The organism is Kribbella sp. NPDC051587, assembly GCF_044453945.1.
Lineage (GTDB): Bacteria > Actinomycetota > Actinomycetes > Propionibacteriales > Kribbellaceae > Kribbella.
Genome location: NZ_JBITDE010000008.1, coordinates 279,861 through 336,165 on the forward strand (window position 1 = coordinate 279,861; position 56,305 = coordinate 336,165).

Below are 56,305 nucleotides of genomic sequence, written 5' to 3' on the forward strand. Positions count from 1 at the left end.
GCGGAGCTCCTCCGCACGTCCGGTTCGGAGCCCGTCTTCGGGCTCGACTACGAGGAACTGACTCTCGAGCATGTACGGCGGACTTATCCGCAGGTGCAGGTGGTCCGCGGCAACCTGGTCCAGACCCCGTACGCCGACGCGAGTTTCGAGCTCCTCACGTCATTGCAGACGATCGAGCACCTGTGGGAGCAGCCGCGGTTCATCACCGAGTGCGCGCGAATCCTGCAGCCGGGAGGGACCGCCGTACTGAGCACTCCGAACCGGCTGACCTTCCCCAGCGGGAACTGGTACCACACGCGTGAGCTGACGATGGCGGAGTTCACCGAGCTGGTCGAACCGACCTTCGACATCACGCACACACTCGGGCTTCACCACAACAAGCGGTTGCAGGACTGGGAAGCGACCAACGGCTCCTGCGTGGACGCACAACTGGCCGCACCCCATGACGAGTGGCCGGACGACCTGCGCGAGCTCGTGACAGGCACGACGTACAGGGACTTTGAGATCAGGCCGGGCGACCTCGACGCGTCGCTCGACCTGATCCTTGTCGCCGTGAAACCTACGGACGGATGAAGCGTTCGAGGATCTTGCCCGCGATCAGGTAGACGAGCGCGGCGATCCCCCAGTTCACCAGCAGGGTGTTCTTGGCGGTCTCGAGCCGGAACAGGTCCTTGAACGGGCCCACCAGGTCGTGCCCGCGCTCCAGCACCCAGCGCACGATCTCGTTGCTCTGATTGGTCTGATCGAGCGCGGTGAACAGCGCACCCAGCGCCAGCATCGCGGCCGCCAGGACAGCGATCAGCCAGATCAGCGAGGCGAGCAGATTACGCACCTGCCGAACGCCGGTACCGACTGAGCTCAAGGCCTGCTTGCCGGCCGGCGCACTCTTCACCGCAGGCTTGGCCGCCGGAGCAGCCGTCACCCGGCTGACCGGCTTCGTGACCGTCGTCTCGTCCGAAGCAGCCGGAGTCGCAGCAGCGGCCGGTGTCGCGGCCGCAGCCTGCTCGCGAGCCTTCTGCTCGGCCACGATCTCGGCGGCCGTTCGTGGCTTGGCGGTCTTGGTCGCGGTCGCCGCAGCCACTGGGGTGTCCTCGGGTGCTTTCCCGGCCTCGGCCGCTTCCGCTTTGTCGTCCTTGCCCACGTCACCCATCTCCTCAGCCGGGTTCAGTTCCTCACCTGCGCCTGGAACCGGTGCTGCCGTCTTGCGCCGGCGGCTGACCGGAACCGGCCGCGGCGACAACCGCCGCCGCGCCCCGGCGATCGGAGCCGGCGCCACGTCATCCGCTACCGGTATCCCACCGGCAGCCGTTTCAAGCGCTGGTTCCAACGTAGCGCGTGGAGGTTCGGCCGCGTCGGTCCTGGACTGCTCAGCCACGCCGCTTCTCCTCTCCGACACTCATCCGGTCGTGCGGGCCATAGTGCCCGACTGGTGAGTAACTTGAGAACCCCTCAGCGCCTTCTTTGTCGCCGCCGGTAGTCGGTGTCACGGTCACCTCAGGTGTCGCGGGCTGTGCTGGAACAGGCTGGACAGGTGCAGGGTCGGCGGAACCCTGCGTGCGCAACTGGGCGGCGGTCGCGGCGTTCACCTCGGCGAGACCGGCCAGGTAGGCACGGCGTGGCGCGTCGGCGGCATAGCGGGTGGTGCGGTCGGCGACGACGACCGCCGGAACCCCGGCGGCGACGGCGTACGCAGGAATGTTGCCACGGGCAACGCTGTTCGCGCCGATCACCACGCCGCGACCGAGGTCGGTTCCGCGGGTGACGGTGACCTTGGTGGCCAGCCAGCAGTCCGGGCCGATCCGGACCGGCGACTTCACCAGCCCCTGGTCCTTGATCGGCAGGCCGAGGTCCTCGGTCTTGTGGTCGAAGTCGCAGATGTAGGTCCAGTCCGCGATCAGCGTGGAGGCACCGATCTCGATGTCCAGGTAGCAGTTCACCGTGACGTCGCGGGCGAACACGACCTTGTCGCCGATCCGCAGCGTGCCCTCGTGCGCGCGCAGCCGGGTCTCGTCACCGAGGTGCACCCACTTGCCGAGGATGATCCGGCCGTGGCCGCGGCGCGCAACGATCTCGAGCTTCTTGCCCAGGAAGACGAAACCCTCGGTGATCACCTGCGGGTGCCGCAGCTTGAACCAGGCGAACCGCCAGTACCGCTTGAGGTAGTACGGCGTCCACGCCCGGTGGCGCACCACCCAGCGCAGATTCGCCACGGACAGCAACCGCATTCAGTTACCTTACTGCTACTCCAGTGATGGAGACGTTGTAGTACAACTCATCCGGCACGACGTTCGACAGAACCTTGTCCACCTTGGACAGCTGCAGCCACGACTTGTAGGCGAACATCCGCCAGCCGAAGCCGAGCTTCTGCTCCGGTACGGCGGCCTCGAACGTGCGGATCGGCCAACCCAGCCAAGCCGCGGTCAGCTCCTCGGTCACCGTCTTCACCTGTACGGCGCCCGCGCGGGTGGCCGTGCGCGCCAGGGTGTCCGGGTCGAAGGTGTGCAGGTCCACAACCGCTTCCAGTGCGGCGGCTCGCGAGGACTCGTCGAGCTCGGCCTGCGGACGTCGCCAGTCCGACAACGCGGGCAGCTTGGTGACGTTGGTGGTCGCCCACCAGGTCAGGCGGGACAGCCGGCGGGCGATGAAGTCGCCGTACCGGGTGGGTTCGCCACAGATGACGAACCGGCCGCCGGGCTTGAGGACGCGGAGCATCTCGCGGAAGGCGAGCTCGACATCCGGGATGTGGTGAATGACCGCGTGCCCGATCACCAGGTCGAACGTGTCGTCGTCGTACGGGAGTTTCTCGGCGTCGGCGACCCGGCCCTCGACGGCGAAGCCGAGGGTCTTGGCGTTCTTCTTGGCCGCCTCGACCATGCCCGGGGACAGGTCGGTGACGTGGGCCTCGTCCAGCACGCCGGCCAGCTTGAGGTTCAGCGTGAAGAAGCCGGTACCGGCACCGATCTCGAGGGACTTGCCGTACGGCCAGCCCTGGTCACCGGCGATCGCGGTGAACCGGTCGCGCGCGTAGGCGACGCAGCGCTCGTCGTACGAGATCGACCACTTCTCGTCGTACGTCGAGGCTTCCCAGTCGTGGTAGAGCACCTGGGCGAGCTTGTTGTCGTTCCAGGCGGCCTCCACCTGCTCGGCGGTCGCGGCGGGCTTCTCGGCAGAGGTGGTCATCACTGTCCCTTGAATTCGGCCTTACCAGGGCCGTTCTCGACGAAAGACTTCATTCCGATGGTGCGGTCCTCGGTGGCGAAGAGGGCGGCGAACTGCTGCCGCTCGATCTCCAGGCCGGTGCTGAGGTCGACGCCCAGGCCTGCGTCGATCGACTCTTTGGCTGCTCTGAGAGCAAGCGCCGCCGCCTTGGAGAACTGCGCGGCCCAAGCGACCGCGGCGTCGTACACCTCGGCGGCCGGGACGACCTTGTCGACCAGGCCGATCTGCAGCGCCTCGTCGGCAGCCACGAAGCGGCCGGTGTAGATGATGTCCTTGGCCTTGGACGGGCCGATCAGCCGGGAGAGGCGTTGGGTGCCGCCGGCACCGGGGATGACGCCGAGCAGGATCTCCGGCTGGCCGAGCTTGGCGTCGTCGGCAGCGATCCGGTAGTCGGTGCACAGGGCAAGCTCACAGCCACCACCGAGTGCGTACCCGGTGATGGCTGCGACTGTCGGCTTGGGGATCGTGGCTACGGCGGACAGGGCGGCCTGCAGCGGACCGGAGCGCTTGACCATGTCGGCGTACGACATGTCGGCCATCTCCTTGATGTCCGCGCCGGCGGCGAAGACGCGCTCGCCGCCGTACACGACCACCGCACGGACGTCGTCGTTCGCCGTGGCCTCGTCGGCCGCGGCGCGGATCTCGTCCTGTACCTGGACGTTCAGGGCGTTCATCTTGGGCCGGTCCAGCCGGATCGTCCCGACACCATCACTCACGGTCAGGTTGACGAACTCACCCATGCGTCGCTCCCTTAGTCACCTACCCACCGGTCACATCAACGGGAACCGTACTACAGGTCGACGGGCTGACCGGAAGTGGCAGAGCGGCGGGCAGCGTCCACGATCTGCAGCGTGCGCAGGCCTACGGCACCGTCCGGCTGCGGTACGACGGCCGGCTCCTTCCCCGGGACCGGGGGGCCGGACTCACGGACCGCGTTGAGGAAGGTGTTCAGCAGCGACTCGTCCAGATTGCCGCCGAAGGCCAGGAAGACCTCACCTTCTGGGTCCGTCCCACCGACGTGCGGGAGGAAGGGTTCGATCTCCACCGAGCCGTTGGTTCCGGTGACCCGCAGCGAGACGCCGCCCCAGGTCGGACCGTTGTCCGGAACGCTCCACGAGCAGTCGATCGTTGCCAGCAGCCCGTTGTCGTAGGTGATGGTGACCAGTCCGCCGGTCTCGACCTGCACGTCCTTGTCCTGGTGCAGCACGTGATTCGCAGCCGCGTAGACGCGCGCAGCCGAAGCACCACCGGTCAGTCCGTCGATCAGGTCGGCACAGTGCACGGTGTGGTCGACCAGCGCGCCACCGCCTGCCAGGTCCGCATCCGTGAACCACTGGCGAGCGGCGTACGGGATCTTGCCGTTGTTGGTGCCCACGACGGCGTAGACGTCGCCGAGACGGCCGGCTTCGACCAGTGCGCGCAGCCGCAGGTACGACGGCGCGAAGCGCACCGGGTACGCGATCATCAGGATCGAACCGGCTGCGGCGCAAGCGTCCAGCATGGCTTGGCCATCCGCGACCTCAGTGGCCAGCGGCTTCTCACACAGCACGTGTGCGCCGACTGCCGCGGCCCGCTCGACCAGTGCGCGGTGGCCGGCGTTCTCCGACGTCACCACGACAGCATCCGGGCCCCACGCGAACAGCTCGTCGTACGAGTCCACGTAGGCCACACCGAACTTCTCGGCGAGCTCTGCACCCCGCGGACCGGCGTCCGGGGCCGCTGCACCATCCGGATCGGCAGAGAGCACCTCGACGTCGGGCATCTGCGCCAGCAGGTAGGCGTACGACGCCGCGTGGGTGTGAGCAAAAGAGGCGATCGCTACCTTCATGCCACGGCTCCTGAAGAGGTGAAGGACTTCATGTCGATGGTCTTGCCGGACTCCATGGACGCGCGGGCCGCCTCAGCGAGGTAGACCGCCGCTGCACCGTCGGCACCGACAACGCGTGGCTCCGGACCACCACGCAAGGCGATCGCCAGCTCCCGAAGCTGTGTCAGATAAGGGCTTTCTCCGCGCGCAGCCGCCGGAATCAGTACGTCGCCGCCCACCGCGTCGTCCCGCAGTTCGTCGACGAACCCGGTGTCGGTACCGGCCGCATACTTCAGTACGCCGGACGCCCCAGCAACGTGGAATCCGGTCCGGAACGGAGCTCCGGGCACACCCCAGGTCGCGCGGCAAAAGGAGATCGCACCGGACTCGTGGCTCAGCGTCACATGCGCAGCGACGCACACCGGGCTGATGCCGTCCACGTTCGGCGGGCTCTGGACGGCGTACACGGTGGTGACCGGTCCGCACATCCACTGCGCCTGGTCGAGGTCGTGGACCATCAGGTCCATGATCACGCCGCCGGAGTGGTTCACGTCGCGATACCACTCCACACCGGCCGGCGAGGAGCCCTGGCGGTAGAAGCGCGCGACGGCGACCGGACCGATCCGGCCGGCCTGCACTGCGTCGTACGCGGCCTTGTACTCGGGGAAGAAGCGCACCACGTGCGCCGGGAAGACCTTCACGCCCGCGGCCTCGGCCGCTGCCATCACCTCGTGCGAGTCGGCCGCGGTGAGCGTCAGAGGCTTCTCACAGATCACGTCCTTGCCCGCTGCGATCGCTGCGAGCGTCAGCTCCTTGTGCGTCGGCGACGGGGTGACGATGTCGACGAACTCGACCTCGGCGAGCAGTCCGTCCAGGGTCGGCGCCACCTCCAGGCCGTACTGCTCGGCCAGCGACTCCGCGCCTTCGACCGAGTGCACGAGGACGCGTGCGCCGAGTGCTTTCCACGCCGCCACGTGGACGTGGGCGATGTTGCCCGCACCGATCAGGCCGACTGTCAGATCGGCCAGCTGTTCCGCCATGAGACCCTCACTTGAGTCTGGGAGTATGTCGTAACTTAGTAACGATCCTTGCCTATCATTGCGCAGAGACGTTCACAACCACCGTCTCACGATCACAACCCGGGCATTCGGGGTCAATACACCCCGCCCTCCGACGGGTTTGCCATTACTTGTGCAGAATGTGCCGGTGACTGACACGACCGCGACTCCGACCACAGCCGGTCCAGCCGGCGACCTCGGGCCGCGGCTGGGCGCAGCGGTCCAGACCGATGGGACGACGTTCACCTTGTGGGCGCCCGCGGCGGAGCGGGTAGAGCTCGCGCTGGTCGCCGAGGACGGCAGCCAGCGCAACCTCGACCTCGCGCACACCGGTGAGTTCTGGACCGGGTTCGTGGCCGGCGTCGGTCCCGGCCAGCGGTACGGGTACCGCGTGCACGGTCCGTTCGATCCGTCGCACGGACTGCGCTTCAACCCGTCCAAGCTGCTGCTCGACCCTTACGCGCGCGCCGTGGACGGCGTACTCGATTTCGCCAGTCCTCTGATCTATGACTCGTCGGACGGCGACTCGGCCGGACATGTCCCGGTCAGTGTCGTGGTCGGCGAGTCCGAACCCCCACCGCCGATCTGCAAGCCGGTGCACTGGGGCGAGACCGTCGTGTACGAGCTCCACACCAAGGGCTTCACGAAGCTGCATCCCGACGTACCGGAGCACCAACGAGGGACGTACGCCGGTCTGGCCCACCCGTCGGTCATCAGGTACCTGCAGGAGCTCGGGGTCACCTCGGTCGAGTTGTTGCCGATCCACCAGTTCTTGACCGAGCCTGCGATCGCGGCGCGTGGTCTACCGAACTACTGGGGCTACAACACCCTCGGCTACTTCGCTCCGCACGCTTCGTACTCGTCGTCAGGTACCCGTGGTGAGCAGGTGACCGAGTTCAAGGCCATGGTGGCCGCGTTCCATGCCGCGGGAATCGAAGTGATCCTGGACGTCGTCTACAACCACACCGCCGAGGGCGGGTTCGACGGGCCGACCCTGAGCTTCCGTGGCATCGACAACCGCGCGTACTACCGGCTCGGCGCCGGCGGCACCATGTACGACGTCACTGGTACCGGCAACTCGGTCGACACCTCGCACCCGCAGGTCCGGCGGCTCCTGATGGACTCGCTGCGGTACTGGGTCGAGGAGATGGGGATCGACGGCTTCCGGTTCGACCTTGCTGTCACGCTGATACGTAACGAGCGTCATGAGGTCGACCTGGTCGATCACCCGTTCCTCTCCGAGGTCGCGGCCGACCCGGTGCTCGGCCGGGTCAAGCTGATCTCCGAGCCCTGGGACGTCGGCAACTTCGGCTACCAGGTCGGCAACTTCGGCACCCCGTGGTCGGAGTGGAACGGCAAGTTCCGCGACAGCGTGCGCGACGTGTGGCGCAACACCTCCGACGGCGTGAAGGACCTGGCCTACCGGCTCTCCGGCTCCAGCGACCTGTACGGCGACGACGGCCGCTACCCGTATGCGTCGATCAACTTCGTCACGGCCCACGACGGCTTCACCCTGCGCGACCTGGTCAGCTACGACCACAAGCACAACGAGGACAACCACGAGGACAACCGGGACGGCACCGACGACAACCGGTCCTGGAACTGCGGCGTCGAGGGCGAGACCGACGACCCGGGGGTGGTCGCGTTGCGGAAACGCCAGATGGCGAACCTGATGTCCACGTTGATCCTGTCCACCGGCGTACCGATGATCACCATGGGCGACGAGTGCGGGCGGACGCAGGGCGGCAACAACAACGCCTACTGCCAGGACAACGGCATCTCCTGGTTCGACTGGACACTGCCCGACGAGTGGGCCGACCACCTCGCGCTGACCAGGAAGCTGATCGCGCTGCGGTCGGCCCACCCCACGCTGCGGCAATGGCACTACTTCTCCGGACAGCCCGTCGTACCGGGTGGTCGTAAGGACCTGTCCTGGATCGCACCGCACGGTGGGGAGATGGACGAGTCCGACTGGCACGACGGGAGCCTGCGCACGATCGGCATGTTCCTGGCCGGGGACGCGCTGCGGGCTACTGACGCAGAGGGCAATGCGCTGACGGACAGCTCGTTCCTGCTCGCTCTGAACGCGACCGCCGAGATGCGGCCGGTCGTCGTACCGGATGCGTCATGGGCCCCGGCGTACGAGGTCGTGCTGGACACCAGCAACAGCATGGTGACCGAAGTCGAAGCAGGCGCTACCGTGCCCCTCCCCCCGCGTTGCTTGGTGCTCCTTCGAGCACTGTGAGGGGTTGTTAACCTTCGCCTTGTACTTTCATTGGTCACCTGCTGTTCACGTTTGGGGGGACCAATGTTTCTACTGCGCCGCGCCCCGCGTCGTGAACGAACCACGCCCATCGGGGCGATGCATCGTGCCATCATGCGCTGGGGCGAGGCGGACCGGACGAGCTCCCGGCTGGCTGTGCAGCGGTGGCTCGACGGTGTCGCGTACGTCGACGTCCAGGCGCGCACGTACGCCGACTACTGGACCCAGCAGAACTCTCACGTGCTCACAGGGAGCGGACCGCTCTGGGTCGTACTGGGTGACTCGACTGCGCAGGGGCTCGGTGCATCCAGCCCTCTGCACGGCTATGTAGGTCAGGTGCTCAACGCACTCCGCCGTACCGGGACTCCGTGGCGTGTACTCAACCTGTCCCGCTCTGGCGCTCAGACGCGGCACGTGCTTGACGACCAGTTGCCTCTACTCGAGGGACTACAACCTGCGCTCGTCACTTGCGGTATCGGAAGCAACGACATCCTTGCGACGCCGCCGAAGCGCTTCCGCGACCACCTCAAGCAGGTGATCGGCCGGCTGCCCGCAACGTCTGTGGTGATGGACCTGACCGTGCCCGACCGCTTGTGGCGCGTCGGTGGCGCAGTCAGCCCGTATGTCGCCGGTATCAACCAGCACATCAGCACCACGGCCACTGATCGTGGCCTCCCGGTGGCCGAGGTGTCCAGGCATGCACGGCCGCCTTGGCGCGGAATGCTCGCGCCGGACAACTTCCACCCGAACAACCTCGGCTACCGGCGGCACGCCGACGCCCTACTCATGGCGCTTCAGGCCTCCGGAGTCTGCGGGCCGTCGGCCAGCAGCAGGTAGAGCGAACGGCGCGCGTCGCCCAGGATCTTGGCGGCCGCGGCACGCTGCTCCTCAGAGCCAGTGCGGCCGACCTGCCGAGCAGCGATGTGCAGCTCCTCGAGCAGCCCGCGCAGATCAGTGGCAGGCTCAGCCTGCGCAAACGCGGCGAACGGGTCGGCGGACGCCTCACGGCGCTCTTCGACATACGCACGGCCGGCGTCGGTCAGCGTGACGAGCTTGCGGCCCGCCTCTGCGGTGACGGCGACCAGGCCCTCGTCTTCTAGTTGGTTGATGGTCGGGTAGATCGCGCCCGGGCTGGGGGTCCAGCGTCCGGCGCTACGATCGGCGATCGCCTGCATCAACTGGTAGCCGTGCATCGGCTCCTCGCTGAGCAGCATCAGGACCGCCGTACGGACATCGCCGCGTGGAGCCCGGCCACGGCCTGAGCCGCGTCCCGGTCCCCGGCCACCGCGTCCGCGGTGCATCGGCATGCCTTCTCCCATCCGCGGTCCACCGCGGTGGGGATGGTGGTGGCCGCGTCGGCGGCCACGGGTCTCGTTGGGGGTGTTCATGGTTTCCTCCTCATATGGATTCATGACACTAACGATATATCGTTACCGTCACAAACACAAGAGGCCTTTACTCTCCCCCTGGGGGAGGCTGTTGGATGACGCTGTGTTGACGATCAGCGAGTTCGGGCGGCGGGCAGGGCTTTCCCAGAAGGCACTGCGGCTGTACGACGTGTCCGGGTTGCTGGCGCCCGCCCGAGTGGACCCAAGCAACGGCTACCGGCTGTACGACGAGGACCAACTGGAGCGGGCCCGCCGGATCAGCGTGCTCCGGCAGTTGGACATGCCGCTGGCCACGATCACCGACATGCTGGCCGGCTCCGACGAGGAGGCGGTCATCCGGCTCGACCGGTGGTGGGCGGCCGAAGAGGCGACGACCGCGGCGCGGCGCGCGACCCTCGAGTACCTACGTAGCCGGCTGACCCACAACGGGACCGTCGGTCTGACACCGCGCCCGGTGCACGTCCGCGAGGTGCCGGAGACGAAGATCGCGACGATCCGGACGGAGACCGACCAGCAGTATCTCGTCGGCGTGATCGTGTCGTCGACCAGCGAGATCGCGGCCTACCTGCGCTCGGCCGGCGCCGAGCTGACCGGTGAGTCCTGGGTGCTGTTCCACAGCGCGGTCACCCCGGAGTCCGAAGGGACGGTCGAGATCTGTCTGCCGTTCACCGGCACGGTCGATCCGGCCGGCCCGATCGCGATCCGGATCGAGCCGGCGCATCAAGAGGCCTACACGACGCTCACCATGAACGAGTGCGCGTTCCCGCGCGTGATGCTCGCGTACGACCTGGTCTACGACTGGGCCCGGGGATCCGAACACCCCGAGGCCGGTCCGCCTCGCGAGATCTACCGCCCCGACTGCCACCTACTCCCCCGCGACGAACCCGCCGTCGACATCGCCCTGCCCATTCTTGTGAGGAGAAACTGATGGACTACGCGCAACAAACGCCGTACAGCGACCCCGGTGAGTACGCAGCGCTGTTCGACGCGCTGCCGGACGACATCCCCGCCATCGGCGCGGTCATCCGCAACCTGCTCATCCACTACCGCGGCGGCGGCATCGAGTTCACCGGCGACCGCCTGGCCGAGATCGACAACCGCTGGGTCTCGCGCATCCTGGAGGTCGACCAACGCCGCAACGGTACGGCGCTCGCCACACCCCGCGAGCCGGTCGACCGCGTCGTCGGCTGCTGCCGCGACTACACCCTGCTCTTCGTCTCTGCCCTACGCCACAAGGGCATTCCGGCCCGCAGCCGGATCGGGTTCGCCGTCTACTTCGGCGAAGGCTTCAACTTCGACCACGTCGTCGCCGAATACTGGGACGGCAACCGCTGGGTCATGACCGACGCCCAGCTCGAGCCCACCGGCGACCACCCCTTCAACACCCTCGACATGCCACCCGGCCCCTTCGTCTCCGCCGCCGAGGTCTGGCGCGACGCCCGCGCCGGCCGCATCGACCCCGACCTGTACGGCGTCCAACCCGGCCTCGCGATCGACGGCCTCGACCCCGGTCTGGCGTTGGGCGGCCTGTGGTTCATCCGCACCTACGTCCACTACCAACTGGCCCACCTGATGGGCGACGAACTCCTGCTCTGGGAATCCTGGGGCTCCCTGTCCCCCACCTACACCGAAGCCGACGCCACCCACACCGACGAACTAGCGGCGCTCTTGATTGCCTCCGACAACAAAGACGAAACCGCCACCAAAGAACTCACCCACCGCTACCACACCGACCCCACCCTCGCCCCCCACGGCCGCACCCTCCTCACCTCCCCCTCCGGCCGCCCCCACGAATGGATCAACCTCACGAGGTGAACCAGCCGCAAAGGCGTCCGGCCCGGTGACTTGATCAGGGTCTCCGGGCCGGATCTACACACCTCAGTTGCTATGGCTTCAGCAGATCTTGAGGCGGTTGAAGTCGTAGGTCGCGTAGTCGGGGACTGTGGTGATGGTGTTGTTCGCCGGGATGAAGGCGGAGTACCGGGGTCCCCAGAAGTGGACCTGGGCACCGCCGGTCTGGTGGTTCTTGACGGCGAGTGCGTCGACGAAGTTCGACAGCGAGCGGGTGTCGCATTTGTAGAGGTGGAAGACGCTGTGCATGCCGTCGCCTTGACCGACCGACACGCAGGCGATTCCGTTGGCGTAAGCGCAGATGGCCAGGGCCGCGTTCCGGTTGGCGCTGGAGATGTTGCGGTCGACCGACTCGCCGGACAGCAGCGGGTAGATCTGCGGCGTCCAGGCGGCCGGACTCTTCGGTGCGGCCTGGGCCGGCGCCTGTGCGGCCGGAACCAGGACCGCTGCCGCGAGCATCATCGCGACGGCTGCAGCTGCACGGGTACCGATTCTTCCCAACTTCATTTGATCCCCCTAGAAAGGTCATGTCCGTCTTTTCGGTCATGACCGGATCGATTGCCTTCCCCTTCACCGTAGGCGGACCGGCGGACCGGGTCCACGGCTTCGACCAGGACCGAAACCCGTTTTGGATCGATCGATCTAAAACGTGGTACGGTCGGTGCATGGTCAGGCCACGGATGTTCGACGAGGAGCAGGCTGTCGATGCTGCGATGCGCGTGTTCTGGGCGTCGGGGTACGAGGCGACGTCGACGCAGGCGCTCTGTGCGGCGACCGGGCTCGGGCGCAGCAGCATCTACAACACGTTCACCAGCAAGCGGGCGTTGTTCGATCTCGCCTTGCATCGCTACATGGAGCAGACGAGCGCGGTCCAGCTCGAGCTGATCCGGCGTGACGACCTCCCGATCCGCGAACGGGTACGGCGCATCCTGTGGAACGCCGTCGAGCCGGGCCCGGGCGATCCACCCGGCTGCCTGGTCATCAACACCGCGGTCGAGCTCGGCCCGACCGACCCCGAACTCGTCGAGCTCCTCGACCGCGACCACGCGCCCAAACTCGCCGCGCTCGCCGAAGCGATCCGCGCCGCGCAGTCCGCGGGTGAGCTCGCCGCCGATCGCGACCCGACCGCGCTGGCCGACTACGTGTACGTCGTACTGGGTGGTCTGCGCGTGGCTGCCCGCCGTGGCGCGTCTCCTGCCGCCCAACAATCCGTCATCGAGGCCGCGCTCCAGGCCTTCTGAATCCTGAGGAAACCATGCCCTCCCAAGGGAAAACTCTGCCCTTCGCCGTCTACCTGCTCGGTGCCGCGATCTTCGCCCAGGGAACGTCGGAGCTGATGCTGGCCGGTCTGCTCCCGGAGATCTCGTCCGATCTCGACGTGTCCATCCCGGCGGCCGGCCTGCTGATCTCGGCGTTCGCGATCGGCATGCTGGTCGGCGCACCCGTCCTGGCCGTGGTCACGTTGCGCTGGTCGCGGCGGGCCGCGATGCTCGCCTTCCTGGTGGTCTTCGCACTGACCCACGTCGCCGGCGCCCTGACCTCCAGCTACGGCTTCCTCCTCGCGACCCGCGTCGCCGGCGCCTTCGTGTACGCCGGATTCTGGGCGGTCGCGTCCGTCACCGCGATCGAACTGGCCGGCCCGCAGTCCCGCGCCCGAGCCATGAGCGTCCTGGCCGGCGGCCTGACCATCGCGTCGATCGTCGGTCTCCCGGCCGGTACGGCGCTCGGTCAGCACCTGGGCTGGCAGTCGGCCTTCTGGGCCGTCGCCGCGATGTCGGCGATCGCGATGATCGGAGTCGTCTTCACCATCCCGGGTGGCCGGTCCGCGACCACTCCCGAGCTCCGCCAGGAGTTCCGGGCAATGCGCAACCCCGGACTCTGGCTCGCCTACGGCACTACGGCGTTGTCGACGGCAGCGATCCTGGCGATCTTCTCCTACCTCGCTCCGCTGCTCACCGAAACCACCGGCCTGCCTGAGGCCTGGATCCCCGCCGTACTGGCCGTGTACGGCGTCGGCGCGCTGATCGGCATCACCACCGCCGGACGCACCGCCGACCGTCGCCCCTTCACCACCCTCACCCTCGCGCTCACCGGTCTCGGCGTGGCCGCCATTGCTCTCGCCCTCGGCGCCGGTACCCCGTGGCTCGCCGTACCGGCCATCGTCCTGGTCGGCGCCTTCGGCTTCGCCAACAACCCCGCCGTCAACGGTCGGGTCTTCAGCCTCGCCGGCTCCGCCCCCACCCTCGCCGCCGCCTTCAACGTCTCAGCCTTCAACGTAGGCATCACCGTCGGCCCCTGGTTCGCCGGCCTGGCCCTCGACGCCGGCGCCGGCTACTCCTCCGTCGGCTGGGTAGGCGCCCTCTTCACACTCCTTGCCCTAGGCACTGTTCTCCTCGCCACCCGTCTCCCGGTCCGGTCTCCCGAACCCCAACCCACTCCGGCAACCTGCAGCTGACTTTGTGCGCTGCCGTCCGTTTATGCTCGGCTGTTGCGTTATCGAGGAAGGCTGGTTGTTGTGGTTGACGAACGGGCGATCGCGCTAGCGGCGTTGGAGAGCTTTCCGGTTGAGGTGCGGCGGGTTACTCGGGCGGCGCAGTCGTTCAACACGATCTACCGGGTTGAGACGCCGAGTGCGACTTATGCGCTGAGGGTTGGGCCCGCGTTGCAGATTCATGCAGCGGGTACGGCGGCCGCGGAGGCGGATTGGCAGCGCGCTTTGGTGGCCGACGGGTTCGCGGTGCCTGATGTCGTGCTGACCCGCGAGGGTGAGCCGGTGGTGACGGTCGAGGGGCGCACGTGTGTGTTGTTCACGTGGATCCACGGGCGCTCGATGCGGACGCGGCTCGGGCCTTCGCGGGCTCGCACGCTGGGCCAGTTGATGGCTCGCCTGCACGACCATCCGGCGCGGCGTGATGTCGACGTACTGCATGCTGACAAAGTGCTGTATTGGCTGCTGCCCGATCGGCTCGCTGACGTGCCCGAGCACGGGAAGGTGCTCACCGAGGCGCGGGACAGTGTTCAAGCACTGATCGACGAACTGTGGACCGGCCGCGAACCGCAGCTCATCCACGGCGACCTCACCGCGGCCAACGTCATCGAAGCTCCCGGCCCCGTACCGATCGACTTCCAGGACCTGGTGATCGGCTTTCCGGAGCAGGACATCTCCTTCACGCTCGCCTCGTTCGGCCGCCGCGACGACCGCGAAGCGATGGCCGAGGCGTTCCGCGCCGGCTACTCCGAGGTCCGCGCCTGGCCCGAGATGTCGGAGACAACCTTGCGCGGTCTGATCGTCGCCCGCGGCCTGCACCAACTGAACCTCTCACTGGCCACGGCCGAAGGCCCACTCCCCCAGGACTACCTCGACTATCACGGCGCCCGCGCCCAAGCCTGGCTGGATTCCTGACTCACAGACCCCGCCTGGTGAGGCAGGCGGGGTCTTCGTGAAGGTGGCTTAGAACTCTGAGCCGGCGGGGAGGTCTGGGGCGCTGGGGTCGTCCGGGTCGGACGGGCCGGCGGCCAGGCCTAGTTCGGCGGGACTGGCCAGGGCCTTGTGCTGCGGGACTACTCGGACCGTGTAGCCGAAGGGGCCGGTGCGGTCGAGTTTGAGTTCGCCCTCGTAGCGGTGGCGGTTGCCTTCGTAGGTTTCGGCCAGCGACAGAGAGGCGCGGACCGGGTCGGTGATCTCGTCGTTGGCGTCCACGCGGCCGTGCAGGACCTCGACGCAGATGTCGGTCGGGTCGAGGTCGCCGAGGGCCGCGAAGGCGCGGACGCCGACGGTGGTCCCGAGCTGCGGTACGTCGCCGAGGCCTTGCAGCTCCACGTGGTCGACGCGGATCTGGGGCCAGGCGGCGCGAACCTTCTTCTTCCAGGCGGCGAGGTCGCGAGCGCCGTCGTACGTCGAGTTCAGCGCGCGCGACGACAAGGCGGCCGGCACGTACAGCTGCTGGACGTAGTCGCGGACCATGCGGGTCGCGAGGACCTTCGGGCCGAGCTCCTTGATGGTGTGCCGGAGCATCTCGATCCAGCGGCCGGGGACGGCGCCGTCGTAGAAGCGCGGGGCGACCTGCTTCTCGATCAGGTCGTAGAGGGCGTGCGCCTCGAGGTCGTCGCGACGGTCGGTGTCCTCGATGCCTTCAGCCGACGGAATCGCCCAGCCGAACTCGTCGTCGTACCACTCGTCCCACCACCCGTCGCGGATGGACAGGTTCAGCGCACCGTTGAGCGCGGCTTTCATGCCGGACGTGCCGCACGCCTCGTACGGGCGCAGCGGGTTGTTCAGCCAGACGTCGCACCCCGGGTACATCGGCTGCGCGAGCGCGATGTCGTAGTCCGGGACGAAGACGATGCGGTGCCGCACCTCGGGGTCGTCGGCGAAGCGAACCATCTCCTGGATCAGCTTCTTGCCCCCCTCGTCGTGCGGGTGGGACTTGCCGGCGATCACGATCTGGACCGGCCGCTGCGGGTGCAGCAGCATCGCCTTCAGCCGCGCGGGGTCGCGCAGCATCAGCGTCAGCCGCTTGTACGACGGGACGCGGCGCGCGAAGCCCATCGTCAGTACGTCGGGGTCGAGGATCTCGTCGACCCAGCCCAGCTCGGCGTCACTCGCACCGCGGTTGATCCACGACTGCCGGACCCGGGCCCGGGTGTCGTCGATGAACCGCTGACGCAGGATCCGCTTGGTCTCCCAGATCTGCGCGTCGGTGGTCTTGTCGAGGCCGTCGAAGACGTCCTCGGACTCGGACCGGTCGGTGGCCGCGAGCGTCAGGTCGTTGATCTCCCGCGCCACCCAGGTCGGCGCGTGGACGCCGTTGGTGATCGAGGAGATCGGTACGTCGGTGGAGTCGAAGCTCGGCCACAGTCCGGCGAACATCCCCCGGCTGACCAGGCCGTGCAGCTTGGAGACGCCGTTGGCGCGCTGCGCGAGCCGCAGACCCATGATCGCCATGTTGAAGACGCCCGGGTCACCGCCCTCGAAGTCCTCGGCGCCGAGCTGCAGGATCCGGTCGATCGGCACACCTTCGCCGAACGCGTCCGGCGAGAAGTGCTGCTGGATCAGCTCGACCGGGAACCGGTCGATACCGGCCGGAACCGGGGTGTGGGTGGTGAAGACGGTGCCGCCACGGTTGACCTCGAGCGCGGTGTCGAAGTCGAGGCCCTTGTCGGCCGCGAGCTCCCGGATGCGCTCGACGCCGAGGAAGCCGGCGTGGCCCTCGTTGGTGTGGAACACCTCCGGCGCGGCGTGCCCGGTGATCCGGCAGAACTCACGGACCGCACGAACACCACCGACGCCGAGCAGCAGCTCCTGGAGAAGACGGTGCTCGGTAGTACCGCCGTACAGACGGTCGGTGACCTCGCGCTCGGCGGGCTCGTTCTCCTCGATGTCGGAGTCGAGCATCAGCAGCGGCACCCGGCCGACCTGGGCGACCCAGATCTGCGCCCGCAGTTCCCGCTCACCAGGCAGCGTCAGCGTGACGGTCGCGGGTGCATCGCCGTCGCGGAGCAGGCTGATCGGCAGCCCGTCCGGGTCGACGAGCGGGTAGCGCTCCTGCTGCCAGCCCTCGCGGTTCAGCGACTGCGCGAAGTAGCCGTGCCGGTACAGCAGACCGACACCGATCAGCGGTACGCCGAGGTCCGACGCGGCCTTCAGGTGGTCACCGGCCAGGATGCCGAGACCGCCGGAGTACTGCGGCAGCACGTGGGTGATGCCGAACTCCGGGGAGAAGTAGGCCACCCCGGTCACCGGGGAACCCGCCTCGGCCTGGAACCAGCGGTCGTCGCTGATGTAGCCGTTCAGGTCGGACACGGCCAGTTCGAGGCGGCGCAGGAACGCCGGGTCGCTGGCCAGCTCGTCAAGCCGGGCCGCCGGGACCTCGCCGAGCAACCGGACCGGGTCACCACCGGTGCTGCGCCACAGCTGGGGATCCACGGCCTCGAAGACGTCCTGCGTCTCCGGGTGCCAGGCCCAGCGGAGGTTGTTCACCAGGGTGCCGAGGCCGGTCAGGGGCTCGGGCAGGACAGGGCGGACGGAGAATCGTCGTATCGCTCGCACCGGGACACCGTACCGGCCATCCGCTGCGAGAACACCCTCGGCGTGCATCTTTTTTGCAACGCGAGCAAGACTTTGCAGAGCCCTGAGGCTGCATGGTCCGGTGACCGGCTGTTCACCTTCCAGACCGTGGACCGAACCGTGACCCCCGCTTGCGAGGTGTGGACGGTGGGAACCGATAACGTCAGGGTTGTAGTTCGACGATCACAGAGTTTCTTCCCCACCCGCCGCACCGCTAATACGACGGTACTGACTCAGAGAGCGAAGGTTCTTCTACGCCATGACTGGGCGCATCCCGATCACCGACGTCACCCCGACCGTCGACGCCGGCGCCTATCCGGCCAAGGCCGCCGTGGGCGAGACGTTCACCATCGCGGCCACCGTGTTCCGCGAAGGCCACGACGCGGTGAACGCGAACGTCGTCCTGACGTCGCCGACGGGACAGACCAGACGGATGCTGATGACGCCGGGCGCGCCCGGCACCGATCGCTGGACTGTCGACGTCACCTTGCAGGAGCAGGGCGCGTGGACGTTCGCGGTCGAGGGCTGGAGCGACCCGTACGGCACCTGGCGGCACAACGCCGAGATCAAGATCCCGGCCGGGATCGACGTCGAGCTGATGTTCGCCGAAGGCGCCGCCTTCTTCGACCGCGCGGCGGCCGGCGTACCGCCCGCCGTACGGGCTGATCGGGCGACCCTTGGCGATGCCGCGCAGGCGCTGTCCAACAGCGCGCTCCCGCCGGAGGCACGGCTCGCCGCGGGCATCTCGCCGCAGGTGCGGGCCGCGCTCGGGCGCTACCCGGTGCGTGAGCTGATCACCTCGTCGGAGACCTACCCGGTGTGGGTCGACCGGGTGCGTGCGCTCTACGGCAGCTGGTACGAATTCTTCCCGCGCTCCGAGGGCGCCGAGTACGACGAGGCGACCGGGCAATGGAAGTCCGGCACGTTCCGGACGGCGGCCGAGCGGCTCGAGGCCGTGGCCAAGATGGGCTTCGACATCCTCTACGTGCCGCCGATCCACCCGATCGGCAAGGCGTTCCGCAAGGGCCCGAACAACACCCTCGACCCGAAGGACGGCGACCCGGGGTCGCCGTGGGCGATCGGTTCGGAGGAGGGCGGCCACGACGCCATCCACCCCGAGCTCGGCACCTTCGAGGACTTCGCGTACTTCGTCGGCCGGGCCCGTGAGGTCGGGCTCGAGGTCGCCATCGACCTGGCCCTGCAGGCCTCGCCGGACCACCCGTGGGTCAAGGAGCACCCGAAGTGGTTCTCGGTCCGCGCCGACGGTTCGATCGCGTACGCCGAGAACCCGCCGAAGAAGTACCAGGACATCTACCCGATCAACTTCGACAACGACCCCGAAGGCATCTACGCCGAGGTGCTGCGGATCGTGAAGCTGTGGATCGACAAGGGCGTCACGGTGTTCCGGGTCGACAACCCGCACACCAAGCCGGTGAACTTCTGGGAGTACCTGCTCGGCGAGATCCGCAAGACCGACCCGGACGTGGTGTTCCTGTCCGAGGCGTTCACCCGGCGGCCGATGATGCACGAGCTGGCCAAGGTCGGCTTCCACCAGTCCTACACCTACTTCACCTGGCGCAACGAGAAGTGGGAGCTCGAGGAGTACCTGGAGGAGCTGACCAAGGAGAGCGGCCACTTCCTGCGGCCGAACTTCTTCGTCAACACCCCGGACATCCTGACCGCCTACCTCCAGTACGGCGGCCCCGGCGCGTTCAAGATCCGCGCCGCGATCGCCGCGACCTCGTCACCGTCCTGGGGTGTGTACGCGGGCTACGAGCTGTTCGAGCACGTCGCGCTGCGGCCGGGCTCGGAGGAGTACCTGGACACCGAGAAGTTCCAGCTCCGCCCCCGCGACTGGGCCGCGGCTGACGCCGAGGGCCGCACACTCGCGCCGTACATCACCTTGCTGAACACGGTCCGCCGCCGGCACCCGGCGCTGCAGCAGCTGCGCAACCTGTCGCTGCACACGACCGACGACGAGGCGATCATGTGCTTCTCGAAGCGCACCACCGCCGCCGACGGTCACAGCGACACCGTGATCATCGTCGTCAACACCGATCCGCACGCCGTCCGCGAGACCGTCGTCCACCTGGACATGGCCGCGCTCGGCATGCGCCCGGAAGACACCTTCACCGTGTACGACGAGATCACCGGCGCGACGTGGCGTTGGGGCCAGCAGAACTACGTCAAGCTCGACCCCAACGGCGAGCCCTGCCACATCCTCGCCGTACGCCGCGGTCAGGCCTGACGGACAACTTCGTAGCGGAGGTGGGTGACTCCGCTACCGGCTTCGACGACTCGGTTGCGGTCCAGGGTGATGGGACCGCCGCCGAGGAGGTCGAAGAGGCGGACGCCGCCGCCGAGCAGGACCGGGACGAGGTGCACGTGGATCTCGTCGAGAAGGCCGGCGGCGAGGGCCTGCTGGGGCGCGGTGGCGCCATGGAGGCCGACAGTGTTGTCGCCGGCGATTTCCTGGGCCTGCTTGATGGCGCTCTCGATGCCGTCGGTGACGAAGGTGAAGACGGCGGGTGCTTCGGCGGGCGGGTTGTGGGTCAGCACGAAGCACGGGGTCTGGCCGGCCGGACCGCCGTCGCCCCAGCCGCCATCGCCGACGCAGACGTCGTAGGAGCGGCGTCCCATGATGATCGCGCCGACACCGTCGACCATCTCCTGCAGCACGGCCTGGTCCGCGGCGCTTGCCTTGGTGTGCAGCCACTCGTGCAGGACCAGTCCACCTTCACCGAGCGGGTTCTTGCGGCTAACGTGCGGTCCGGTGACGTAACCGTCCAGCGACATCGACATGGCCGAGGCGACCGTACCCATGATGTTTCTCCTTCGCAGGCTTGCGGTTGATGTCTCAAGCCTGTCGGTACGGCGCCTCCGTGTGATCCGTGGTCACCACTGAACCGTGCGCTCGAAGTCCGCACCGATGCGATCCCACTGCTCGATCGCGTCCGCCAGCAACTCCCGGTCACCGGTGAGACGGGCCTTGGCTCGGGTCAGGCAAGCAGCCGCCCAGTCGTTCTCGGCCGCGGCTGGTTCGGCCGCAGTCAGGTACTCGGCCGCGTCGGGCAGCCCGGCGACCACCGCCAACTCCGCCCCGGCCGCGTGCGCGTAGGGCAGCCACCACTTCTCGGGAAACGACTCGAGGGCGGCGTCGACCACTACGCGGGCGTCGTCGTGCCGGCCGGTGTGGACGGCGATGCGCGCGTCGACGAAGGCGGCTGGCGCGGCCAACGCAAGAGAGTCGGCCGGGTTGTCGACATGAGCGATGCGCCGCGCGCGCAGGCGCCATTCCTCGTACGCCGGTCCGTCGCCACGCAGGCCGTGGACCATGGCAACGATCGCTGCGGCTGATGACGGCCAATCGCCACGTAGCGAGGAGAGCTCCGATTCCCCGCCGCCCGTGGTGGCGTACACCCAGCCGTCCCAGAAGACGTCGGCCTGCTCCAGCGCTTCGTCGAACCGGCCGCTCAGACCGTAAAGCCGGATGAGCCGCGGCGCGATGATCGCGGGATGCGTCGCGACCGAACCATCCTGTACGGCGATGCTCGCGGCCGCCGGTAGATCCCCAGCCGCGATCGCGGAGGTCGAGGCGACGTGCAAGAGGTCGACCAGCTCGGCCGCAATCGCGGGATCGTGAGGCGATGCGCCGGCCGCCAACCGCAGTCGCTCGTCCGACAACCGGTGCGCCTGCCGGAGTCGGCCGGCGTTGGCGAGCGCCGTACCCATTGCATCCAACGCGCCCAGCACCAACGCCGGATCACCCGTACGACGAGCCGCCTCCACCGCGCTCCGCGACAGCTCCAGACCCGGATCGAGCAGCGTCTCCCCCGAAGTCCACGCTCGCGCTATCGCCAGTACGGCGACACATCGCGCGTCGTCGGGATCAGCGGAGGCCGTCGCCTCGTCCAGCAAGGCGATCAACCGCTCCCGCGGCACCGGTTCCTCGAACGACATCGAGAACCGGGTCGCGGCCACCACAGCCGAAGCCAGCGCGATCGCCCGCCTGACCCCGTCCCGCGCCCGATCGCTTGCCTCCAGCAACAACCCGAAGGCGGTCGCCCCATCCGCTGACGCCAACGCGACCGACGCGGCCAGACCGAGATCGTCCGCAGCCCGGTCCGGGTTCAGCTCCGCGGCCCGGACGTAGTGCTTGCGGGCAGCAACAACCTGACCGCGGGTGAAGCTCAGCTGGGCCAGCGACTTGGCGAGGCGGTAGCTGTCCGGCGTGGTGTAGGTGAGGGCGTGGCGGAGGTCATCGGCCACCGCGTCGAACTCGAGCACGTCCAGCGCGCCCGCCGCGTCTGCCGCCCACCGCACGTACCGCGGAACGATGTCCTCGCCGCTCGCCGCCAGCTCGTGGACAGCCATCGCCCGCACCGTCTCCAGCAACGACCAGCGGGTGGCGGACCCGACCCGGCGATGCACGACGAGGCTGCGGTCGACCAGCCGGCCGATCAGGTCAGCGACCGCGCCGACGCCGTGCTCAGCGTTCAACGCGACGGCCGCGGCCAAGTCGAAGCCGCCGACGAAAGCACCGAGGCGGCGGAACAGCAGGCGCTCCTCGTCGTCCAGCAGGTCGAGGCTCCAGCCGAGGACATCCTGGAGGGAGTGGTGGCGCTGGTCGGGGCCGCGACCGCCGGAGATCAATCGGAGGAGGTCGTCCAACGCAGCCTCGACACCATCGACGCCGAGGGATGCGGAGCGGGCGGCGACCAGCTCGATCGCCAGCGGCATACCGTCGAGCGCGGTGCAGAGCCGCTCGACCACCGAAGGGTCCGCGACGATGCCCGGATCGGTCGCCCGCACGCGGTCCAGGAAGAGACGGGGAGCCTCGGCACCGAGCGACGAGACCTGGATGAGCCGCTCACCAGGTACGGCGAGGCGCTCCCGACTGGTCGCCAGGATCCGCACCTGTGGACAGAGCCGGAGGATGCGGGCGACCAACTCACCGACTTCGGCGATGACGTGTTCGCAGTTGTCCAGCACCAGCAGGACCCGCTCCGACCTCAATCGGTCGAGGACGGCATCGAACGGCGTACCGGGTGGTCGTTCGACGACGCCCAGAACCTGAGCAATCGTTTGCCCAACTCCGTCAGCCCGTACCGGCACCAGATCGACGAAGAGGGCATCCTGACCAGCAGCCGCTTCGACCGCCAGCCGGGTCTTGCCCATGCCGCCGGCCCCGACCAGGCTCACCAGCCGTGACTCACCGAGCGCGGCGACAACCGCCGTACGCTCCTCCGAGCGCCCGACGAACGACGTCGGGAACACGGGCAGACCAGAGACCGGGTCATCCGCGAGCGCTGCCAGCGAACGACGATCCGGTACGCCGGCCTTGCGCAGCAGCGACGCGACGTGGCTCTCGACCGTGCGGATGGACAGATGCAGGCGAGCTGCGATCTGCGCGTTCGACTGGTGCCCGCGGATCGCGGCCAGTACCTCGGCCTCGCGCGCCGACACGAGCTCCATCCACTCCACGTCGGCACTCTAATCTCCGTAGTGGCCACGGATGCCGGAACTGCGGCCCGCGCCGAAGCTGGCGGTATGACACCCGAGGACACCGCGCGCCGCATCATCGCCGCCAACAACTACCTGACCTTGGCCACCGCAGACGGCGACGGCCACCCCTGGGTCTCCCCCGTCTACTTCACCCCAGACGGAACGGACTTCTACTGGGTCTCGCGGCCGAGCAGCCGGCACTCGGCCAACCTCGCCGAGCGCCCTGAGGTCGCGATCGTCATCTTCGACTCCCAGGTGCCGCTCAACTCAGGCGAAGCCGTCTATCTGACCGCGCACGCCGAGCAGGTCGGCGAGCCGGAACTGGCCCGCTGCCTGCAGGTTTTCCGTAGCAGACTCCCCGAGCTGGCCGCGTTCGAGCCAGGCGAACTCAGGCTCTACCGCGCTCGCGCCACCGAGGCCTCCGTCCTCGTCAACGACGGCGGCCCCGACATCCGCGTCCCGATCACCCTGCGCGCAACGACGTGATCGCCGGATGCTGGTGATCGGTGAGGCGGAAGCCGGTTCCCCGGACGGCGTCGATGGTGACCGTCGTACCGAGGTCGTCGAGTTTCCGGCGCAGCCGTTTCACCACCGAGTGGACGTCGGCGGTCCCGCGGAGTTCACGGGTCCCCCACACGGCCTGGTGGAGAGCGTCGTACGTCCAGACCCGGACGGGCGCCGACATCAGCCGGGCGAGCAGGTCGTGCTCGAGCTCGGTCAGCTGGACCTCCCGGCCACGCCACTGGGCGACCGAGCGGACCCGGTCGATGGTGAGCACCTCGTCCGCGGTGAGGTCGGCGGACTCGGGTTCGGGGGGCTCCGGCTGTTCGGACGGCGGTGGCTGCCGGCCGGGAACCAAGAGCTTGCGCAGTTCGTCGAGACTGGAGACGAGCAGCAGCGGCGCGACGTCGTCGATGAGCTCGGCGAGGCGCACGCGCTGTTCGGGCGAGGCTGCTACTGCGATGAGCAGCGGGAACGGATGGGCGTCGGTCGTGGTCAGATCGACGTCCGCTGGGGCGGGGACACGGGCGGTGACCATACGGTCACGATGTCAACCTCTGCCTCAGATCGTCAACGGACTGCCAATCTTTGACCAGTTTGCTTCGAATCACGCGACAGCTAGTCACATCTTGCTCACCAAGTGTGCTTGTGACCCGGTTCAGTCGACACATAGGGTCCTCGACAGGCTCGCCGTGTCACATGCGGCGACCTGGGGGGCACGGAGCGCGTTCGCTCACACCGGTTCACCGCCCGCGGACCGCCTGCACCCTCTGCGCACCACATGACTCGGGGGAGTCAACTCGGGGTCGTCACAGTGAGGGGCTGCGAAGAATGTCAGACAGCAGACGTAGGGGGCTCGCCAGGACACTGGTCGGCGCCCTGGCGACGGTGGCCGTCGTCGCGACAGGGTTGGGCGCGACCGGCGCCGCCTTGGCCGCGCCGCCCACCAAGCCGACCGGCACGGATCCGGCGACCAAGATCAAGCCGGACCTGATGGCCAAGCTCAACGGCAAGGACGCGAAGGCCGCGACCGACTTCTGGGTGTACTTCGGCCAGAAGGCGGACCTGACCGCCGCCAGCAAGATCAGCGACTGGACCGAGCGCGGGACCGCGGTGGCCGAGAAGCTGCGCGCGACCGCGACCGCCACCCAGAAGGACGTCAAGGCCGAGCTCGACGCCAAGGGCGTGCAGTACAAGGCGTTCTGGGCCACGAACGCGATCCGGGTCAATGGTGGATCGTTCGACCTGGCCCAGCAACTGGCCGCGCACACCGAGGTCGCCGGGCTCTACAACCCGATGACCGTCGAGGTGCCGAAGGTCACCGCGGGCACCTCCGAGCACGAGATCAACTCGGTCGAGTGGGGCGTCGCGAACATCAAGGCCGACCAGGTCTGGTCGCAGTACGGCGACAAGGGCGCGGGCATCACGGTCGCCAGCATCGACACCGGTGTCCAGTTCGACCACCCGGCGCTGGTCAAGCAGTACCGCGGAAACCTCGGCAACGGGACGTTCGACCACAACTACAACTGGTTCGACGCGGCCGGTACGTCGCCGAACCAGCCCGCCGACGGCAACGGTCACGGCACCCACACGATGGGCACGATGGCCGGTGACGACGGCGCCGGGAACCAGATCGGCGTCGCACCGGCGGTCAAGTGGATCGCCGCGAACGGCTGCTGCCCCAGCGACGAGGCCCTGATCGCGTCCGGGCAGTGGATGCTGCAGCCGACGAACCTGGCCGGGCAGAACCCCGACGCCAGCAAGCGGCCGAACGTGATCAACAACTCGTGGGGCTCGACGCTGCCGTCGAACGACCCGTTCATGGAGGACGTCACCCTCGCCTGGACCGCGTCCGGCATCTTCGGTGCGTTCGCCAACGGCAACAGCGGCTCGGCCTGCAACACGTCCGGTTCGCCGGGCAGCTCGACGAGCAACTACTCGGCCGGCGCCTACGACATCAACAACAACATCGCCTCGTTCTCCGGCCGCGGTGCCGGTCAGAACGGCACGATCAAGCCGAACATCTCGGCCCCCGGCGTGAACGTCCGGTCGAGCCTGCCCGGCAACACCTATGGCGCCTTCAACGGTACGTCGATGGCCACGCCGCACCTCGCGGCCGCGGTCGCGCTGCTGTGGTCGGCCTCGCCGACGCTGAAGGGTGACGTGGCCGCTACCCGCGCGCTGCTGAACACGACGGCGATCGACACCGCCAGCACCCAGTGCGGTGGCACCACCGAGAACAACAACGTCTTCGGTCAGGGCCGCCTCGACGCACTCGCACTGGTGAACGCCGCTCCGGTCGGCAACACCGGCACCCTGTCCGGCACGGTCACCGCCGCCACCGGTGGTGCCGCGCTCGCGGGTGCCAGCGTGATCGCCAAGGCCGCCGGCCAGCCCGACAAGGAAGTGATCACCAGCAGCACCGGCGCGTACTCGACCACGCTGCCGGCCGGGACCTACGACGTGACCGTCGCCTCGTTCGGCTACAAGTCGCAGACCGCGACGGTGGTCATCACCACCGGCCAGACCACGACGAAGAACTTCGCCCTGGCGAGCTCTCCGCAGGTCAGCGTGGGCGGCACCATCTCCGACGGCTCCGGCCACGGCTGGCCGCTGTACGCGAAGGTCAGCGTCGTCGGCCCGGGCGGTGTGTTCGACTACACCACCCCGACCAACGGCCGGTTCAGCTTCAAGGTTCCGGGCGGCGCGACGTACAGCCTGAAGGTCGAGTCGCAGATCCCGGGCTACGAGACCACCACCGTTCCGGTGACGGTCGGCACGGCCAACGTGACCAAGAACGTGGCCGTCAAGGTCCGGCAGGACTCCTGCCTGACCGCTCCGGGCTACAAGAACGGCTCGGACGGCGTCTACGAGACGTTCGACGCCGCGGCGGCGCCGAGCGGCTGGACCGTGGTCGACAACAAGGCCAACGGCCAGGTCTGGAAGTTCGACGACCCGGGCAAGCGCGGCAACCTCTCCGGCGGTGCCGGTGGCTTCGCGGTCATCGACAGCGACAAGTACGGCTCCGGCGGCGCGCAGGACACCTCGCTGGTCAGCCCGGCCGTGGACCTGTCCGCGGTCACCGCTCCGGTGATCCGGTTCAACCAGGACCTCAACTGGCTCGGCGGCGAGAAGGCCGACGTGGACCTGTCGATCGACGGCGGGACCACCTGGGCCAACGTGCTCACGCAGGCGACCGATCTGCGCGGCACCAAGGAGATCGCGATCCCCCAGGCGGCCGGCAAGTCCGCCGTCAAGGTCCGCTTCCACTACTACGACGCCTCGTACGAGTGGTGGTGGCAGGTCGACAACGTCCTGATCGGCAGCCAGGTCATCTGTGAGCCGGTCGGCGGCGGTCTCGTCGTCGGCAACGTCAAGGACGCCAACACCGGCGGTGCCGTCAACGGCGCGGTCGTCACCCGGGACGGCTCCACCGAGTCCGGTACGACGGTCGCCACGCCGGAGGACACCGGTCTGGCCGACGGCTTCTACTGGCTGTACTCCTCGGCCGACGGCGACCAGGGCTTCACCGCCAAGGCCGGCAACTACGTCAGCGCGCAGTCGACCGTCTCGGTCGAGGCGGACTGGGTGACCAGTGCCGACTTCACGCTGGACGCCGGTCAGCTCAGTGTCACCCCCGGTGACATCGGTGCGACCCTGCCGATCGGTGGCAAGACCAGCAAGAACGTCACCGTCACCAACACCGGCGGTGCGCCGGTCAAGGTGAAGTTCGGCGAGAAGGACGGCGGGTTCGTCCTGGAGAACGCCAACGGTTCCAAGACCACCAAGGCGCAGGTGCTGACCGGCAAGGGCGCCCCGCTGCAGCGGATCCAGGTCCCGACCTCGTTCGCCAAGACGCTGTCCGGCAAGCCCACCGACGTCCCGGACAGCAACGCTCCGGGTGCGGCACCGTGGACCGGGATCGCGAACTACCCGGCCGTGGTGATGGACAACCGGGTCGTCACGGTCGACGGCACGGTCTACTCGATTGCCGGTGGCAACGGGTCGGCCTCGAGCGGGAACAGCTACAAGTACGACACGGCCGCCAAGGCGTGGACCGCGATCGCCCCGCTGCCGGGTGCTCGCAACGCCGTCACGCTCGGTGTGGTCGGTGGCAAGATCATCGCCAGCGCCGGCTGGGGTGCGTCCGGTCCGGACGCGGCGACCTGGTCCTACGACCCCGCTGCCAACGCCTGGACCGCACTGGCCGCCAACCCGGCCCCGCGGGCCGGAGCCGGTCAGGCCGTCGCCGGAGGCAAGCTGTACGCCATCGGTGGCTGCACGACCGCGGACTGCCTGCCGATGAGCAACACGGTGGTCAGCTACGACCCGGCGAGCAACACCTGGGCCACGCTGGCCAGCTACCCGAAGGCGGCCGCCTTCATCTCGTGTGGCGCGATCGACGGCAAGGTGTACTGCGCCGGCGGTAACGACGGCACGAACTCGCTGAAGAACGCCTACGTCTACGACCCGGGTGCGGATGCGTGGACCGCGGTGGCCGACGCTCCGGCCGATCACTGGGCCGGTTCGTACGCCGTTGCCGGCGGCAAGCTGCTCGTGGTCGGTGGGGTCCAGGCGGGCGCCGTCACCAACGCCGGCTTCGCCTACGACCCGGCCAGCAACACCTGGGCAGCCCTGCCGAACGCCAACCAGGCCCGGTACCGCGGTGGCGCGGCCTGTGGCTTCTACAAGGTCGGCGGCTCGTCCGGTGGCTTCACCGCCACCGCGGACTCGGAGAACCTGCCGGGTCTGGAGGACTGCTCGGAGTCCGCGGCCGACGTGAGCTGGCTGTCGCTCGACAAGACCGAGGCCGAGCTGGCCCCGGGCGAGTCGGTGACGGTCAAGGTCACGCTCACCGCAACCGTCGACCAGCCGGGTACCTACACGGCCGCGGTCACGATCGGTGAGGACACGCCGTACACCGTCAACCCGGTGGACATCAAGCTGACCGTCACGGCGCCGAAGACCTGGAGCAAGATCCAGGGCACGGTGACCGGCGTCAGCAAGACCGGGGTCAGCACGCCGCTGCCCGGTGCGACCGTCGAGGTGGACTCGTGGGCACAGTCCTACACGTTCACCACCGACGCCGACGGGAACTACGCCTACTGGCTGGACCGTCGCAACAACCCGCTCACGCTGATTGCTGCGAAGGACGGCTACAAGCCGCAGACCCGCTCTACCAAGCTGCTGGCCGGTGAAGCGATCACCGAGGACTTCGCACTGAAGTCCACCAAGTAGCGCCCTAACTGAACAGCCAGGGCCCCGGACCGTGACGGTCCGGGGCCCTGGCCTTTGTTCTACGCAGTCGGTAGCAGGTGGAAGCCGACGCCGCGGACCGCGTGGATGGTGACCGTGGCCTCCAGGTTGGCCAGCTTCTGGCGCAGACGCTTCACCACGGAGTGGATGTGCGAGCCGTGGCCCAGGTGCTCGTTGCCCCAGACCGCATGGTGCAGGCTCTGGTACGTCCAGACCTGACCGGGCTCCTTCACCAGACAGTGCAGGAAGTCGTGCTCCAGCCGGGTCAGTGGCACCTCACGGTCCTCCCAGCGGACCACGCGGCGCTCCACATCCAGCAGCAGCTCGGGTTCCGTGCGTACTGGCTCCGGCTCTGGCATCGGTACGACGGTCGGCGTCACCACGAGTGGTGTGGCCGCTGACATCGTCTCGGTGAGCTCCAGGAACGCCCGGGCCTGTTCGGCACTGGACACCAGCAGCAGCGCATCGGCGTCACCGAGCAGCCGGGCCAGCTGCACCCGCTCGGCGGTCGACGTGGCCACCCCGATGATCAACGACGAATCCGCTGTCCTCTCCATCGGACCCCTCCCTCTTCACACCCGACGGTGTCAAACGCACGCACCAGTACGGTTTATGACCAGAACTAAGTCAAGGGATTCCCTGCACACCGGGCTGGCACATATGCGACCTGTCCGAGACAGGACAGTTCTGACCGGATCTGGTCAGCCGACACGCGGTACCGATTTGCCAGACCGGCGTGCATCCCGTGTGCGGGGCGGAGTACTCTCCTCGCGCACGGTCACTTCGGCCCGCACCCGTCGAAGGACCGCTTCTGACGGAGGAAGAGTGTCCCGACTCGCTCGGCGGCCGGTCGTCTGGCTGCTCGCGGCTCTCGCCGTACCTGTGTTGCTGACCGCTGTCATGGTCCCGGTCCGGGCCGACTCGATCGAGAAGGATCTCCGGACCCAGGCAGTCGCCGCGCTGGAGGCCCGCGGCATCAACGGCGCGACCGTCGTCCTGGACGGCCGTGACGCGTCGGTGCTGGTGTCCACGGATGTGGACGCGGCACAGATCAAGGAGATCGTCGCCGGGGTCGACGGTGTTCGCACCGTGTCGGTCGGGACCGGACCGGGCGTCCAGCCCACCGGTACGCCGGCCCCGGACCCGCAGGACGCGGCCGGGTTCGAGATCGGCCGGACGAACAGCTCGATCCGCGTGCAGGCAGTCGTGCGCAGCGAGCTCGCCAAGGACTCGATCAAGTCCGAGGTGGAGAAGGTGCTCGGGCCCGATCGTGAGTACGACCAGCGCGTCACGGTCGACGCCGCGAAGGGCATCGAGGACGTGAGCACACTGTCCGGGTTGCTGAACGCGATCGCGATCGGCACCGGGGACGCGTCGGTCCGCTACGACGGGACCACGGTCACGTTGAGTGGCGCCGTACCGGATCAGGCCACGAAGGCGATGGCCGCGCGGGCCGCTGCCACCGCCGTACCGGGTGCGGTGATCGCGAACCAGCTCGAGGTGCCGATCACCAAGCCGGTCGAGAGCGAGGCGTGCCGGACGTTCAAGACCCGGCTGGCCGAGTACGGCCGGGTGAACAAGATCCACTTCCTGTCCGGGACCGCGATCGTCAACGATGCCTCGAAGCAGGCAGTCACCCGGGCGGCCGCGCTGCTCAAGACCTGCGCCACCGTGCGGATCGAGGTCGCCGGCCACACCGACAACCTCGGCTCCCCCGCCACCAGCCTGCCGCTGTCCGAACAACGCGCCACCGTCGTCAAAGCGGAACTGGTCCGCCTCGGTATCCCGGCCGACCGCATCACCGCCACCGGCTACGGCCAGGCCTTCCCGATCGCCCCCAACACCACCGCCGCCGGCCGGGTCGCCAACCGCCGGGCCGAGATCAGAGCACTGCAGGAGAACTGAATGACCCATCTCGTCCTCGACACCTGGATCCTGCTCCTGCTCGCCTTCGCGGTCGGCAGCGCGCTCGCCTGGCTCCTGCATCGCACCACCAAGGCGGCCCGCCGATGAGCTGGCTGCTGCGCCACAACTGGCCCTGGCCCCTACTGGCCTTCCTCCTGGGCGCCGTCATCACCTGGCTCCTCCTGGACCGCCGTACCAAAGCGGTGACCGAGGAACCCGCCGAGACCCAGGTCAGAGAAGAAGCCCTGGTCGGCGCCGCTCACGCCGCAACCCCCACCAACGCACCCCCACGCCCCGAACGCACCGCACCCCCCAAACACGCAGCCCCCGCAGCGCCGGTGGTCGCCCCGGAACCCGCGTCAGCCGCAGAGCCGGTGGTCGCTCCGGAACCCGCGGCAGCCGCGGAGCCCCAGGTTGTCCCCGAGCCCGTCGCCAAGGAGCCGGCCGCTGCGCCGGAGCCAGAGGTTACGGAGCAGGCCGTTGTTGCCGAGCCTGCCGCTCCTGTCGAGGAGCCCGCAGCTCCCACCGCCAAGGCCGAGCCCGCTCCGGACCCTGCAGTTGCTGCAGAGCCGGCGGTTGTTGCTGAGCCGGCTGCTCCTGCGCAGGAGCCCGCCGCACCCGCCGCCAAGGCCGAGACTGCTGCAGAGCCCCTGGTTGCTGCAGAGCCGGTCGCCCCGGCCGAGGAGCCCGCCGCACCCGCCGCCAAGGCCGAGCCCGCTCCGGACCCTGCAGTTGTTGCGGAGCCGGTCGAGGAGCCGGCCGCACCTGTCGCCGAGGCTGCGCCCGCGCCCGCCGTACAGCCGACTGCTGAAGCCGAGCAGGCGACGCCGGTGATGGCTGCGGAGCCGGAGTTCTCGCGGTTGATGGACGGTGGTTCGTCCGCCGAGCCGACGCTGTTCGACGACACCACGGCACCCGACGACGAGGTCCCGGTCGGGCGGTTCGGCCCGGGCTCCGCCGACGCCGTACCGCATCAGGGTCCGCCGGACGGGTTCACCATCAAGGGGAACGCGCAGTCGATGCTGTTCCACACCCCGGACTCGCCGTACTACGGCCGCACCAAGGCCGAGGTCTGGTTCCGCACCGAGGCCGACGCCGAACGGGCCGGCTTCACCAAGTACGTCCGCAAACCCCGCAAGTCCACCCAGCCCGGCAACTGATCAGGAGATCAGCTGTGCAGCGTGAAATCAGCGTCCCCTACACCATCGAGCAGGACGAGGACGGCGTCTGGTGCGCCGAGGCCGCGCTCACCCCGAAGTCGTTCGCGAACGGCTCCGGCGCGACGCCGGAGGCGGCTCTCGAGGACCTCAAGGACGCCATCACCATCCTGGCCGAGACCGTTGGGGTGCCGGAGCAACTGGTGGTGACCGTCGAGGTCGACTGATGCCTCCGATCAAGGTCCGCGACGAGCGTCTGCTCCGCGCCGCGGGCTACCGGAAGCTCGACAAGCGCGGCAAGGGCAGTCACATGGTGTACCAGAACGACGCACAGCGACTGGCGAACGACGGTGTCGCGAAGCCTGGCGGCAAGTCCGGCGCGCAGTCCCGGCAACCGTCGACGGGGCGGCACGACCCAGGCAAAACACGGGGTTCGGGGCGTGGGGGGCGGTGAAGACCAGTGGGGCAATGGTTTTACTCTGCGGGATGTTTGCGGGTTGGTTTGCTTGTACTGGCAAAGGGCCGTCAGACTAAGCGCAACGCACTCGCGGAACCGTCACTCGCGCGGCGTCACCACATCACCGGACTCGATTGATCCTGTGTACTGCTCCTTTTGACCGTCCCCGGTTCGGGGTACGGGAAGGTCAGGCGCGGGCGGGTCCCCCACAACACTCCCGATGGAGGTGAGCGTGACCGACATGCTGCCGGAGCAGCACCACGGATTGACGAAGAAGGATCCGCTGTGGTTCAAGCGGGCCGTCTTCTACGAAGTCCTGGTGCGGTCGTTCAAGGATTCGAACGCCGACGGCATCGGCGACCTGCAGGGCCTGACCGAGAAGCTGGACTATCTCGAATGGCTCGGCGTGGACTGCCTTTGGCTGCCACCGTTCTATCCGTCACCGTTGCGCGACGGCGGTTACGACATCTCCGATTACACCGGCGTGATGCCGGAGGTCGGCACGATCCAGGACTTCGCCGCGTTCATGGAAGCGGCGCACTCGCGCGGGATGCGCGTGATCGTCGACTTCGTGATGAACCACACCTCGGACGCGCACCCCTGGTTCCAGGAGTCGCGCAGCAACCCCGACGGCCCGTACGGCGACTTCTACGTGTGGTCCGACACCGACGAGCCGTACGGCGACGCGCGGATCATCTTCGTGGACAGCGAGCAGTCGAACTGGACCTGGGACCCGGTCCGCGGCCAGTACTTCTGGCACCGGTTCTACTCCAGCCAGCCGGACCTGAACTTCGAGAACCCGGCCGTCGGCGACGCGATGATCGAGGCGCTGAAGTTCTGGCTGGACCTCGGCATCGACGGGTTCCGGCTGGACGCGGTGCCGTACCTGTTCGAGGAGGACGGCACCAACTGCGAGAACCTGCCGCGCACCCACGAGTTCCTCAAGCGGGTCCGCAAGGAGGTCGACGCGAACTACGAGGACCGGATCCTGCTCTGCGAGGCCAACCAGTGGCCGGCCGACGTGGTCGACTACTTCGGTGACCGCGACTCCGGTGGTGACGAGTGCCAGATGGCGTTCCACTTCCCGGTGATGCCGCGCATCTTCATGGGGGTCCGGCGCGAGTCGCGGTTCCCGATCTCGGAGATCCTGGCGCAGACCCCGGCCATCCCGGACACCTGCCAGTGGGGCATCTTCCTGCGCAACCACGACGAGCTGACGCTCGAGATGGTCACCGACGAGGACCGCGACTACATGTGGTCCGAGTACGCGCAGGACCCGCGGATGAAGGCGAACATCGGCATCCGCCGCCGGCTGGCACCGCTGCTGGACAACGACACCAACAAGATGGAGTTGTTCACGGCGATGCTGTTGTCGTTGCCGGGATCACCGATCCTGTACTACGGCGACGAGATCGGCATGGGCGACAACATCTGGCTGGGTGACCGCGACGGCGTCCGGACCCCGATGCAGTGGTCGCCGGACCGGAACGCGTCGTTCTCGACCGCGACCCCGGGCAAGCTCAGCCTGCCGGTCATCATGGACCCGGTCTACGGCTACCAGGCGGTGAACGTCGAGGCCGAGATGGAGAACGCGTCCTCGCTGCTGCACTGGACCCGGCGGATGATCCAGACCCGCAAGCAGCACCCGAGTTTCGGCATGGGTACCTTCACGGATCTGGGGGGTTCGAACCCGAGCGTGCTGTCGTACGTGCGGGAGTTCGGCGACGACGTGGTGCTGTGCGTGAACAACCTGTCACGCTTCCCGCAGCCGATCGAACTCGACCTGCGGCAGTGGCAGGGGGTCGAGCCGGTGGAGCTGCTCGGCGGGGTGCACTTCCCGGCGATCGGTGAGCTGCCCTACCTTTTGACGCTCGGCGCGCACGGTTTCTACTGGTTCCGGCTGCCCAAGCCGGCCGACCACGAGGAGAGCATTTCGTGACTTCCCATCTGGACCAGGTCCAGTCCTTCTGTGCGGGCCAGCGCTGGTTCGGGGAGAAGGGACACGACGTCGTCGTCGACGCGATGGCCACCTCGGTGTGGCTGTCCGACCACGGCGTGTGGCCTGCGGTCCGGATCGGGTTCGTCTACTGTTCGGGTCCGCCCGGAACGGATATCCCGATCCGGGTGTACCAGTTGCCGCTCAGCTACCACCAGGCGCCGGTCGAGAACCTCGGCCACGCGCTGGTCGGTGAGTGGGAGGAGCAGGACCTCGACGACGCCCGCGTGTGGGTGTACGACGCCTTGCACGACAAGGAAGCCACGCCGTACTGGCTGGACGGCCTCACCAACGGCCGTCGGCTGGACGGGCTGGAGTTCCACCCGGTGCACGCACCGGAGGGCGCGACGGAGGTGCCGGAGGACGCCCAGTCCCTGGTGCTGACGGTCGAGCAGTCCAACACCTCGCTGGTGTACGGCGATGTCGCGCTGCTGAAGGTGTTCCGCCGGCTCGAGCCCGGGAGCAATCCCGGCGTCGAGATCGAGTCGGCACTCACCGAGTCCGGGTCCGAACTGGTCCCGGAGGTGCTCGGGTCGGCACGCGGCAGCTGGCCGCGGGCCGGCGGCGGTACCGACAGCGGTGAGCTGGCGATGATGACGGCCTTCCAGAAGAACGCCACCGACGGCTGGTCGTTCGCGACCTCGTCGGTGCGCGATCTGTACGCCGAGGCCGACCTGCACGCCGCCGAGGTCGGTGGCGACTTCGCCGGCGAATCCCATCGGCTCGGCGCCAGCACCGCCCAGGTGCACGCCGAGTTGGCGAAGGCGCTCGGCACCGACGTCTGGGAGCAGTCCAAGCTGGTCGAGCATGCGACCTCGATGCACCGGCGGCTCACGGCCGCCGTGGCCGCGGTGCCGGAGCTCGCGCCGTACGCCGAAGGTCTGGGCCGTGCGTTCGACAACCTGGCGGCGGCCGATCGGCCGGTGCTGGTGCAGCGCATCCACGGCGACTTCCACCTCGGTCAGGTGCTGCGCACGATCGAGGGCTGGAAGCTGATCGACTTCGAGGGTGAGCCGGCCAAGTCGCTGGTCGAGCGGCGGGCGCTGGACACCCCGGTGAAGGACATCGCGGGGATGCTGCGGTCGTTCGACTACGCGGCCCGGTCGCTGCTGCTGACCGATCACGAAGGTGATCAGCAGATCGCCTACCGCGCGTCGGAGTGGGCGAGCCGGAACCAGCAGGCGTTCTGCGACGGCTATGCGGAGGTTGCGGACAGCGATCCGCGCGAGCACTCCGCGCTGCTGGATGCGTTCCTGGCCGACAAGCTGATCTACGAAGTGCTGTACGAAGCACGCAATCGCCCGACCTGGTTGCGGATCCCGCTGGCCGCCGCGGCACAGCTCGCCGGGGTCGAGGAGTAGAACCTTAAAACTGGTTGAGGTACCCCAAATCTCAGCCAAGTAGTCCTCACTGCGGTGAGAATTACAGAGCGTGGGGGCGCGGTCGCTGTAATACTTGCGGGTATGCCCCCCGCTCCGCCGCTAGAGGTGCTTGTGCTCGGGCCTCTGGCCGTCCGGCTCGGGGGCAGGGCCGTGGCTGTGGACCGGCCGCTGGAGCGGGCGTTGCTGGTGCGGCTGGCGTTGGCCGGTGGCATGTCGGTCCCTGATCACCGACTGGCCGCGGATCTCTGGGGTGACGTCGATCTGGCGCGTCCGACCGAGCGGCTGCGGGTTCTCGCCTCCCGGCTCCGGGCTGCGATCGACTCCCCCGATTCGCTGACGCGCGTCAACGGCGGCTACGCGTTGGCCGCCGATCTGAGTGACTTGACCGAGGCCCGGGCGGCCGCCGAGCGGATGCACCTCGCCGTACGGGCTGGTGATCGTCTGGCCGTCAAGACGGCCGCGCAGGAGGCGCTTGATCTGTGGCGCGGCCCGTCGCTCGCCGACCTGCGCACCATCCCGTACGCCGTTGCCGAGGGCGAGCAACTGGATGCGTGGAAGCTGACGCTGCAGGTGGAGTTGCTCGATGCGGAGTTGTCACTCGGCCACGCGGCCGAGGCGGCCCGTGAGCTGGAGGCGCTCGCCGCCGAGAACCCTTTGCACGAACGGCTGTGGTGCCTGCTGGCGCTCGCGCTCTACCGGACCGGCCGCCAAGCGGATGCGCTCAGCCGGTTGGCGAAGCTTCGCAACCGGCTGGCCGATGAGCTCGGCGTGGACCCGGCGCCGGACACCGCGGCGATGGAGCTGCGGCTACTCCGGCAGGATCCAACTCTGTTGCCTACGGCATCCGAATCACCGGCAGCGAGCTCGGCCACCCGCAGTACGGCGGCACCCGCCGGCGCGGTTGCCGACCTGCCGTCGCCCCTGACGAGCTTCGTCGGACGCCAGGCGGAGCTGGCCTGGCTGACCGAGCGGCTCGGCCGCCCCGGCGTAGTCACGCTGACCGGCGGCCCGGGCAGTGGCAAGTCGCGGTTGTCGTTCGAGGCGGCCAGGTCCGTGACCGATCGCCCGGTCCGGCTCGTCGAGCTGGCGCCGCTGACCCGCGAAACCGCCGTACTGGAAGCGATTGCGGGAGAAGACGCCAGCGGCAACGATCCGATCGGCGCTGCCGCGGCCTCGCTCGACGGTTCGGTGCTGGTCATCGACAACGCCGAGCATGTGGTCGAGCAGGTCGCCGATATCGTGGCCGCCCTGGTACGACGCGCGCCCGGCCTGACCGTCCTGGTGACGTCGCAGCGCCCGCTCCAACTGGAGGCCGAAGAGGTTCGGCCGATGCGACCACTGGACGCGCTCGCGGCGGCCCAGCTGTTCACGGAGCGTTGCGCGATCGATGCCCAGGGCGCCGATCCCGAACAGGTCGCCGCAATCTGTACGGCGGTCGACCGATTCCCGCTCGGGATCGAGTTGGCCGCTGGTCTCACCCGCACGCTGACCGTGCCGCAGTTGGCGAAACGGCTCACCGACCGGATGCGGTTGCTCGTCGCCGGCGGTCGGGATTCGCAGGCCCGTCATACCAGCCTGGTCGCGGCACTGGACTGGAGTCACCAACTGCTCGGCGATGCGGAGCGCGCCGTACTGCGTCGTGTTGCGGTCTTTGCCGGCGGATTCACTCTCGAGGCCGCGGAGCAGGTCGCGCTTGATCCGCGTGACGTCGCGCCGGCCCTCACCGAGTTGGCGGACCGGAGCCTGCTGACGGTCGAGGCCGTCAACGGGCGTCGCTTCCGGCTGCTGGAGACAGTGCGCGACTACGCGTTGACGAAGCTCGACGAGGCCGGTGAGACCGAGAGCGTGCGGAGTGCCGAGCTGGAGTGGGCGCTGAGCTACGTACAGACCACCGGCCACAACAGTGGCGACTTCGCGAACGCCGATGCGCTCAACGAGGTCTTCGCCGAGTGGCTGAATCTGCTCGACGTACTCGATCGTGCGGCCGGCACAGAGCTCGCCGCAAGCGGCCTGCGACTCGCCCTCGCGATGCACACCCCGTGGTTGATCCGTGGCTGGTTCGCCGAGGCAGCTCGGCATTACGACGCGTTGACCGATGCACCCGGTGCGACGACGTCCGAGCGGCTGACCGCGTTGTGCAACCACGGTTTCGTGCTGACGATGCGTGGCCGGTTCGATCAGGCCGCGGAGTTGCTGACCGAGGCCGAGCGACTCGCGCCACACCAGGACGACGAGACACTGACACTGACCGCGCTCTACTACCGCAGCATCGTCGAGATCGAGCGCGGCCGACTCCTGGACGCCTTCACCCCGATCCTGACCGGCCAGGCGTTGGCCCGGTCGTCATCGGAACACGAACGACGGCTGTCGGCGTTCACCGATGCCCTCGGCACGTTGTACGTGTACGCCGGTCAGTCCGAGCGCGCGCTGGAGTGCTACGAGTCCTGCATCGGCGCCGACCGTGAGTACGGCGACGAACACGGGTTGTCGCGCGGCCTGAGCAATCTCGCCGGAGCCCTGGTCGGCCTCGAGCGCTGGGACGAAGCCCTCAAAGCAGCCAACGAGTCCGACCACTACGCCCGACGTTTGGACGATCGCCAGATCCTCCCGCTGAACGACGTCATCCGTGGCCTGGCCGCCGTCGCCCGCGACGACCTCGACGAAGCCGAGAAGCATCTTCGCTCCGCGGTCGAATACGCCCTCGCCGACGACAGCGGCGTCAGCCACGCCTACATCGACCTGGCCGACGTCCTCGTCCGCCAAGACGAACTCGACGAAGCAGCAGCCCTCCTCGACGCCGTCTTCGCCGAGGCTCCGGCTCACAGCACCTCCTGGCTCGCAGCCCGCGCCATAGCCGCCGCCCTGGCCCTCGCCCAAGACGACCGCCCCCGCGCCACCACCCTCGTCAACGACACCACCATCGCCTACACCCGCACCGGCTTCGGCTGGCCCCGCTACGCCGCCCGCCTCACCGAAGTCCGCGAGGCCCTGGGCTAGAGCAGCCCGATCACCAGCGACATCGCGAGAAACAGCACCAACTGGTAGCTGCTGTTGATGAGGGTCAGCTTCGGCGGTTTCAGCTCGAACGCATTGTGCTGGAGCAGTGTGCTCGCCGAGAACGCCAACCAGGCCACGAGACCGACCAGCAACGCCAGCCACACCCCGTCATCACCAGTCGCCTTTGCCGTCGTACCGACTGCCGCTGCCAGCCCGACCGCCGTCACGCCGTTCGCGACGAGCAGCTGAACCAGATTTCGCGGACTGGCCTGCTTCGACTGCTCCGGCGTGATCCCGGTCAACCTCCACCAGACAAGCCCGAAGCCGCGCTTGCTGTACCAAGCCATCGCCACCACCATGCCCGCGACCAGCGCAAGCACAGCCCCCAGCCAGTCGATCTCCACGGCATCACTCCTTGATTGCCCAACGAGCAGATGGTTGATAAAATCAACCTCGATGGACAAAGTCAAGCGTGCCCCCCATCGTTCGTACGGACAGTTCTGCGGACTTGCCCGCGCCCTGGACGTCATCGGCGACCGCTGGAATCTGCTGATCGTGCGCGATCTGCTCTGCGGACCGATGCGCTACAACGAACTGAAGACCTCCCTTGCCGGCATCGCGACCAACCTCTTGGCGGACCGACTACGAGTCCTGGAAGAGAACGGGATCGTCGAGCGACAACTTGCCGGGACGGGCGTCCACTACGCGCTCACCCCAAGGGGCGCGGAACTACGCGAGCCGATGGAAGCGCTGGGCAGATGGGGCGCACCACTCTTGGCGACAGGACGCAACGGTGATGCGTTCCAGCCCCGCTGGCTGGCCCAGGCATTGCCTGCACTACTGCGCGACGCGACCGCGGATCCCGCACTGGAGTTCGGGTTCGACATCGACGGCGCCCTCATCGTCGTACACCTGGGCAAGAAGTACGCCCGTGCGGATCTCGACCCCGCCCACCGCCCCGACACCATCCTGACGGCCACACCGGACACCGTCGTCGGCCTCGCTACCGGAGCACTGACAGTCGACCAAGCCCTCGCCGCAGGACACCTCCAAGGCAACGCCCAGATCCTCCACAAGGCTTTTCCGCGACCAGCAACTGTGTAGCTCGCGACTTGTCGGGTACGGGGTGCAGTGAATGGGGTTTCGATCGGGCAGGATGGGGTGCATGGGATCGAGTGAGAGCGAAGCCATGGAGCAGCCGGTGGTGGCGGCCGAGGAGCCTGTGGTGACAGCAGTTCCGGTGGACCGGACCGTTTTGGAGCGGGTGGTTGGTGGAACCTTCCATGACCCGCATCAGGTGCTCGGGCCGCATGTCGGCGAGCATGGGGTCACGGTGCGGGTGCTGCGTCCGTTCGCGAGCTCGGTCGTGGTCCTGTACGACGGGAAGCGGCTGCCGCTGCGGCACGAGTTCGACGGCATCTGGGTCGGTGTACTGAGCATCGACAAGGTGCCGGACTACCGGCTCGAGGTGAGCTACACCGATGGTCCCGCGGTCGAGGTCGACGATCCGTACCGCTATCTGCCGTCGCTCGGCGAGGTCGACCTGCACCTGATCGGCGAGGGCCGGCACGAGCAGCTGTGGACCGTGCTCGGCGCGCACGTCCGCCGGTACGACGGTCCGACGGGTGCTGTCACCGGGACGTCGTTCGCCGTGTGGGCACCGAACGCGCAAGGCATCCGGCTGACCGCCGACTTCAACTTCTGGGACGGCCGCGCACATCCGCTGCGTTCGCTGGGCTCGTCAGGGGTATGGGAACTGTTCGTGCCGGGCATCGGCCCGGGCACGCGGTACAAGTTCGACATCTGCGGCCGGGACGGCGTCTGGCGGCAGAAGGCCGACCCGATGGCGAACCTCGCCGAGGTGCCGCCGGCCAACGCGTCGGTCGTGCACGAGTCGTCGTACGAGTGGGAGGACGCGGCCTGGCTGGAGAAGCGCGCCGCGACCCACGCCTACGCCGCACCGATGAGCGTCTACGAGGTGCACCTGGGGTCGTGGCGCAAGGGCAAGACGTACCGTGAGCTGGCCGACGAACTCGTTGCCTACGTCAACGATATGGGCTTCACCCACGTCGAGTTCATGCCGGTGATGGAGCACCCGTTCGGCGGTTCCTGGGGCTACCAGGTGACGTCGTACTTCGCGCCGACCTCGCGGTTCGGCGATCCCGACGACTGCCGGTTCCTGGTCGACAAGCTGCACCAGGCAGGCATCGGCGTACTGGTGGACTGGGTGCCGGCGCACTTCCCGAAGGATGCGTGGGCGCTGGCCCGCTTCGACGGGACGCCGCTCTACGAGCACCCGGATCCGCGGCGCGGCGAGCAGCCCGACTGGGGCACGCTGGTCTTCGACTTCGGCCGCCCGCAGGTGCGCAACTTCCTGGTCGCCAACGCGATCTACTGGGCCGAGGAGTTCCACATCGACGGCCTGCGCGTGGACGCGGTCGCCTCGATGCTCTACCTGGACTACTCGCGCCAGGAGGGCCAGTGGGTCCCCAACCAGTACGGCGGCCGCGAGAACCTGGAGGCGGTGTCGTTCCTCCAGGAGATGAACGCGACGCTCTACAAGCGCGTGCCCGGCGTGATCACGGTCGCCGAGGAGTCGACGTCGTGGCCCGGCGTCACCCGTGACACCCACCTCGGTGGACTCGGCTTCGGCTTCAAGTGGAACATGGGCTGGATGAACGACTCGCTCCGCTACCTGGAGCACGAGCCGGTGCATCGCCAGTACCACCACCACGAGCTGACGTTCTCGATGATGTACGCCTACTCGGAGAACTTCGTTCTCCCGCTGTCCCACGACGAGGTCGTGCACGGCAAGGGCTCGCTGCTGCGCAAGATGCCGGGCGACCGCTGGCAGCAGCTGGCGAACCTGCGCGCGTACCTGGCGATGATGTGGGCGCACCCCGGCAAGCAACTGCTGTTCATGGGTTGCGAGTTCGGCCAGGAGTCGGAGTGGTCCGAGAAGGGCGAGCTCGACTGGTGGCTGCTGGACCACGAGAACCACCGCGGTCTGCAGCAGCTCGTCCGCGACCTGAACGGCGTCTACCGCGACACGGCGGCGTTGTGGGGTACCGACCACGCGCCGGAGAAGTTCAGCTGGATCGACGCCAACGACGCCGGCAACAACGTGTTCTCGTTCGTCCGCTTCGGCGCCGAGGGTGAACCGACGGTCGCCTGCATCGCGAACTTCTCGGCGCTCCCGCACCACGGCTACCAGCTCGGCCTGCCGTTCGCCGGGACCTGGTCCGAGGTGATCAACACCGACGCCGGCAACTACGGCGGTTCCGGGGTCGGCAACTTCGGCGCGGTCCAGGCCGACGGCCCGGAGTGGCACGGGATGTCGAGCAGCACGGTGCTGTCCGTACCGCCCCTCGCCACCGTGTACTTGCGGTACGACGGGTAGCGTTCGTGGAGTGACCGCCGTACAGCCGCTGACCGATGGTGACCTGACGCTGACCCTGTCCACACAGGACGAGCAGGTGGTCACCTTCGAAGTCGAGAACGGAAGCCCGCTCGGCACAGTGGAGGTACGGCGGACAACGCCCGGCGCCGGTTTGGTCGTCTGGGCGCTGGAGGGCGGCATCGGGGTCGCGATTCCGAGCGTCCGACTGGTGTCGGAGTACGCCTTCGCTGAGCTCGGCTTCGATCGCCTGCAGATCGAGGCCGACCCATCGCTGCCGCCCTCGATGCGGGTCGCGATCCGGGCCGGGTTCCGCCGCGAAGGTCTCCTGCGCGGCGCTGCCCTCGTCGATGGTGAGCGGCGCGACGTCATCGTCTACGGCATGCGCAGCGACGACCCGCGCCCCGATTCGGTCCTCGGCTGGACCACCCTGATGGACTCGACCCTTCCGAAGAAGCGCGTGATCGCCCACGTCGTCGTACGGGACACTCGCGGTCGCGTGCTGCTCTGCCAGGTCAGCTACAAACAGGACCTCGAACTCCCCGGCGGCGTCGTCGAACCCGACGAAGACCCCGCCACCGGCGCCGCCCGCGAAATGGAGGAGGAGCTCGGCACCGCCCTCCCCCTCCTCGGCGTCCTCGCCATCGACTGGCTCCCCCGCTGGGAAGGCTGGGGCGACGCCATCGAGATCCTGTACGACGGCGGCGTCCACGACCCGTCTCTCCTCGAGACCCTGCACCCCGACGGCCACGAGATCCTCGCCCTCTCCTGGCACTCCCCCGACGCCCTGGCCAGCCTAGTCTCCCCCCTCAACGCCCGCCGCCTCCCCCTGGTTCTGAGCGCCCCCGCCCAACTCCACAACCTCAGCAACGGCACGCCCATCACCTAGAGAGTCTGTTGAGGTCGGCGACGCACCAGGCGTAGTGGCCGTCGCCCGCGTTCTCGTCGTACACGGTGGCGGTGATGATCGCGTAGGCCAGGCGGTACAGGTGCATGCGGTCGCGGTCGTGGCCGAGTGCCTCGAAGCGGTCGAGTAGTTCGGTATCGCGTTCGCGGGCGTCCGCGCCGTACATGTCGTAAAAGCCGGCGGCCAGGGCCGCGTCGAAGGTGTTGTCGCCGGCAGTGGAGAAGAAGCCCCAGTCGAGCAGTGCTGCGGGGCGGGACCCGTCCATCAGGAGGTTGGGTGGGCAGATGTCGCCGTGAACGATGCTCAGGTGATCCAGCTCGATGGACGCGAGGCGGCGTGTGACGTCGTCGAGCACGGCTGGGAAGTTGGTGACATCACGCTCCAGATGCCGGTACGACGCTTGTGCGCGCCGCCGTACCAGCGCGGCGAGCGACTCACCCCAGGAGCCCTGCCAGAACGCCTGGTTCAACACGGGAAGCGCCTTGCTCGCCGGGCCCGCTGTCGTCGTGGCCAGCGCCTGGACCACCTTCACGAACACCTCGGGGTCGGTCCGGTCGAACGGCGTACCGGTCAGCTTGTCCTCATCAGTGACCGCCAGTCCGTTGTCCCCAGCAACGATCGCCCGAATCCGCGGCGTCCGGAACGGGAGCGGCGGTACCTCGTCAAGGAACGCCTGCAACGGACGGACATCATCGGGCCGCCGGTCGAACCACACCTTCCGCACAAGCCCGTCCCCCAGATCGTAGACGGCGCCTTCCATCCCCTGGCCGATCAGCTCCATGGCGTGCACTCTGCCCCAGCGAACGACGCGGGTCGAGCCAATAACCTGCGTGTGCCTCGTCTGCGGGCCTGGTCGGTACGGCGAGGTGGTTGCTCGCCGCTCCAACTGCGGCTGGTCTGGTACGGCGTGTGTGGTTGCTCGCCATTCCATCTGCGGCCGGGAGCGTGGGTTCGTAGTTGCCCGCCGCTGCGGCCGATTTACAGTGACGGGTGGCCGGCGCCCGGTGCGTGGCTGAGGGAGACGGACCCGTCAGCGACCACAGTTCCCGTCGCCTGAGCTTCCCGGGTTTCGGTTGCCGCCGGTAGCGAGCATGCCTGCAAAATGACCCACCCTGGCGAACGTTCTTCCCACAGGCCCTCCCCCCGATCCCCATTTGATGGGTTCACCCATCAACTTGTGGGTTCTACACCCGCATACGAGTCCAGAACCCACCACCTCACGGGCTAACCCACCAAATGACGGCCACAGGGATCGCCGGGAGTACCCCCGCACCCGGCAACCCTCACCAGCCATCCCCATTTAATGGGTACACCCATCAACTTGTGGGTTCTACACCCGCATACGAGCCCAGAACCCACCACCTCACGGGCTAACCCACCAAATGGCAGCCGCAGGGGCTGCCGGGAGTACTCCCACCCCCACAGGCCCTCACCGGCCATCCCCCATTTGATGGGTACACCCATCAACTTGTGGGTTCTGCACCCGCATACGAGCCCAGAACCCCCCACCTCATGGGCTAACCCACCAAATGGCAGCCGCAGGGGCTGCCGGGAGTACTCCCACCCCCACAGGCCCTCACCGGCCATCCTCATTTGATGGGTTCACCCACCAGCTTGTGGGTTCTACACCCGCATACGAGTCCAGAACCCACCACCTCATGGGCTAACCCACCAAATGGCAGCCGCAGGGGTCGCGGGGAGTACTGGCCCCCTCGCTAAGTGGTGGATTTTCGTCACCGAGTCCCCACAACCCACCCAATTAGCGCGACCCACGCCCGCACTGAGGTCCGCCTGCTCGTTACCGGTAACTTTTCGGCGCAGAGACCCGAAAAGTTCACCCATAACGCGAAACACGCCCCGGCCGGTCGACCCCGATCGCAGGCTGGAACGTTGTGTCCACATAGCGACCGAACCATCTACTCGGCGCGGATCTTGGGCCTCAGCCACAGCCCGGAAGCTCAAGCGACAGACACGCGGTCGCCGACCGCACCATCCCCCTCAGCCCCGCGCCGAGCCCAGCCACCCGCCACTGTAAATCGGCCGCAGCGGCGAGCAACCACAAACCCACATCCCCGGCCGCAGACGGAATGGCGAGCAACCACCCGCCGTACCGGACAGCACCCCCGCCCCCGCCCGCATCCCCTGATGCATTTGACCGGATATCCCCTGAAATGGTCCCTTCTCCCCTCGAATTTCCAGGGGAGAAGGGACCACTTGCGGGGTTATCCGTTCAAATTGACGGAAGCGGAGCGGCGAAGGCGGAGCGGCGTGCGACCAAACGTCGTACCGGACCAGCCGCAGACGGAGCGGCGCGCAATGACCGCGCTGGGGGCGGTCGGGGGTCGGCTGATCATCCGGCCAAGGGGGTTGAGGCGATGACGGTTCCGGCGAGGGCTACGCCGAGGGTGATGCCGACCTGGCGGCCGGTGGAGACCATCGAGGCGGCGAGGCCGGCCATGTCGGTGGGCATCTCTGAGACGGCGGTGTTGACCAGGGGTGGGTTGATCATGCCGACGAAGATGCCGAACAGCAGGTAGATGCCGAGCAGGATCGGGAGTGGAGTGGTTGCCCCGATGGTGAACGAGGCCAGGGCGCTCACCACTAATGCGGAGCCCGCGATCAGCAACGGGAGGCGTGGTCCGCGCGCGGACACCATGCGGCCGGCGTACGGGGAGATGATCAGAATCGCGACTCCGATCGGCAGGAGCGTGAGTCCGGCCGCGAGTGCGGAGACGCCGCGGACGTTCTGCAGGTAGAGCGTGGTGACGAAGAGGTAGGCGCCGAAACAGCAGTACGCGACGACGGCGATCACCAGCGCGGAGCTGAAGCGGAGGCTGCGGAACAGCCGCAGTTCGAGCAACGGCTCGGTACGGCGGCGTTCGTACGCGACCAGTGCAGTCGCGGCCAGTGCTGTGAAGACCAGGAGGCCGGCGGTCGTCGGCGTACTCCAGCGGCCGGACTCGATGATCGCGGCGACCAGCGAACCGAGGGTGAGCACCAGGAGGAGCTGGCCGATCGGGTCGAAGCGGCGGGCGGCGTCGGCGCGGCTCTCGGGGACGAACAGTTGGGTACAGACGACGGCGATCACGACGATCGGCAGGTTGACCCAGAAGATCGACCGCCAACCCCAGGTGGCGACGAGCGCGCCGCCGAGGATCGGGCCCAGTGCGAACGCAAGGCCGGACATCGAGGCGAAGACGCCGATCGCCTTGGCGCGCTCGGCCCGCTCCGGGAAGGTGGTGACGACGATCGCCATCGCGACCGGGTTGAGCATCGTCCCACCGACCGCCTGTACGGCGCGGGCCGCGACCAGCCAGCCGATTCCGGGCGCCAGACTGCACGCGAGTGAGCCGAGTCCGAAGACGATCAGGCCGAGCTGGAAGATCCGCCGCCGACCGATCCGGTCGGCGGTGGAGCCCGCGAGTGGGAGGAGCACGGCGAGTACCAGGGTGTAGGCGTCGACAGTCCACTGCAGCCCACTCATCGACGTACCGAGGTCGCTGTGGATGGACGGCAGGGCGACGTTGACGATCGAGACGTCCATCAGCGAAATGATGATGCTCAGGCAGCAGATGGCCAGAACCAGCCGCTGTCGCGTTGAAGCTCTCATTCCTCGAACCTAGGATTTAGAGCGTGCTCGAAGTCAAGCTTTCCTCCCAGCCCGTCCCCGAAGCCGGAGTGAGTATCGCCGAGGCCGCCGAGCGGACCGGCGTCAGCGTCCACACCCTCCGGTACTACGAACGCGCGGGTCTCGTGATCACCGACGTCGATCGGACCAGCGGCGGCCGGCGGAGGTACCGCGATCTCGATCTCCGCTGGATCAGCATGTGCACGCGCCTGCGGGCGACTGGCATGCCGATCCGCGTCATCCGCGAGTACGCCGACCTGGTCCTGGCCGGCAGAGGTAACGAGAAGGCGCGCCTCGCGCTGCTCGAGTCGCATCGCGCGGAGGTGCTCACCAAACTCGCGGAGCTCCAGGAGAACCTCGAGCTCATCGACCACAAGATCGACGTGTACCGCGGCCGTCTCGAGGCCGGGACCGCCGACACCGTCTGGTTTCCCGGGCCTACGGGCTGACCAGCTCCGAGCGACGTCGTACCAGGAAACGGCGTTCCGCTTCGTTGCTGGTGAGTTCCATCGCCTGCTCATAGGCGACCGCAGCTTCTTCGGGCCGGTTCAAACGAGCCAGTACGTCGGCGCGCGTGGCGGGCAGGTAGGCGTAGGAACGCAGCGCCATCTCGTTGCCTAGGGCATCTAGCTCCGCGAGCACCTGATCGAGATCGGCGCCGGGGACGAGGCTGCGGGCGGCGGCCCGGTTGAGGGCGACGATCGGGGTCGGCCAGCTGATCATCATGGCGTCGTACATCCGGACGACCTGCCGCCAATCGGTCTTTTCCCAGGACGGCGCGGTGACGTGCAGGCCCGCGACCGCCGCCTGCAAGGCGAAGCGGCCGTGTCCGCGCAGCAGCGCCGCGGTGGCTCGCGAGACGCCTTCGGCCAGCATCTTCACGTCCCAGCGGGAGCGGTCCTGATCCGCAAGCAGGACGAGTTCGCCGTCCACGCTCAGCCGGGCATCGCCGCGCGCCTCGGTCATCAGGAGGAGGGCGAGCAGCGCCTCAGGCTCGGTCTCGGTTGGCATCAGCCGGACGAGCAGACCCGCGAGCTCGATCGCTCGCCTGGTGAGCTCCGTGCGGGTCAGCTCCGGACCGGCCGCGACATGGCCGGCTGTGTAGACCAGGTGGACCACGGTGAGGACAGCGTCGAGCCGCGCCGCGAGCTCGTGGTCGGCCGGGATCCGGTACGGGATGCCGGCGGCCGCGATCTTCTTCTTGGCTCGGGTGATGCGTGCCGCGGCCGTCGCCTCGCTGATCAGCAGCCCGGCCGCGACCTCGCGAGTGGTCAGGCCGCAGATCAGCCGCAGCGTCAGCGCCACCTGGGACTCCTGCGCCAGCGCCGGGTGGCAGCAGGTGAAGACCAGGCGCAGCGGGTCGGTCGGTTGCTCGACCTCGCCCGGCTCCTCGATCAGCAACGGCAGCTTCCGCCGGAGCGTGGTCTCGCGCCGCAGCCGGTCGAGGGCGAGCCGCCGCGCGACCGTGGTCAGCCAGCCGCCCGGGTTGACCGGGATCTCGTCCGGCCAGGTCCGCAGCGCTTGGACGAAGGCGTCCTGCGTGCAGTCCTCGGCCAGATCGAGATCCCGGGTCAGCCGAACCACCGAGGCGAGCACAGTCGACCAGCTCTCCCGGTGCGCCCGCTCGACCGCCGCAGCGACCATGCGCGGGTGGTTTGCCATCAACTCACGCAGGCGGCGCGGCTTCGGCCGACGTGTCCATCACCGGACGGACCTCGACGTTGCCGGACGGGCACTGCTTGGCCAGCTCGAGCGCCTGGTCCAGGTCGCGGGCCTCGATCAGGTAGAAGCCGCCGAGGGCCTCCTTCGTCTCGATGAACGGACCGTCGGTGACCAGCGGCTCCGCCCCCTCACGCTGCTTGACGGTGCTCGCCGTACCGGACCGCTCCAGCGCCGCGCCACCGAGGATGCTGGCCCCCGCCGCCTCGACCGCCTCCGCGAAGGCGTTGTGCAGCTTCATCGTCGACTGCCACTCCTCCGCGGTGATGTTGTCGTACCACTCCTCGCTGTCGAAGAGCAGGAACATGTACTGCGCCATCTCGGGCTCCCTTGTCTCGGCTTGCTAGTGATCATCTTGCTGACGATCGGGGCCGAGGGGAATCGACAGCACCGTTGCGGAAGTTTTCGCGCTACTGTTGAGTGGATACTCAACAAGCCCCTTCCGCCCCAGGAGGAACGCATGGAGCACTTCGACGTCCTGATCGTCGGCGCCGGCCTGTCCGGGATCGGCGCGGCGTACCGGTTGCAGACGCAGGCCCCGGACCGGTCGTACGCGATCCTCGAGGCCCGCGACGCGATCGGCGGGACGTGGGACCTGTTCCGCTATCCGGGGATCCGGTCGGACTCGGACATGTTCACGCTCGGCTTCCCGTTCCACTCGTGGGCGGGGAAGGCGATCGCGGACGGGACCGACATCCGGGAGTACGTCAACGAGACGGCGTCGACGTACGGGATCGACAAGCACATCCGGTTCGGCCAGAAGGTGCTGCGTGCGTCCTGGTCGTCGGAGACCGCGCTGTGGACGGTCGAGACGGACGACTCGTCGTACACGTGCTCGTTCATCTACACCTGCAGCGGCTACTACGACTACGACCAGGGGTACGTCGTCGACTTTCCGGGTCAGGCCGAGTTCCAGGGGCAGGTGATCCACCCGCAGCACTGGCCGGAGGACCTGGACTACGCCGGCAAGCGCGTGGTGATCGTCGGCAGCGGCGCGACCGCCGTCACGCTCGTCCCGGCGATGGCTGACACAGCGGCCCACGTGACGATGCTGCAGCGGACTCCGAGCTACATCGCCTCGCGGCCCGCGGTCGACGCGTTCGCCGATCGCGTCCATGGACTGCTGCCGGACAAGCTTGCGCATCACGTGATCCGCACCAAGAACATCGTCACGAGCACGCTGACCTACAGCGCGTTCCGCAAGTTCCCGGCCCACGCCGCCTGGTTGCTCAACCGGATGGCGGCCAAGCAGTTGCCGGACTCGATTCCCGCCGACCCGCACTTCATCCCGACGTACAAGCCGTGGGACCAGCGGCTCTGCCTCGTCCCGGACTCCGATCTGTTCCGGGCGCTGCGCAAGGGGACCGCGTCGGTGGTGACGGACGAGATCGAGCGCTTCACCCCGACCGGCCTGCTGCTGAAGTCCGGCGCGGAACTCGAGGCCGACCTGGTGGTGACGGCGACCGGTCTGAAGATGGTTGCCCTGGGCAAGATCGAGCTCACCGTCGACGGCCGGTCGGTGCCGGTCAATGAGACCTTCGTCTACCGCGGGCTGATGCTGAGCGGCGTACCGAACCTGGCCTGGTGCGTCGGCTACACCAACAACTCCTGGACGCTGCGCTCCGACCTGAGCTCCCAGTTCGTCACGCGGCTGCTCAACCACCTGCGCGCCACCGGCACCGACATCTGCCGGCCGGAGATCGACCCCGCCGAGTACGACGCTCCTCGGGTTCCCGTGGTCGACCTCTCCTCGGGCTACATCCGGCGTGCTGCCAACGTCCTCCCCCGCCAGGGCGCTGGTGGACCCTGGCGGTTGCGGCAGAACTACCCCCGTGACCTGGTCACCTTCCGCTTCGGTGCGATCGAGGACGGGGTCCTGAAGTTCACTCGACGGGAGCCGGTGGCGGCGGGCCGACGTACTGCGCACTCGGGCGGATGATCTTCGAGTCGGTGGCCTGTTCGAGGATGTTGGCCGACCAGCCGATGACCCGGCTGACCGCGAAGGTCGGCGTGAACATCGCGCGCGGGAGACCGCAGAGCTCCATCACGACGCCGGCGTAGAACTCGACGTTGGCGTAGAGGTTGCGGCCGGGCTTGAGCTCAGCCAGTACGTCGACGATGCGCTGCTCGACCGTGGTCGCGAAATCGACGAGGTCGCCGCCGATGCCGCGGGCGATGTCGCGGAGCATGAGCGAGCGCGGGTCCTCGGTCCGGTAGACCGCGTGGCCGAAGCCCATGATGCGGTCGCCGGCCTGGACCTTGGCGCGAACCCAGTCGTCGATGCGGTCCGGCGTACCGATCTCGTCGAGGCTGGCCAGGGCGCGGTCGGGAGCGCCGCCGTGCAGGGGGCCGGAGAAGGCACCGATCGCGCCGGCGATGGCCGCCACCAGGTCGGCGCCGGTCGAGGTGATGACGCGTGCGGTAAACGTTGACGCGTTGAATCCATGATCGACGGTAGAGATCAAGTAATGCTCAATGGCGGTCGCTTCAACGGCGGTCGGTACCTTGTCGGTGACCAGGTAAAGCCAGTTCGCGGCCGCGGTCAGGTCGGCGCGGGGCTCGAGGGGCTGTTCACCTTCGCGCAGCCGGTAGAGCGCGGCGAGGATGGTCGGAGTGACCGCGCAGACGAGCATCGCGTCCGCTTTGCGTCTCGCTGCGTCGACATCCCACAGGGGCGGCAAATTCTTGGTGGCCGCTAAGAGGGAAAGTGCGGTTCGGAGGCCGGCGAGGGGGTTAAATGTAGGCCCCGCGGTGGCGATGGCGGGGAGCACGGCACTGACCTCGTCGGGCAGCACGCGCAGCGGTGCGAGCTCGGCGATGAACTGGTCGCGCTCGGCCGCGGTCGGCAGTCGGCCTTCGAAGAGCAGGAACCAGACGTCTTCCAACGTCTTCGACCGGGCGAGATCGATCGCCGAGTACTGCCGGTAGTGGTAGAACCCTTCATCGCCGCGGACGTCGCCGAGGGTCGTCTCGGTGACGACGACATTGCGGAGACCGGGCGGAACATTGATCGTCGTTGACATGACTTCAGGGTTGATAGGCAATCAAGTATTGTCAATATTGATCCAGTCAACATGAGCGCATGATGGAGCGGGGATGACAGCAGAAGGTGACGAGGATTACCTGACGACGTCTCAGGTGGCGCGGCGCCTGCGCGTGAAACCGGAGACGGTCTACGCCTACGTGAGCCGCGGCATGCTGACGAGCGTGCGGGCCCGCGGCCGGCGCGGCAGCCTGTTCGCCGTCGCCGACGTGGAGCGCCTCGCGAGCCGGTCAGTCGAACACTCCGGAGCCGTCGAGGAGACCGAGTCCGCTCTGACCCTGCAGTCCGGTGACGAGCTCTACTACCGCGGCCGCTCGGTCCCCGAGCTGGCCACCACCCGGACCCTCGAGTCAGTCGCGCACCTGCTCTGGACCGGCGAGCTCACCGACCAGCCCTCGTTCCCCGTCCACCGCGCCTCGGTCGACCTGGCCCGAGCCGCCATGGCCGTGCTCCCACCCACTGCCCGCCTCACCGACCAACTCCGGGTCGCCGTTGCCGCCCTCAGCGCCGCAGACCCACTCCGCTTCGATCTCCAGCCCACCGCCATCACCACAGCAGCCCGAACCCTGCTAGGCACCCTCATCACCGCCCTCCCCGGGCCAACCGGCTCCACCACTACCAGCCCCGGCACCCGCCTCTGGCCGAAGCTCACCACCACCGAGTCCGCCGATCCACCACGCCCCGAGCTCCTCGACGCCGTACTGGTCCTGCTCGCCGACCACGGCCTGGCCGTCTCTACGGTCGCCGCCCGAGTGGCCGCCAGCGCCCGAGCCAACCTGTACGCCGTCGTGTCGGCAGGCCTCGGTGCACTCGACGGTCAGTACCACGGCGCCGCTCCGACGCTGGCCTACGAGTTCCTGGACCGCGCGAAAGACGACCCATTAGGCGCCCTGTCCGACCGCCTCCGCACCGGCACGCCGATCCCCGGCTTCGGTCACCGCATCTACCGAACGCGCGACCCCCGCGCCGAGGTCCTGTTCACCCTCCTCGGCGACGCCCCGATCATGCAGGTGGTCCACACCATCGCCGACCGCACCAAGTCCTTCCCCAACAGCGACCTAGCGATCGCCGCCGTCATGCACGCCCACCACCTCCGCCCCGACGCCGGCGAAGCCCTCTTCGCCCTGGCGCGCATCGTCGGCTGGACCGCCCACGCCCTGGAGGAATACGCCGCCCCCGCCCTCCGCTTCCGCTCCCCCGGCATCTACACCGGAGAGAAAAGTTAGGTTCACAGGTGGCGAACCCCACCCGTGCACCTGATCCGTGGCTCGAGTGGTCGCGCCCGCCCTTGCCGGTGGCTGGTACCCGCCGCCGGCAACCAACCGTCGATGGGCAACTCCGACCGGACTCGGAGCGACCATGCTGGAGCTTGGAGGAATCCTGCATGACTGCGACTGCCGCTCTGGAACTGCGCACCTTCACCACGATCGACGACGTGCGAGGAGATCTCCTCGACGTCTACGCCGACGTGCGGTCAGACCTGCTCCACCTGCCGAACTACTCGGTGACAGCGTTCGGCGAGAGGCTGGACAGGCACGGTGCCGAACCCGGGTTTGTGGCGGTCGTCGCGTACTCCGATGGCTTCCCCGTCGGCTACGCCTACGCGAACACCATTGAGCATGGCGACCGGTACTGGGAACGCACGAACCCGCCGCCTTCGGACCGGCACACCGACGGCCCGGTGGCCGCCCTCAAGGAGATCGGCGTCCGGAGGCCCTGGCGCAAGACCGGAACGGCTCGACGGATTCATGATGCGCTCCTGGCGCGACGTGTCGAGCCGTTCGTGACGCTCATGGTCAACCCGGTGGCCGGAGACGGGAAGGTCTACGCGCTCTACGAGTCATGGGCGTACGAGGAGATCGGGCAAAGCCAGCCGTCTCCCTCCTCACCTCTGCTCAAGGTGATGATTCGCCCCACGGTCTGGCCGCCCCGCTAGGCGGAGGCACAGAAAACGGCGTCTGTGCAACCGCTCATCCCCCGCAACCCCAACTGCTCAACTACCCGTCAGCAGCCGGCGGCGGGTCACCACCCGCCGAGCAAGGACGGGCGCGACCACTCGCGCCACGGACCAAATGCACGGGTGGGGTTGATTACCTTGCCCGCTGGCGGTGAGTGGCGACTGCGTCGGCGGTGGCTTCGAAGGCTTGGGAGGCTAGGGGGTAGTCGCGTTGGGCTACGCCTAGGTAGAGGGCGTCGAGGACGATCATCTGGGCGTGGCGGCCGGCTAGGCCGCCGGAGCGGAAGGTGACGTCGCGGGCGGCGGTGACCAGGACGATGTCGGCGGTCTGGGCCAGGGGGGATCGTGGGTAGTTGGTGAGGGCAACGGTCGTGGCGCCTTGGGCGGCTGCGCGGGTGAGTGGCTCGACGACCTCGATGGTTTCGCCGCTATTCGAGATGCCGACCGCCACGTCGCCCGGACCGAGCATGGCGGCGCTGGTGAGGGCGTTGTGGACATCGCTCCAGCTGTTGGCGCCGCGACCGATGCGGTGCAGACGGAGGCTCATTTCGTAGGCGACTGCCGCTGAGCCGGAGACGGCGTACAGGTCGGTACGGCGGGCGTCGGAGATCGCCTGTACGGCGCGGCCGAGGGCGTTCACGTCGAGTGCCGCGACGGTGTCCTCGAGTGCTCGGGTGTCGGCACGGAGCAGGGTGTGTAGGACGTCGTCGAGCGAGTCGTCGGGATCGACCTCGGCGCCGGTACCGCGTTCCCAGCCCAGGCTGCTGCGGCCGGTCTCGGCCGCGAGCCCGAGCCGGAGTTCGGCGTACCCGGAAAGGCCGAGCGCGAGACAGAACCGCGTGACGCTCGGCAACGACGTACCGCAGCGGGCCGCGAGCTGACCGATCGTCGACGAGGCGACCCCGGCCGGATCGCGCAGCACCTCGGCCGCGATCCGGGCCTGTGCCGGAGTGAGCGCGGGCAGCAGCCCGCGGATCCGCATCTCCAGGCTCGGCGACGGTGGACCAGCGGCGGCAAGACTCATGTGAATTATTCTCAAACCGATCCATCACGTTGACAAGAGTTCACAACGAGTCTTCGGCGGTGATCGCAAGGCTCGACGCCCGCGCGGGCAGCCGCCATCGTCGGCTTATGCAGCTGAGCCGTCTCGTCATCGCCCTGGCGACCGTCGCCGCCCTCCTTCAGCCCGGCCAATCGGCAGCCGCGCCGCAAGCCGGCTTGCCCTACCCGGCTCGGGACGCCTACCGGATCAAGGCGATCCAGCCCGACTTCTGGGCCAACCCCGATGAGATCGCCGGCAACAACACCGGCGGCGTCGCGATGAACCTGGTCTGGGCGTCCTGGGAACCGTCGGTCAAAGCGGCGCCCTGTGCGGCCACCGAGCAGGAGTACGACGGCCGCTGTTTCGCCGTCGACGCCCGGACCGACGCAGCCATCAAGGACTGGACCGACCGCGGCGTGATCGTCACCTCGGTCGTCTACGGAAGCCCCGCCTGGGCCCGCGCCGGCAAGCCCTGCTCCCCCGCCGCGCCCGGTTTCGAACAGTTCTGTACGCCGAACAATCCCGCCGACTACGGCCGTTTCGCCGGCATGATCGCGCAACGGTACGACGGTCTGCACGGCCACGGCCGGATCGCGGACTTCGTGATCGGGAACGAGGTCAACAGCAACATCTGGTTCGACATCGGCTGCGGTCAGGGCACCGCGTGTGACAAGACCCGGTGGCTCGACGAGATCGCCGCGAACTACAACGCGGCGTACGACCGGATCGTCGCGGCGCAATCGGCGGCGAAGGTACTGACCTCGATCGATCATCAGTTCGGCACCGAACTCGAACGCCCCGCCGCGAGCGAGGCGACGCTGGCCGGAATGTCAGTCCTGCAAGGGCTTGCGGCCCGCGTCGGTTCACGCACCTGGCGCGTCGCCGCGCACCCGTACGCGAAGGATCTGCGCAGCGACGTGGTCAGTCCGGACGACTACCCGTACATCACCCACGGCAATGTCGGCGTCCTGCTCGGCTGGCTGCAGAAGACCTTCCCGAACACCCCGGCGGCGACCGAGGTGCAACTCACTGAGAGCGGCGTCAACTCGCTGTCGCCGTCCTCACCGGCCAAGCAGGCGGCGGCTGTCTGCAACGTGTTCCGCAACGTCCTCGGTACTCCGGGCATCGTGAACTTCGTCTATCACCGGATGGTCGATCATCCCGATGAATCGGCCGGCGGCCTGGGCCTCGGTCTGCGCAATACCGACGGCTCGGCCAAGCCTGCCTGGTCGACCTGGGCGCTGGCCAACCGCAGCGATCTGAACCCACCCCAGCTCAGCTGCGGGTTCGAAAAGTTGCCCTACACAACATTGACGCGCGACTACAACGCGAGCCGCGGCCACTGGGCCTCGTCGCGCGTCCTGCCCGGCGGTTTCGCCGCCGAACGCACCTGGCGCCTGCTCCGCGAGCCGGCCGCCGATACGGTCGCGCTCTACGAATGCCAGGTCGGCGGTCACAACCTGCTGACCCGCGACGCCGGTTGCGAAGGACTCCGCCCGCTCGGCCCAGTCGGCTACGCCCGAACCTCGCCGTCCCCCGGCAGCATCCCCATCTACCGCTGCTACATCCCAGGGAACGGCGACCACTTCATCTCCCCCGACCCCAACTGCGAAGGCCAGCGCACCGAACAACTCCTAGGCCATTCCGCCTAACCCTGACCACTTCACGGGAGATCCCCTCAAGTTGCCCCTTCTCCCCTCGAAATTTGGGCTCTTGTGACGTATGTGTGGGTGTTGTTGCGTGCCTGAATGAGCACACGCCGTTCTCTGCCTAGGTTTCTGAGCTGTCGAGGAACAGGAACCA

At 68.1% G+C, this 56,305-nt stretch carries 46 protein-coding genes (1 of these 46 running past the window's edge); 26 read left to right on the forward strand and 20 right to left on the reverse strand.

What is annotated here, in order from left to right; all coding sequences use genetic code 11:
• Nucleotides 1–573 carry the 3' portion of a class I SAM-dependent methyltransferase gene (locus tag ACIA49_RS27735; RefSeq protein ID WP_396380252.1) on the forward strand. The gene continues 174 nt to the left of window position 1, outside the view, so only the last 573 of its 747 coding nucleotides appear in the window; its start codon lies off the left edge, out of view; its stop codon occupies nucleotides 571–573.
• On the opposite strand, the gene ACIA49_RS27740 is transcribed toward ACIA49_RS27735, so the two are convergent.
• The 6 genes from ACIA49_RS27740 to ACIA49_RS27765 all read right to left on the reverse strand — a co-directional run bounded on the left by ACIA49_RS27740 (nucleotide 560) and on the right by ACIA49_RS27765 (nucleotide 6,066).
• The gene (locus ACIA49_RS27740) at nucleotides 560–1,276 is read right to left on the reverse strand and encodes a hypothetical protein (protein WP_396380254.1); all 717 of its coding nucleotides are present in this window, start codon (nucleotides 1,274–1,276) and stop codon (nucleotides 560–562) included. The two genes, ACIA49_RS27735 and ACIA49_RS27740, sit on opposite strands and share 14 nt — an antisense overlap.
• A gap of 91 nt (nucleotides 1,277–1,367) precedes the next feature.
• Nucleotides 1,368–2,225, reverse strand: a complete 858-nt coding sequence (locus ACIA49_RS27745; RefSeq protein WP_396380255.1) for an acyltransferase — start codon at nucleotides 2,223–2,225, stop codon at nucleotides 1,368–1,370.
• Nucleotides 2,226–2,229: 4 nt separating this feature from the next.
• Nucleotides 2,230–3,180, reverse strand: a complete 951-nt coding sequence (locus ACIA49_RS27750; RefSeq protein ID WP_396380257.1) for a methyltransferase domain-containing protein — start codon at nucleotides 3,178–3,180, stop codon at nucleotides 2,230–2,232.
• The gene (locus ACIA49_RS27755) at nucleotides 3,180–3,959 is read right to left on the reverse strand and encodes an enoyl-CoA hydratase/isomerase family protein (RefSeq protein ID WP_396380258.1); all 780 of its coding nucleotides are present in this window, start codon (nucleotides 3,957–3,959) and stop codon (nucleotides 3,180–3,182) included. Before ACIA49_RS27755 ends, ACIA49_RS27750 begins: the two co-directional genes overlap by 1 nt.
• Nucleotides 3,960–4,009: 50 nt before the next feature.
• Nucleotides 4,010–5,047, reverse strand: a complete 1,038-nt coding sequence (locus tag ACIA49_RS27760) for a Gfo/Idh/MocA family protein (protein WP_396380260.1) — start codon at nucleotides 5,045–5,047, stop codon at nucleotides 4,010–4,012.
• Nucleotides 5,044–6,066, reverse strand: a complete 1,023-nt coding sequence (locus ACIA49_RS27765; RefSeq protein WP_396380262.1) for a Gfo/Idh/MocA family protein — start codon at nucleotides 6,064–6,066, stop codon at nucleotides 5,044–5,046. Before ACIA49_RS27765 ends, ACIA49_RS27760 begins: the two co-directional genes overlap by 4 nt.
• A gap of 166 nt (nucleotides 6,067–6,232) precedes the next feature.
• Here ACIA49_RS27765 and glgX point away from each other — a divergent pair, with 166 nt between their 5' ends.
• Nucleotides 6,233–8,329: a glycogen debranching protein GlgX gene (gene glgX / locus ACIA49_RS27770; RefSeq protein ID WP_396380264.1), complete on the forward strand. Its 2,097-nt coding sequence runs from the start codon at nucleotides 6,233–6,235 to the stop codon at nucleotides 8,327–8,329.
• Between the two features lie 132 nt (nucleotides 8,330–8,461).
• Complete coding sequence (locus ACIA49_RS27775) at nucleotides 8,462–9,184, forward strand: SGNH/GDSL hydrolase family protein (RefSeq protein WP_396380265.1); 723 nt, start codon at nucleotides 8,462–8,464, stop codon at nucleotides 9,182–9,184.
• Here the strand turns inward: ACIA49_RS27775 and ACIA49_RS27780 are convergent.
• Complete coding sequence (locus tag ACIA49_RS27780) at nucleotides 9,142–9,759, reverse strand: PadR family transcriptional regulator (RefSeq protein ID WP_396380266.1); 618 nt, start codon at nucleotides 9,757–9,759, stop codon at nucleotides 9,142–9,144. The genes ACIA49_RS27775 and ACIA49_RS27780 overlap by 43 nt on opposite strands.
• A gap of 67 nt (nucleotides 9,760–9,826) precedes the next feature.
• Here ACIA49_RS27780 and ACIA49_RS27785 point away from each other — a divergent pair, with 67 nt between their 5' ends.
• Together ACIA49_RS27785 and ACIA49_RS27790 are read left to right on the forward strand one after the other, a co-directional pair.
• Nucleotides 9,827–10,663 (forward strand): MerR family transcriptional regulator, encoded by an 837-nt coding sequence (locus ACIA49_RS27785; RefSeq protein WP_396380267.1) that lies wholly within the window; start codon nucleotides 9,827–9,829, stop codon nucleotides 10,661–10,663.
• Nucleotides 10,663–11,550 (forward strand): transglutaminase-like domain-containing protein, encoded by an 888-nt coding sequence (locus tag ACIA49_RS27790; protein WP_396380268.1) that lies wholly within the window; start codon nucleotides 10,663–10,665, stop codon nucleotides 11,548–11,550. The genes ACIA49_RS27785 and ACIA49_RS27790 overlap by 1 nt, the downstream gene beginning before the upstream one ends.
• A 78-nt stretch (nucleotides 11,551–11,628) precedes the next feature.
• On the opposite strand, the gene ACIA49_RS27795 is transcribed toward ACIA49_RS27790, so the two are convergent.
• Entirely contained in the window at nucleotides 11,629–12,093 is a 465-nt protein-coding gene (locus ACIA49_RS27795) for a hypothetical protein (protein WP_396380269.1), read from the reverse strand.
• A gap of 158 nt (nucleotides 12,094–12,251) precedes the next feature.
• Here ACIA49_RS27795 and ACIA49_RS27800 point away from each other — a divergent pair, with 158 nt between their 5' ends.
• Genes ACIA49_RS27800 through ACIA49_RS27810 form a run of 3 tightly spaced genes read left to right on the forward strand, consistent with a single transcriptional unit; the run spans nucleotide 12,252 to nucleotide 14,989 of the window.
• Nucleotides 12,252–12,827 carry a TetR/AcrR family transcriptional regulator gene (locus ACIA49_RS27800; RefSeq protein ID WP_396380270.1) on the forward strand — a complete coding sequence of 192 codons (576 nt, stop codon included), beginning with the start codon at nucleotides 12,252–12,254 and terminating at the stop codon, nucleotides 12,825–12,827.
• Nucleotides 12,828–12,841: 14 nt separating this feature from the next.
• A complete protein-coding gene (locus tag ACIA49_RS27805; RefSeq protein ID WP_396380271.1) occupies nucleotides 12,842–14,041 on the forward strand; it encodes a Cmx/CmrA family chloramphenicol efflux MFS transporter in 1,200 nt (399 codons plus the stop codon).
• A 60-nt stretch (nucleotides 14,042–14,101) separates the two neighbouring features.
• Nucleotides 14,102–14,989: a phosphotransferase enzyme family protein gene (locus ACIA49_RS27810; protein ID WP_396380272.1), complete on the forward strand. Its 888-nt coding sequence runs from the start codon at nucleotides 14,102–14,104 to the stop codon at nucleotides 14,987–14,989.
• A 48-nt stretch (nucleotides 14,990–15,037) separates the two neighbouring features.
• Here ACIA49_RS27810 and glgP read toward each other — a convergent pair whose 3' ends face one another.
• Nucleotides 15,038–17,635, reverse strand: a complete 2,598-nt coding sequence (glgP, locus tag ACIA49_RS27815; RefSeq protein ID WP_396380273.1) for an alpha-glucan family phosphorylase — start codon at nucleotides 17,633–17,635, stop codon at nucleotides 15,038–15,040.
• A gap of 277 nt (nucleotides 17,636–17,912) precedes the next feature.
• Between glgP and ACIA49_RS27820 the strand changes: the two genes are divergently transcribed.
• Entirely contained in the window at nucleotides 17,913–19,901 is a 1,989-nt protein-coding gene (locus ACIA49_RS27820) for a maltotransferase domain-containing protein (protein WP_396380274.1), read from the forward strand.
• Here ACIA49_RS27820 and ACIA49_RS27825 read toward each other — a convergent pair.
• Together ACIA49_RS27825 and ACIA49_RS27830 are read right to left on the reverse strand one after the other, a co-directional pair.
• Nucleotides 19,892–20,476, reverse strand: a complete 585-nt coding sequence (locus tag ACIA49_RS27825) for a dihydrofolate reductase family protein (protein ID WP_396380275.1) — start codon at nucleotides 20,474–20,476, stop codon at nucleotides 19,892–19,894. The genes ACIA49_RS27820 and ACIA49_RS27825 overlap by 10 nt on opposite strands.
• A gap of 72 nt (nucleotides 20,477–20,548) precedes the next feature.
• On the reverse strand, nucleotides 20,549–23,128 hold the full coding sequence (locus ACIA49_RS27830; protein ID WP_396380312.1) for an ATP-binding protein: 2,580 nt from the start codon (nucleotides 23,126–23,128) through the stop codon (nucleotides 20,549–20,551).
• 75 nt (nucleotides 23,129–23,203) lie between these two features.
• On the opposite strand from ACIA49_RS27830, the gene ACIA49_RS27835 reads away from it, so the two are divergent.
• Nucleotides 23,204–23,644: a pyridoxamine 5'-phosphate oxidase family protein gene (locus tag ACIA49_RS27835; RefSeq protein WP_396380276.1), complete on the forward strand. Its 441-nt coding sequence runs from the start codon at nucleotides 23,204–23,206 to the stop codon at nucleotides 23,642–23,644.
• Here ACIA49_RS27835 and ACIA49_RS27840 read toward each other — a convergent pair.
• Nucleotides 23,622–24,197, reverse strand: a complete 576-nt coding sequence (locus tag ACIA49_RS27840) for a winged helix-turn-helix domain-containing protein (protein ID WP_396380277.1) — start codon at nucleotides 24,195–24,197, stop codon at nucleotides 23,622–23,624. The two genes, ACIA49_RS27835 and ACIA49_RS27840, sit on opposite strands and share 23 nt — an antisense overlap.
• Nucleotides 24,198–24,490: 293 nt before the next feature.
• On the opposite strand from ACIA49_RS27840, the gene ACIA49_RS27845 reads away from it, so the two are divergent.
• The gene (locus ACIA49_RS27845; RefSeq protein WP_396380278.1) at nucleotides 24,491–28,897 is read left to right on the forward strand and encodes a S8 family serine peptidase; all 4,407 of its coding nucleotides are present in this window, start codon (nucleotides 24,491–24,493) and stop codon (nucleotides 28,895–28,897) included.
• 59 nt (nucleotides 28,898–28,956) lie between these two features.
• Here ACIA49_RS27845 and ACIA49_RS27850 read toward each other — a convergent pair whose 3' ends face one another.
• Nucleotides 28,957–29,472, reverse strand: coding sequence for a winged helix-turn-helix domain-containing protein (locus ACIA49_RS27850; RefSeq protein ID WP_396380279.1), 516 nt, complete (start codon nucleotides 29,470–29,472; stop codon nucleotides 28,957–28,959).
• Nucleotides 29,473–29,740: 268 nt separating this feature from the next.
• Between ACIA49_RS27850 and ACIA49_RS27855 the strand changes: the two genes are divergently transcribed.
• From ACIA49_RS27855 to ACIA49_RS27885, 7 genes are all read left to right on the forward strand, one after another.
• Complete coding sequence (locus tag ACIA49_RS27855; RefSeq protein ID WP_396380280.1) at nucleotides 29,741–30,820, forward strand: OmpA family protein; 1,080 nt, start codon at nucleotides 29,741–29,743, stop codon at nucleotides 30,818–30,820.
• 104 nt (nucleotides 30,821–30,924) lie between these two features.
• Nucleotides 30,925–31,980, forward strand: a complete 1,056-nt coding sequence (locus tag ACIA49_RS27860) for a hypothetical protein (RefSeq protein WP_396380281.1) — start codon at nucleotides 30,925–30,927, stop codon at nucleotides 31,978–31,980.
• A 14-nt stretch (nucleotides 31,981–31,994) separates the two neighbouring features.
• A complete protein-coding gene (locus ACIA49_RS27865) occupies nucleotides 31,995–32,204 on the forward strand; it encodes a hypothetical protein (RefSeq protein WP_396380282.1) in 210 nt (69 codons plus the stop codon).
• Entirely contained in the window at nucleotides 32,204–32,431 is a 228-nt protein-coding gene (locus ACIA49_RS27870) for a hypothetical protein (protein ID WP_396380283.1), read from the forward strand. The genes ACIA49_RS27865 and ACIA49_RS27870 overlap by 1 nt, the downstream gene beginning before the upstream one ends.
• A 244-nt stretch (nucleotides 32,432–32,675) precedes the next feature.
• Complete coding sequence (treS, locus tag ACIA49_RS27875) at nucleotides 32,676–34,373, forward strand: maltose alpha-D-glucosyltransferase (protein ID WP_396380313.1); 1,698 nt, start codon at nucleotides 32,676–32,678, stop codon at nucleotides 34,371–34,373.
• Nucleotides 34,370–35,791 carry an aminoglycoside phosphotransferase gene (locus tag ACIA49_RS27880; RefSeq protein WP_396380284.1) on the forward strand — a complete coding sequence of 474 codons (1,422 nt, stop codon included), beginning with the start codon at nucleotides 34,370–34,372 and terminating at the stop codon, nucleotides 35,789–35,791. Before treS ends, ACIA49_RS27880 begins: the two co-directional genes overlap by 4 nt.
• 171 nt (nucleotides 35,792–35,962) lie before the next feature.
• Nucleotides 35,963–38,809, forward strand: coding sequence for an ATP-binding protein (locus tag ACIA49_RS27885; RefSeq protein WP_396380285.1), 2,847 nt, complete (start codon nucleotides 35,963–35,965; stop codon nucleotides 38,807–38,809).
• On the opposite strand, the gene ACIA49_RS27890 is transcribed toward ACIA49_RS27885, so the two are convergent.
• Nucleotides 38,806–39,213 (reverse strand): DUF1761 domain-containing protein, encoded by a 408-nt coding sequence (locus tag ACIA49_RS27890; RefSeq protein WP_396380286.1) that lies wholly within the window; start codon nucleotides 39,211–39,213, stop codon nucleotides 38,806–38,808. The two genes, ACIA49_RS27885 and ACIA49_RS27890, sit on opposite strands and share 4 nt — an antisense overlap.
• A 52-nt stretch (nucleotides 39,214–39,265) precedes the next feature.
• Here ACIA49_RS27890 and ACIA49_RS27895 point away from each other — a divergent pair, with 52 nt between their 5' ends.
• The 3 genes from ACIA49_RS27895 (at nucleotide 39,266) to ACIA49_RS27905 (ending at nucleotide 43,095) form a co-directional block, all read left to right on the forward strand.
• The gene (locus tag ACIA49_RS27895; protein ID WP_396380287.1) at nucleotides 39,266–39,913 is read left to right on the forward strand and encodes a winged helix-turn-helix transcriptional regulator; all 648 of its coding nucleotides are present in this window, start codon (nucleotides 39,266–39,268) and stop codon (nucleotides 39,911–39,913) included.
• A gap of 61 nt (nucleotides 39,914–39,974) precedes the next feature.
• Nucleotides 39,975–42,209 (forward strand): 1,4-alpha-glucan branching protein GlgB, encoded by a 2,235-nt coding sequence (gene glgB / locus ACIA49_RS27900; protein ID WP_396380288.1) that lies wholly within the window; start codon nucleotides 39,975–39,977, stop codon nucleotides 42,207–42,209.
• 10 nt (nucleotides 42,210–42,219) lie between these two features.
• On the forward strand, nucleotides 42,220–43,095 hold the full coding sequence (locus tag ACIA49_RS27905; RefSeq protein ID WP_396380289.1) for an NUDIX hydrolase: 876 nt from the start codon (nucleotides 42,220–42,222) through the stop codon (nucleotides 43,093–43,095).
• Here ACIA49_RS27905 and ACIA49_RS27910 read toward each other — a convergent pair.
• Both ACIA49_RS27910 and ACIA49_RS27915 read right to left on the reverse strand, forming a co-directional pair.
• Nucleotides 43,088–43,894 carry a phosphotransferase family protein gene (locus ACIA49_RS27910; protein ID WP_396380290.1) on the reverse strand — a complete coding sequence of 269 codons (807 nt, stop codon included), beginning with the start codon at nucleotides 43,892–43,894 and terminating at the stop codon, nucleotides 43,088–43,090. The two genes, ACIA49_RS27905 and ACIA49_RS27910, sit on opposite strands and share 8 nt — an antisense overlap.
• Before the next feature lie 1,569 nt (nucleotides 43,895–45,463).
• The gene (locus ACIA49_RS27915; protein ID WP_396380291.1) at nucleotides 45,464–46,723 is read right to left on the reverse strand and encodes an MFS transporter; all 1,260 of its coding nucleotides are present in this window, start codon (nucleotides 46,721–46,723) and stop codon (nucleotides 45,464–45,466) included.
• A 23-nt stretch (nucleotides 46,724–46,746) separates the two neighbouring features.
• Here ACIA49_RS27915 and ACIA49_RS27920 point away from each other — a divergent pair, with 23 nt between their 5' ends.
• Nucleotides 46,747–47,190: a MerR family transcriptional regulator gene (locus ACIA49_RS27920; protein WP_396380292.1), complete on the forward strand. Its 444-nt coding sequence runs from the start codon at nucleotides 46,747–46,749 to the stop codon at nucleotides 47,188–47,190.
• On the opposite strand, the gene ACIA49_RS27925 is transcribed toward ACIA49_RS27920, so the two are convergent.
• Entirely contained in the window at nucleotides 47,180–48,403 is a 1,224-nt protein-coding gene (locus ACIA49_RS27925) for an RNA polymerase sigma factor (protein WP_396380293.1), read from the reverse strand. The genes ACIA49_RS27920 and ACIA49_RS27925 overlap by 11 nt on opposite strands.
• A gap of 4 nt (nucleotides 48,404–48,407) precedes the next feature.
• Nucleotides 48,408–48,779: a YciI family protein gene (locus ACIA49_RS27930; protein WP_396380294.1), complete on the reverse strand. Its 372-nt coding sequence runs from the start codon at nucleotides 48,777–48,779 to the stop codon at nucleotides 48,408–48,410.
• A gap of 141 nt (nucleotides 48,780–48,920) precedes the next feature.
• Here ACIA49_RS27930 and ACIA49_RS27935 point away from each other — a divergent pair, with 141 nt between their 5' ends.
• Nucleotides 48,921–50,399, forward strand: a complete 1,479-nt coding sequence (locus ACIA49_RS27935; RefSeq protein ID WP_396380295.1) for a flavin-containing monooxygenase — start codon at nucleotides 48,921–48,923, stop codon at nucleotides 50,397–50,399.
• Here ACIA49_RS27935 and ACIA49_RS27940 read toward each other — a convergent pair.
• On the reverse strand, nucleotides 50,344–51,483 hold the full coding sequence (locus ACIA49_RS27940) for a citrate/2-methylcitrate synthase (protein ID WP_396380296.1): 1,140 nt from the start codon (nucleotides 51,481–51,483) through the stop codon (nucleotides 50,344–50,346). The two genes, ACIA49_RS27935 and ACIA49_RS27940, sit on opposite strands and share 56 nt — an antisense overlap.
• A 73-nt stretch (nucleotides 51,484–51,556) precedes the next feature.
• Here ACIA49_RS27940 and ACIA49_RS27945 point away from each other — a divergent pair, with 73 nt between their 5' ends.
• The gene (locus ACIA49_RS27945; RefSeq protein ID WP_396380297.1) at nucleotides 51,557–52,729 is read left to right on the forward strand and encodes a citrate/2-methylcitrate synthase; all 1,173 of its coding nucleotides are present in this window, start codon (nucleotides 51,557–51,559) and stop codon (nucleotides 52,727–52,729) included.
• A 158-nt stretch (nucleotides 52,730–52,887) separates the two neighbouring features.
• The gene (locus ACIA49_RS27950) at nucleotides 52,888–53,439 is read left to right on the forward strand and encodes a hypothetical protein (protein WP_396380298.1); all 552 of its coding nucleotides are present in this window, start codon (nucleotides 52,888–52,890) and stop codon (nucleotides 53,437–53,439) included.
• A gap of 154 nt (nucleotides 53,440–53,593) precedes the next feature.
• Here ACIA49_RS27950 and ACIA49_RS27955 read toward each other — a convergent pair whose 3' ends face one another.
• Nucleotides 53,594–54,484: a MurR/RpiR family transcriptional regulator gene (locus tag ACIA49_RS27955; protein WP_396380300.1), complete on the reverse strand. Its 891-nt coding sequence runs from the start codon at nucleotides 54,482–54,484 to the stop codon at nucleotides 53,594–53,596.
• A 107-nt stretch (nucleotides 54,485–54,591) separates the two neighbouring features.
• Here ACIA49_RS27955 and ACIA49_RS27960 point away from each other — a divergent pair, with 107 nt between their 5' ends.
• Complete coding sequence (locus ACIA49_RS27960; RefSeq protein ID WP_396380301.1) at nucleotides 54,592–56,154, forward strand: DUF5722 domain-containing protein; 1,563 nt, start codon at nucleotides 54,592–54,594, stop codon at nucleotides 56,152–56,154.
• Nucleotides 56,155–56,305: the final 151 nt, after the last annotated feature.

What these genes read in the sequence shown, in the direction of transcription:
- ACIA49_RS27870 (WP_396380283.1), top strand. Translation starts at nt 32,204, where the DNA reads ATGCCTCCGATCAAGGTCCGCGACGAGCGTCTGCTCCGCGCCGCGGGC.
- ACIA49_RS27850 (WP_396380279.1), bottom strand. Translation starts at nt 29,472, where the DNA reads ATGGAGAGGACAGCGGATTCGTCGTTGATCATCGGGGTGGCCACGTCG.
- ACIA49_RS27935 (WP_396380295.1), top strand. Translation starts at nt 48,921, where the DNA reads ATGGAGCACTTCGACGTCCTGATCGTCGGCGCCGGCCTGTCCGGGATC.
- ACIA49_RS27795 (WP_396380269.1), bottom strand. Translation starts at nt 12,093, where the DNA reads ATGAAGTTGGGAAGAATCGGTACCCGTGCAGCTGCAGCCGTCGCGATG.
- ACIA49_RS27835 (WP_396380276.1), top strand. Translation starts at nt 23,204, where the DNA reads ATGACACCCGAGGACACCGCGCGCCGCATCATCGCCGCCAACAACTAC.
- ACIA49_RS27800 (WP_396380270.1), top strand. Translation starts at nt 12,252, where the DNA reads ATGGTCAGGCCACGGATGTTCGACGAGGAGCAGGCTGTCGATGCTGCG.
- ACIA49_RS27775 (WP_396380265.1), top strand. Translation starts at nt 8,462, where the DNA reads ATGCGCTGGGGCGAGGCGGACCGGACGAGCTCCCGGCTGGCTGTGCAG.
- ACIA49_RS27830 (WP_396380312.1), bottom strand. Translation starts at nt 23,128, where the DNA reads ATGGAGCTCGTGTCGGCGCGCGAGGCCGAGGTACTGGCCGCGATCCGC.
- glgB (WP_396380288.1), top strand. Translation starts at nt 39,975, where the DNA reads ATGGGATCGAGTGAGAGCGAAGCCATGGAGCAGCCGGTGGTGGCGGCC.
- ACIA49_RS27925 (WP_396380293.1), bottom strand. Translation starts at nt 48,403, where the DNA reads ATGGCAAACCACCCGCGCATGGTCGCTGCGGCGGTCGAGCGGGCGCAC.
- ACIA49_RS27895 (WP_396380287.1), top strand. Translation starts at nt 39,266, where the DNA reads ATGGACAAAGTCAAGCGTGCCCCCCATCGTTCGTACGGACAGTTCTGC.
- ACIA49_RS27840 (WP_396380277.1), bottom strand. Translation starts at nt 24,197, where the DNA reads ATGGTCACCGCCCGTGTCCCCGCCCCAGCGGACGTCGATCTGACCACG.
- ACIA49_RS27910 (WP_396380290.1), bottom strand. Translation starts at nt 43,894, where the DNA reads ATGGAGCTGATCGGCCAGGGGATGGAAGGCGCCGTCTACGATCTGGGG.
- ACIA49_RS27790 (WP_396380268.1), top strand. Translation starts at nt 10,663, where the DNA reads ATGGACTACGCGCAACAAACGCCGTACAGCGACCCCGGTGAGTACGCA.
- ACIA49_RS27845 (WP_396380278.1), top strand. Translation starts at nt 24,491, where the DNA reads ATGTCAGACAGCAGACGTAGGGGGCTCGCCAGGACACTGGTCGGCGCC.
- ACIA49_RS27825 (WP_396380275.1), bottom strand. Translation starts at nt 20,476, where the DNA reads ATGGGTACGGTCGCCTCGGCCATGTCGATGTCGCTGGACGGTTACGTC.
- ACIA49_RS27750 (WP_396380257.1), bottom strand. Translation starts at nt 3,180, where the DNA reads ATGACCACCTCTGCCGAGAAGCCCGCCGCGACCGCCGAGCAGGTGGAG.
- ACIA49_RS27860 (WP_396380281.1), top strand. Translation starts at nt 30,925, where the DNA reads ATGAGCTGGCTGCTGCGCCACAACTGGCCCTGGCCCCTACTGGCCTTC.
- ACIA49_RS27940 (WP_396380296.1), bottom strand. Translation starts at nt 51,483, where the DNA reads ATGTCAACGACGATCAATGTTCCGCCCGGTCTCCGCAATGTCGTCGTC.
- ACIA49_RS27760 (WP_396380260.1), bottom strand. Translation starts at nt 5,047, where the DNA reads ATGAAGGTAGCGATCGCCTCTTTTGCTCACACCCACGCGGCGTCGTAC.
- ACIA49_RS27960 (WP_396380301.1), top strand. Translation starts at nt 54,592, where the DNA reads ATGCAGCTGAGCCGTCTCGTCATCGCCCTGGCGACCGTCGCCGCCCTC.
- ACIA49_RS27930 (WP_396380294.1), bottom strand. Translation starts at nt 48,779, where the DNA reads ATGGCGCAGTACATGTTCCTGCTCTTCGACAGCGAGGAGTGGTACGAC.
- ACIA49_RS27780 (WP_396380266.1), bottom strand. Translation starts at nt 9,759, where the DNA reads ATGAATCCATATGAGGAGGAAACCATGAACACCCCCAACGAGACCCGT.
- ACIA49_RS27805 (WP_396380271.1), top strand. Translation starts at nt 12,842, where the DNA reads ATGCCCTCCCAAGGGAAAACTCTGCCCTTCGCCGTCTACCTGCTCGGT.
- ACIA49_RS27820 (WP_396380274.1), top strand. Translation starts at nt 17,913, where the DNA reads ATGACTGGGCGCATCCCGATCACCGACGTCACCCCGACCGTCGACGCC.
- ACIA49_RS27945 (WP_396380297.1), top strand. Translation starts at nt 51,557, where the DNA reads ATGACAGCAGAAGGTGACGAGGATTACCTGACGACGTCTCAGGTGGCG.
- treS (WP_396380313.1), top strand. Translation starts at nt 32,676, where the DNA reads ATGCTGCCGGAGCAGCACCACGGATTGACGAAGAAGGATCCGCTGTGG.
- ACIA49_RS27745 (WP_396380255.1), bottom strand. Translation starts at nt 2,225, where the DNA reads ATGCGGTTGCTGTCCGTGGCGAATCTGCGCTGGGTGGTGCGCCACCGG.
- ACIA49_RS27955 (WP_396380300.1), bottom strand. Translation starts at nt 54,484, where the DNA reads ATGAGTCTTGCCGCCGCTGGTCCACCGTCGCCGAGCCTGGAGATGCGG.
- ACIA49_RS27950 (WP_396380298.1), top strand. Translation starts at nt 52,888, where the DNA reads ATGACTGCGACTGCCGCTCTGGAACTGCGCACCTTCACCACGATCGAC.
- ACIA49_RS27915 (WP_396380291.1), bottom strand. Translation starts at nt 46,723, where the DNA reads ATGAGAGCTTCAACGCGACAGCGGCTGGTTCTGGCCATCTGCTGCCTG.
- ACIA49_RS27755 (WP_396380258.1), bottom strand. Translation starts at nt 3,959, where the DNA reads ATGGGTGAGTTCGTCAACCTGACCGTGAGTGATGGTGTCGGGACGATC.
- ACIA49_RS27765 (WP_396380262.1), bottom strand. Translation starts at nt 6,066, where the DNA reads ATGGCGGAACAGCTGGCCGATCTGACAGTCGGCCTGATCGGTGCGGGC.